Below are 56759 nucleotides of genomic sequence, written 5' to 3' on the forward strand. Positions count from 1 at the left end.
TGCCGTCAACTGCTGCAACGGCTGTCTGGCAAGGAGAGACGCTTTCAAGTGTGGGTCAATCATCGCATCTCCAAAGCTATTGTCTCTAGGGCAAAGGCGACAAACAGCGCTATTGCTCTGGAAGACCTGACAGGGATCCGGGAAAGGGTCAATCAACAGCCACGCAGCAAGACAGAGCGTAGGCGGGCCAACAGTTGGGCGTTCTACCAACTGAGGCAGTTTCTGGAATACAAGGCGAGAGTTGCGGGGGTGACTGTGGTGCTGGTGCCGCCCGCCTACACCAGCCAGACCTGCCACAAGTGCCTGCACATCCATCCCGACCCTGCGCAATCCTACCGCAGTGGTAAGTCGTTCAAGTGTGGACACTGTGGATGGGAAGGGGATGCGGACTTTAATGGTGCGAATGTGATTGCGCTTTTGGGGGCTGTCGTAAACCAGCCTAGAGGTTCGGGCCTGTTTTGTTCTCTGGTAGAGCAAAGCAGGCTCAGGGCTGCTGAAAGCCCGCTCCGTACCGCTTAGCGGTCGGAGTCGGGTAGTTTACGCTTTGCCGCAAAACATTTTTATTCTTGGGCTTTCTTGGGCTCTGCCACTTCGCCAAGCTCAGCAAACGGATGGCGGGATCCCAGGCAATGGCCAACGCGGGGCAGGAAACGCGCTAGGCTAGAGGTTCGAATAGCGGAAAGGCTCTGCACCGTTCAAAGGACAAGGGCGGCACAGGGCTTGTGCAGATGCAAGTCGGATCCACATCATGCGCATTGTCATCACGGGTGGAAGTGGTTTTATCGGGCGTCGCTTGGTGGCCCGTCTGCTGGAGCAAGGGGATCAGGTTTTGGTCTTGACCCGCCGCCTGGAGCAGGCCCGCCGCATTTTGGGGGAATCCCCCAACCTCAAGCTGCTGCCCTACGATCCCTACCAACCGCAAGCCTGGGCAGCCGCCCTGGAAGGGTACGAGGGGATTGTCAACTTGGCCGGAGAGCCTTTGGCTTCTTCTCGCTGGACAGAGACCAAGAAAAAAGAAATCCGTCGTAGCCGTGTGGAAACCACCCAGGCCCTTGTCCAAGCCCTCGCCTCCCTCAACCAAAAGCCCCAGGTGATGATCAGCAGCTCGGCGGTGGGTTACTACGGATCCCATCCGGCAGGAGAACCCTTAACAGAGACGGATCCCCCGGCCCAAGATTTTCTGGCAGAAGTCTGTCAAGCTTGGGAAGCTGCCGCCCGGCCGGTTGAGGAATTGGGGATCCGTTTGGCCATCCTGCGCACGGGGATTGTGTTGGGTCCGGATGGAGGAGCGCTGGGGCAGATGCTGGCCCCCTTTCAGTTCTTTATCGGCGGAACGATCGGCTCCGGCAAACAATGGCTGTCTTGGATCCACCGCGAGGATTGGGTGAGCTTGGTCTGCTTCCTGCTGGAGCAGGGATCCGGAGTGTTCAACGCCACCGCTCCCAACCCGGTGCAGATGGAAGAGTTTTGCCGAACCTTAGGCCAGGTCTTGGGTCGCCCCTCTTGGTTGCCTGTGCCGGAGCTGGCGTTGGAACTGCTGTTGGGCGAGGCAGCTCAAGTGGTTTTGACGGGGCAGAAAGTGATCCCGCAAGCGGCTTTGCAGATGGGCTTTACCTTCCAGTACCCACAACTGAAAGAGGCATTACGACAGATCCTCCTCCCCCGCTGACTTCTCTCTACGCCAATTATTCTTCCGTGAAATCGGCTTCCACCACCCCTGAAGCAGAGCTGGGATCAGGGCTGGCAGCCGCAGTGGGTGCCGGAGCCGGTCGCGATGCCTGGGGCACTTGCACAATTTGGGGAGTAAAGATGAATAGGTTGTACACCGTGTTGCGGCGGATGTTGTCCATCATCTCCAGGAACAGCTCGTAGCCCTCGTTCTTGTACTCGATCAGGGGATCCTTCTGACCGTAGCCTCGCAGGCCCACAGCTTCCCGCAGCGCCTCCATCTGCTGCAGGTGTTCCCGCCAGAGGGTGTCCACCTGTTGCAACAGGAAAAAGCGCTCTGCCTTGCGCATCAAACCGGGCTCAAAGGTATCCAGAAAAGCCTCTTTGGCCTCATAGGCCAGTTCTGCCTGCTTGATCAGGTAGTCCAAGATCTGCTCGTAAGAGAGATCCTGCAGGTCTTCAACCTTGAGGTTTTGCTTCAGGAGCGGCACAAACTCCTGCATCTTGGCGGTCAGCTTGTCAATTTCCCACTCTTCCGGGGGCAGCTCTGGGTTGACATGCGCTCGCACGATCTCGCCAACGGTTTTGCGCACATAGTCAAGGATCTTGGTCTTGAGGTTTTCCCCCTCCAAGATGCGCCGCCGCTCTGAGTAGATGGCCCGCCGCTGGTTGTTGAGAACCTCGTCGTATTCAAACACCTGCTTACGCAGGTCAAAGTAGTACACCTCCACCTTGCGCTGGGCATTTTCCAGGCTCTTCGACAGGAGCGGGTGCTCGATGGGCATGTCTTCGTCTACCCGGAACATGTCCATCAGCTTGGCTACCCGCTCGCCACCGAAAATCTTGAGCAGGTTGTCTTCCAAGCTGAGGAAAAACCGCGAGGAGCCGGGATCCCCTTGTCGCCCGGCGCGGCCCCGCAGCTGGTTGTCGATACGGCGGGATTCATGGCGCTCCGTACCGATCACATGCAGGCCCCCCAGCCTCACCACCTCTTCGTGCTCGGCCTCAGTAATTTTTTCGTACTCGGCTTTGATGCTGTTGTAAACCTCCCGCAGTTGCAAAATTAGCGGATCCTGCACCGGCGCTTTCTCGGAAGCTACTGCGATGAGATCCTCCACCACCAGCTCTGGCAGACGGTTCAGCCCATACTTGGTCACGGCTGCTGCCACCACTTCGTCTAAAGCTTGGCTGGTGCGGGCCGACAGCTCACAGGGGTAAAAATTGGGGGAGACCACCGTCCAGGATTTTTTCGGCTTGGGTGCTGTCCCACCAAATCCCTGGCCACCCCCCCGTCCCACCATCTGAACGGATCCCAAGGGGTTGTCGGCGTCCAATTGAGCCAGCTTGGGCATCAGCCGTTCCCGCAGCTTGAGGCGGGCCATGTACTCCGCATTGCCTCCCAAGATGATGTCCGTGCCTCGACCGGCCATGTTGGTAGCAATGGTTACAGCGCCTTTTCGCCCCGCCTGGGCAATGATCTCCGCCTCCCGCTCCACGTTTTCTGGCTTGGCGTTGAGGAGGTTGTGGGGGATCCCCATTTCCTTGAGCATGGCCGAGAGGCGTTCGGATTTTTCCACGCTGGTGGTGCCCACAAGGACGGGGCGCCCCTGGGCGTGCATGTGGGCAATTTCCTCGGCAACCGCTTGCCACTTGCCCCTTTCGGTCTTGTACACCAAGTCGGGGGCATCTTTGCGGCGGATGGGTCGGTTGGTGGGGATCACCGTAACTTCCAGGTTGTAGGTTTTGCCGAACTCGGCCTCCTCAGTGCGAGCCGTGCCCGTCATGCCGGAAAGCTTGGGATAGAGCAGAAAAAGGTTTTGGTAGGTGATGGTGGCCAGGGTTTGGCTCTCGCTTTGAATCGGCACCCCCTCTTTGGCCTCCACCGCCTGGTGCAGCCCATCAGACCAGCGGCGGCCGGGGAGCACCCGCCCGGTGAACTCGTCCACGATCACCACCTCTTGATTGCGGACGATGTAGTGGACATCCTTGATGAAGAGCTCTTTGGCCTTCACCGCGTTAAAGACAAAGTGCGCCCAGGGATCCTTGGGATCAAACAGGTCAGAGACCCCCAGCAACCGCTCGGCGGCTTCAAACCCCTCGTCGGTAAGGATGACGTTGCGGGCTTTTTCATCCACCTCATAGTGTTCATCCCGGATCAGCTCCCGCGCCACCTGGGCTGCCCGCAGATATTTTTCGGAAGGACGAGCCACTTGGCCGGAGATGATCAGGGGAGTACGGGCTTCATCAATCAGGATCGAGTCCACCTCGTCGATGATGCAGTAGTTAAAGGGCCGTTGCATCACCTCTTTGATGTCGGTGGCCATGTTGTCCCGCAGGTAGTCGAAGCCCAGCTCGCTGTTGGTGCAGTAGGTAATGTCGCAGTTGTAGCTGCGGCGCTTTTCTTCGGGTGACATGCCCTCTTGCACTAGACCGACCGTCAGGCCCAAGAAACGGTGCACCTGCCCCATCCACTCCGAGTCGCGCCGCGCCAAGTAGCCGTTGACGGTAACGATGTGAACCCCCTTCCCAGTCAGGCCGTTCAAGTAGGCAGGCAGGGTGGCGACCAGGGTTTTCCCCTCGCCGGTTTTCATTTCGGCAATCTGGCCTTCGTGCAGCACCATGCCGCCGATGAGCTGTACGTCGTAATGGCGCAAGTTCAAAACTCGCTTGGCGGCCTCCCGCACCACGGCAAACGCCTCCGGCAAGAGATCGTCCAGAGATTCTCCTCTGTCCAAGCGCTGGCGAAACTCTGTGGTCTTGGCCTTGAGCTCCGCATCCGAAAGAGAGGCGATCTCGATCTCCAGCGAGTTGATCAACTTGACGACAGGACGGTACTGCCGGATCTTCCGATCGTTAGGATCCCCGAGGAGCTTTTGTAGGGTTTGGAGCATGGGCAAGCCTAGGCCAATGAAGGACATTGATTGATTAACGATGCAATTCTACCATTTTGACTTGGCCGGCCAGGGAGAGGTTGGCCTGGATGAGCTGAGAGCAAAACACCAGAGCCATCGGATAGATGAGGAGAGCCGGCAGTTACTTGCAGTCCGCGGCGAGAAAATGTCAGTCTAGGGAAGGGATCCCGACCAAACCGTACTCTGCCGAGGCTCATGAATTTTTTGGGTGTTGGACTGCCGGAAATGTTGGTCATCTTTGCGGTGGCTCTCTTGGTTTTTGGGCCCCGCAAACTGCCGGAGATCGGTCGCACGCTGGCCAAAACTCTGCGCAGCCTGCAGGACGCTTCCAGAGAGTTCGAGGCGCAACTGAACAAAGAGGCCCAAGAGCTGGAAAAAGCCACCCGCGGGACAACGGCTGCTGCCACTCCCAAGGTTTCCCGAACAGCAGTCACCGAGTCAGTTGCCGATACGCCCCCCCCAGAGACGGATCCCGTCCCATCCGTAGCCGACGACGCTCAAACCGCAGACGCTGCTTAGTCTATGCCCCGCTTTAACCCCCTTTGCTTCGGCATGGAAATTACGCGCCTGTTCGAGCAAGGGCAGTCCTACTTCGCTCCTGCCAAGGTGGAGACCTGGCTGCGGCAACATGGTCAGAACCCGTCCGACTATGAGATCTCGTTTCACCAGGAACTGCCCCCTGCCGGCTCTTCTGCGGCGATGTGGATTCGCATCGACTTGAAGCGTTGGGATGGCCAGCCGGTGGATCCCTGGCTATTGGAAGAGATCAACCGGGTAGATTGAGAATGGATTGCTCTTGGGGAGAGCCAGTCCCCACAAAGTTGAGGCTGTTGTCTACCGATGCCCAGTGCCACCCTGTTGGTATCTTGCCCCGATCAAAAAGGGCTGGTAGCCAAGCTCTCCAGCTTCATCTACAGCTACGGCGGCAACATCATTCACGCCGATCACCATACGGATCCCGAAGCAGGACTGTTCTTGAGCCGCATCGAGTGGGACTTGCAGGGCTTCCAACTGGAGCGAGGGGAAATTGTCCCCGCCTTTTCGGGTATTGCCCGTGGGATCCAAGCCAACTGGGAACTGCATTTCTCCGACACTCGCCGTCGCCTTGCAGTGTGGGCCAGCAAGCAAACCCACTGCCTTTTGGATCTGATCTGGCGGCAAAGGGCGGGAGAACTGCCCGCCGAGATCCCCTTGATCATCAGCAATCACCCCGACCTGGAATCGGTGGCCCGCTCCTTCGGTATCGATTACTACCACATCCCCGTTTCTCCAGAGGGCAAAGCCGCAGCCGAAGCCCGTCAGCTCGCTCTCCTGCAGGAATATCGAATTGACCTGGTGGTGTTGGCCAAGTACATGCAGGTCTTGAGTGGGTGGCTGCTCCGCCAAGCCCCGCCGGTCATCAACATTCACCATTCCACCCTGCCCGCCTTTGCCGGAGCCAACCCCTACCACCGCGCCCATCAACGGGGGGTGAAGATCATCGGCGCGACTGCCCACTATGCCACCGAAGATCTGGACGAAGGGCCGATCATCGAGCAAGACGTGGTGCGGGTCAGTCACCGCGATACCGTTGCCGACCTCGTCCGCAAAGGCCGCGACATGGAACGCCTAGTCCTGGCACGGGCAGTGCGGTATCACCTGGAGAATCGGGTGCTGGTGTACCACAACAAAACGGTGGTGTTTGCGTAAACTACCCGACCCTGACTGCTTCGCAGTACAGGGCGGGCTTTCGGTAGCCCTGCAGTTGGCAAGCCAACCACGAACCTCTAGGCTGGTTTACAGCAGCCCCCAAAAGCGCAATCACATTCGCACCATTCAAATCCGCATCCCCTTCCCATCCACAGTGTCCACACTTAAACTGCTTCCCACTGCGGTAGGATTGCGTAGGATCGGGATGGATGTGCAAACACCGGTGGCAGGTCTGCGACGTGTAGGCAGGCGGAACAAGAATCAGAGCAACCCCCGCACGCAGAGCCTTGTATTCCAGAAATTGACGTAGTTGGTAGAACGCCCAACTATTTGCCCGCCTACGCTCTGTCTTGCTGCGTGGCTGTTGATTGACCCTTTCCCGGATCCCTGTCAGGTCTTCCAGGGCGATAGCGCTGTTTGTCGCCTTTGCCCTAGAGACAATAGCTTTGGAAATGCGATGATTGACCCACGCCTGAAAGCGCCTCTCCTTGCCAGACAGCCGTTGCAACAGTTCTCTGCATCTGCGCCGCGAACTGCGGGTGCCCTTACTGGCTTTGCGTTGGAGTACCGCCCTCAACCGCGAGTGATGGTCTCGGACTTTGTTCAACTGCTGTCCATTCCAGTTATCTCCTTCCGATGTATGAGCAATATCCGTCCTTCCCAAATCCACGCCCAGCACTCTATCCGTGCCTTGCGGTGGGGATGGCTCCGCTTCCACACAGATCTGAATAGAGTAGGAGCCGTCTTTACGCTTGACCAGAGTGGCAGATTTGGGATTGGAGCCCGCCAGCCGTTCTCTCTGGTAGCGGCCAATCGCCAGCTCAAAGCGCTCTCGACCCTCCACCGTGGTCAGCGACACCGTCCAGTCTTTCTCGCGGAACGAAAAGATACGGGCATCGTAGGTCGCAAAGCCTCTCTTGAACGCTTTGACGGGGCGGTTTTTCTGTTGGGCAACTTTACGGGCACCGGCCAGCCGTCTGCAGACCTGCTGGTCGCGTAAGCGGGACGTAGTCCTTGCCAAGTTACTGGACAAGCCGAACCGAGCGCGAATCTGGTAATAGCAAAGGGACTGGAGTTTGACTGCGTTGACTACTTTTTCTGGTGTGTTTTGGTTGACCCAGTTCAACGCCTGCACAAAGGCATCCATTGTCGCATCCAACTTTGCGGCTTGCGACTGGGACGCCTTGAGCTTGCAGGATACGGTCAGGACTTGGGTCATGGTTCTATCATAACTTCCGCATTCCTCCCGGCACTGACCCTACGGGTACAGTGCGGGGCTCCTGCGATTTCTAGCTGAAGTTCAGGTAACTGTGCAGCCAGCTTGAGAACAGCTGTTCGCTGGCCCAGATTCTGGAGTCGGGTTGAGATAAGCAGCAAATAGTTAAGTTGGCTACAGAATCCCCTGACTTGTTGCTTAGGTCTGCTTTGAATCTTGGGTCTTCTTTGAGATTTATAGGATCCCTCAATACTCGAAGGTCATGGGCGGGAAGCGGGAAGGGCGAGATCTGAGCTGGGCCGGTTCAGAGGGGGGAGCGGGATCCCGAAAGGCTTTTGCCTCCTGCTGAAGGTGTTGCATGGCCTGCTCGATTTCCTGAAGTCGCGCGTGGATTTGCCCTTGCCGCTCTCGAATAAACTCTAGCTCTTGGTTGAGCCGCTGCTTTTCGACAGTGAGCTGCTGCATTTCGGCATAGAGGGCGGATTCGGTTTGGCGGCGAGGGATCGAGCGCAGCTTGGGGCGCGGTCGAGTTCGGGGCACACGGGGCAAGCTCATAAGGGGGGATCCCGGAAAACGGCTTGCGCCTATCCTAGCGTGCTCTTGGCGGCCCTTCTATTCCTAGGTAGGATCCATTCGTCCGGTGTGGAAAACAGCGATGGTGGAAACTGGAGCAGACCTGTTGCAACGCTACGGCAGCGGTGAGCGGGACTTCAGCAACAGCCAACTGGCCGGAGCTGATCTGGCCGGGGCCGACTTGGCCGGGATCGACTTGGGGGGATCCATTCTCCGCCAGGCAAAGCTGGCCTCTGCCAACCTGGAGCGGGCCTACCTGAGCGGCGCCGACCTCAGCCAAGCGGATCTGCAGGGATCCAACCTGCGGCTGGCCAACCTAGAGAAAGCCAAGCTGCAGGGATCCCGATTGCAAGGAGCCAACTTGCGTGGGGCCAACCTGGCCGAAGCGGACTTGAGCGAAGCCGATCTCAGCCAAGCGGACCTGGCAGGGGCCAATCTCACCGGGGCCAACTTGAGAGGAGCCCTTCTTGCCCGGTGCAAACTCAAGCTGGCCAAGCTGCGAGGGGCCTGCTACGACGCCACCACTCAGATGGAAGCGGATATCACTCCAGCAGAGCTGGGCATGGTTCAAGCCTAGAGGGGGAAATGGGGCTAGTCCTCCGGCTCCAAGTCCAGGATCTCCTGAATTTCGGCATCGGTATAGCCCACCGCCCGCAACTTCTCCGATACCGTCTGAATCTCCCCTGGAGACAAATCCTGCTGCCGTACCCGATCCCAGAGATTGGCCACAATCTGCAGCAGCAAACCGCTGCTCTCCGCCTCAAACAGCTCAAAAGCCGTGGCTAGCTCAATGGCCTGCAACACCTCCTCGGCACTGCCAATCGGCTGATCGAGGGATCGTTCCTCCAGCTCCACCAGCAACTGGCGCAGTTGGTTCAGGCCATCCCCAAGAGCAGACATACAGCAGGCTCCACAACGGCACTCGAACCCTCACCCTAGCAGACCCCTATCATTCCGCAAAAGGAATCCCGCCAATTCTGCGGCAGCTACAGCTATTCTGATTAAGAGAGCGATTCAACTGCAATCGAGGCGATTGTCGAGTCAGCATAGACAATCAACAACACCCAAACAACACCGAGAGGAGATGCATGAGTATGGCCCCAGTGAACGTCCTGCCCAATACCCCCCAGCCTTTAGCCGATGAGGGTGGCACCACCTTGGACTATGGCAGCGCGGTTTACCGGCAGGCCTACTCTCGCATCAACGGCATTGTGATCGAAGGGGAACAAGAAGCCCACGACAACTACCTCAAGCTGGCCGAGATGTTGCCGGAAGGGGCAGAGGAGCTGCACAAGCTGGCCAAGATGGAATTGCGGCACATGAAAGGCTTTCAATCCTGCGGCAAAAACCTGCAGGTAGAGCCGGATAGGGAGTTTGCCCGCACTTTCTTCGCCCCTTTGCGCAACAATTTCCAAAAAGCGGCAGCAGCCGGAGACCTAGTTACCTGCTTGGTCATTCAGTCCCTGATCATCGAATGCTTTGCCATTGCCGCCTACAACATTTACATCCCCGTCGCCGATGAGTTTGCCCGCAAGATCACCGAGGGGGTGGTCAAGGATGAATATCTGCACCTCAATTTTGGAGAGCGCTGGCTAGGGGAGCATTTTGGCGAGGTCAAAGGGCAGATCGAAGCGGCCAACGCCCAGAACCTGCCCTTGGTCTGGCAGATGCTGCAGCAGGTGGACAAGGATGTGGAAGCCATCTACATGGATCGCGAGGCCATTGTCGAGGACTTTATGATTGCCTATGGCGAGGCGCTGGCCAACATCGGCTTCAGCACCCGCGAGGTGATGCGCCTCTCTGCCCAGGGTTTGCGGGCAGCATGACCCACCTCCATCCTCTGCTGGCGAATTGGGTTTCCGGCCCGGCTGTAGGGATCCCTACCTCTCGTGGGTATGGGCATGTTTTGATGGGATCCGGACGGGATCCATTAGTTATCCAAGCGGGTAAATCTCTATGTTCGGCCTGATCGGGCACTTGACCAGCCTGGCCCATGCGAAGCGGGTGGCAGACAAGCTGGGTTATTCCGAATATGCGGAGAGCGACCTGGAGTTCTGGTGCATGGCTCCCCCTCAGGTGGTGGACGAGATCACGGTAACCAGCATCACCGGCCAAAAGATTTATGGGCAGTACGTCGAATCCTGTTTCTTGCCGGAGATGTTGGCGGGGGGACGGGTGAAGGCAGCTTGTCGGAAAGTGTTGAATGCCATGGCCCTAGCCCAGCGGCGCGGCTTGAACATTACGGCTTTGGGGGGATTTAGCAGCATCATTTTTGAGACTTTTCGCCTCGACAGTCTCCGGCGAGTCCGCAACATTGACTTGGAGATCCAACGCTTTACCACCGGCAATACCCACACGGCCTACATCATCTGTCAGCAACTGCAGTTGGCGGCCCAGCGCTACGCCATGGACTTGGCAGCCGCTACGGTTGCGGTGGTGGGGGCGACCGGAGATATCGGCAGCGCCATTTGTCAATGGTTGGTGGCCCACACTCACTTGGGCAAATTGTTGCTCATCGCCCGAGAGCGACGGCGTCTGGAGGAATTGCAGGCCAAGCTCAAGCAGGGGGAGATCTCTTCGCTGGAAGAGGCCCTGCCCCGCGCTGACTTTATCGTTTGGGTGGCCAGCATGAGCCAAGGCATGGCCCTCGATCCCCAAGTTTTGCCGGATCCCTGTGTCATCATCGACGGTGGCTACCCAAAGAACATCGCCTCCAGCTTGCAGCGAAAGGGACTCTACGTCATTGACGGGGGGATGGTGGAGCACTCTTTGGATATTGAATGGAACATCATGCAGTTTTTGAATGTGGCCAACCCGGCCCGTCAGCTTTTTGCCTGCTTTGCTGAATCCATGCTGCTGGAGTTTGAGGGGCTGTACACCAATTTCAGTTGGGGCCGTAATTTGATCACCCTTGAGAAATTGGAGCTGATCGGGCAGCTTTCTCGCAAGCATGGGTTCCGCCCCCTCATGCCCGAAGCCTAATTGAGATTCAAAATGAAGAAAGCCTCAGCCACAGCAGAGGTGCTGCCCCCGGTTAGGTCAATCAGCCCTCGACCGAAGCCGGACAAAACCCGAAGACCAAACGCCGAGAGACGGTCGCCATGCCCCAGTCCTTTACAGCCCACCTTTGGCAAGCCATTCAGCCCATCTACAAGCAAATCCTCGATCACCCCTTCAACCGAGAGTTGGCAGCGGGCAGCCTATCGCGGCAGCGGTTCCAGTTTTACTTGCAGCAGGATGCTCTTTATCTCACCGACTTTGCCCGCGCTCTGGCCTTGATCGGAGCTCGTTCCGAAGGGGCTGAGCAGGTGGTGAGTTTCTTGAACTTTGCCCTGGGAGCCATTGTGGCCGAACGCAGCCTGCACGAAAGCTATTTTCGCCTCTACGACATTCAACCCGAAACAGCCTATGCCCCTGCCTGCTTCGCCTATACCCGTTTTTTGTTGGCTGCGGCGGCTGTGGATCCCTATGAGGTGGCCATTGCCGCTGTGCTGCCCTGCTTTTGGATCTACCGAGAGGTGGGATCCACCATCTATCGCACCGCGCAGCCTGACAATCCCTACCAACAGTGGATCGACACCTACGCCGGGGAAGAATTTGCCCAAGTGGTGCAGCAGGCTTTGGACATCACCGACTCCGTCGCTCAGCAGGCTACAGAACCGCTGCGGGAAAAGATGAGGGCAGCTTTTGTCACTGCCTCCCGGTTGGAATGGCTGTTTTGGGACAGTGCCTATCGCCTCGAATCTTGGCAACCCGCCTAATCCTCAGCCGGTCGGGCTGGCTTACCAGACAGCAACTGCTGGGCTTGCGCGAAAACGGCATCCAACATCGGCTCCGTCAGCAGCCGTGTGGCCGTGTTGCGCCGGCTGGGATGGTAAGACGCCAGCAAATAGCGACCCTCTGCCAGGGGAATAACGCAGTTGTGGCCAAAGCGGGGACGGGGCCTGAGAGGTGGCAAGAGCGTCAGAGCGTGTTGGAAGGCAAAATGCCCCAACGTCAGGATCACTCGCACCTGGGTTAGCAGCTCCAGCTCTTGCTTCAGGTAGCGCAGGCAGGTCTTGGCTTCTATGGCGGTGGGGCGGTTCTCCGGGGGCACACAGCGCACCACTGCCGAGATGTAGCAATCCTGCAATTGCAGGCCATCCTCTCGGTGGGTAGAGGTGGGCTGATTGGCAAACCCGGCTCGGTACAGGGCGCGAAACAGCCAGTCCCCGCTGGGATCCCCGGTAAACACGCGCCCGGTGCGGTTGCCCCCATGGGCTGCCGGCGCCAACCCGATCACCCACAGCCGCGCCTGCAGATCCCCGAACCCTGGCACCGGTCGGCCCCAGTAGAGCTGGTCGCGAAAACGGGCCACCTTCTGAAGGGCGACTGACTCTCGCCAGGCCACCAAGCGGGGGCAGCGGCAGCAACTGACGATTTCAGTTTGCAAAGTGGCCCAATCCTGGATCCCCAGCGCCTCACTCCTCCTCGTCGTCATCCTCCTCTAGCTCGTCGAAGGCAGGGGTGGAATCGTCGATCAATTGATCATCTTCCAAGATCAAACGAGGCGGCAGCTCCGGCAACACCGCAGGCTCTTCCTCCTCTTCGTCAGGCTCCGGCTCGGCGGCAATCTCCTCGTAGGTGGTGAAGCCCGTGCCTGCCGGGATCAAGCGCCCGATGATTACGTTTTCCTTCAAGCCGCGCAGCCAGTCGGATTTGCCCTCGATGGCCGCCTCAGTCAGCACGCGGGTGGTTTCCTGGAAGCTGGCCGCTGAGATGAAGCTGTCGGTATTCAAGCTGGCCTTGGTGATCCCCAGCAGGACGGGCGTGTATTTGGCCGGCGCTCCTCCAGTAATGGCCATGGTGGCATTGATCTGCTGGATTTCCCGCAACTCCACCAGCTCCCCCGGCAGCAGGATGGTGTCGCCGCCATCATCCACCCGCACCTTGGAGGTCATCTGGCGCACCACGATCTCAATGTGTTTGTCGGAGATCTCCACCCCCTGGGAGCGGTAGACGTTCTGCACTTCGTTGACAAAGAAGCGCTGCACCTCCCGCAGAGCCAACCGTGCGGCTTGGTCATCTCCCAAGGTTTGGCGATGGTACTCGTAGTAGATCTCCAAGAGGTCGTGGGGGTTGGCAGGGCCATCGGTTAGGGGATCCCCCACCCCCACCGGCTGTCCATCTACCACGATCAAGCTCTGCCCCGGCAGCACAGGATAGTCTCTAACGGTGCCATCGGCTTCGATGACCTTGAGATCTGGCTCTTCTCCCCGCCAGCTCAGTTGAACGGTGCCGGGCCGCTTGGCCAGAACACACATTTCCTTGGGCTTGCGGGCCTCCAGCAGCTCCTCAATCCGCGGCAGACCCTGGATGATGTCCCCCGTCTTGGCCCGCTCAAACACCAGGAGGGCCAGGGAATCCCCCCGCTGCACCAGATCGCCATCTCGTACCTGCAGAATGGCACCCGCAGAAACCAAGTAGGGCCGCGCCATCCGCAACAGGACTTGGCCGTCCGTTATCTGCATCACCTGTCCCGACTGTGGAGAAGGGATCCCGGGAGCAAGCTCGTCCCCAGCCCGCACCAGCGCCCCCACTTCCACATTGGCTGGGCCCGTCAGGGGCACCTGCACCAGATCGTCGTCGGTAATCACCAGCACCCGCCGTACCACCTCCGCTCCCTGGCGGATCCCTTGGACGATCCCGGCCTTTTTGGCTTGGATTTCGGTGCGGGCGATAACATCTCCGCTGGCGATGGAGTCTCCTTCCTTCACCAACAGCCGCGTGTGGGTACTCCCCTGCGTCAGATCCGCTTCCACGTCGCGGCGCAGCAACAGGGTTTCCAGAATCACCAGTTGCAGGCGGCGAATATCTGGATCCTTCTCATCTTGGATCAGCTCGATATCGGCCTTCAGTTGTGGGGCGTCGGTATCGATCTCCAGCACCAGTTGGGTGCGTAGGAGTTCTACAGGGCCTACCGACTTCACCCGCTCCCCATCTTTGAAGGGAACCCGCTGCACCGCCCGCAGACGAATGGAGCGACCGGACTCGCTGGTGGACTCTTGAGTGGGCACCAAGGGCCGGTCGGGGATCTCGTACTCCTGCACCGGACGCAGCAGCAAGCCTGGGCCTTCGGGAGTTTCCACGTGTTCCAGGTAGACCAGTCGGTCGGGAACGATGCTGCTGAGCACCGGTTGCCCGGGCTGGATCAGGGTGCCACTTTTCACTTCCAAGTCGGCGGGGTTGTCCACCAGATGCAGGGATCCCGGCTTGATGACAATCTCCCGCAGAATGTCGTTCTTCTGGATGACTTCGACAACACCGGCATTCTGGCAAAAGATGTCTTTCACCACCTCAGTGCCTGCTTCCACATACTGGCCATCGTCCACGTTCAGCAGGGAGATGTCCTTGTTCACCTCGTGGGTCTCTTCTGGGATCCACAGCAGGGTGCCGCCCTGGATGACTTCGTAACCTTGCTTGGCCTTGCCGCGCCGTGCCACCTCAATGCCGGCGAACTTCACCAAGCCTCCCGTCTGACTGCGGAAGTGGTTGTCGATCAGCTCCGCCACCACCTCGTCGTTGCCTACTTTGGTGCCCGGAGTGGCCTTGAGGACGAAGGTCTGCCCACTAGAAGTGTCCAGCAAAAACTGCTCCCGCCCCTGGTGGGATTCCACCCGTACCCGTGCTTCCCGCAACACCACGGAAGCGTTGATGATCTCCACCTCGCGCCCGCTTTTGGTGTCGCTGCGCTCCGGTAGCCGCACAATGCCGCCATGCTCCGTCACCAGCGAGGTTTCGGCGATCACATCCCCCGCCTGCACCCGATCCCCGTTTTTCACCACCGGCTCGGCCCCCGGAGGCAGGTTGTACACCTGTCCAGACATCACCCAGATCAATCCCTGCCGCTGGGCAGTGTAGGTGGTGTTACCCTGGCGGTCAGTCTTCTCCTCGATGGGCAGATCGGCAAAGCGAATTTCTCCAGCCAGGTCGGCCACCACCTCTTTCTGGGCTTTCTCGGTGCTCTTACGGCTGGCCTTGGCCAGGGACACCTCTGCAATCAACTGATCCCGCTGCACCTGGGCTCCGTCCCGCACCAGCAGGGTGGATCCCTGAGTCATGTCGAAGGACTCCCGTTGACCGTCTGGGCCTTCCAAGATGATTTGGTTGTTTACCTCCACTTGTAGAGCATCGTCGCCGTGGCGGGTACGGAAGGGGCGGGTGCGCAGATTTTTCGGGAACCGCACCACACCCGCAAAGGGGGCGCGAATTTGGCGGGCCACCTCCCCTGTAAACACGCCTCCCGTGTGGAAGGTGCGCATCGTCAACTGGGTGCCCGGCTCCCCAATCGATTGGGCGGCGATGATCCCGACCGCTTCCCCCAGATCCACCAGGCGGGAATGGGCCAAGCTCCAGCCATAACACATCCGGCACACGGAGCGGTTGGCTTCACAGGTGAGGGGAGAACGCACCATCACCTGGCGGATGCCAGCCTCTGCAATGGTTCTAGCCAAGTCGTGATCCACTTCTTGGTTGCGGCGGGCGAGGATCTCCTGGGTTTGTGGATGCACCACGTCGCGCGCCAACACTCGGCCCACCAAGCGCTCCTCCAGAGACACCACCACCTTGTCCCCGTCCATCAGGTATTCCAGAAGGATGCCCTGCTCAGTGCCGCAGTCGGATTCCCGCACGATCACATCCTGAGACACGTCCACCAAGCGGCGGGTGAGGTAGCCGGAGTCGGCGGTGCGCAGGGCCGTATCCACTAAACCCTTGCGGGCCCCATAGGAAGAGATGATGTATTCGGTAACGGTCAGGCCCTCGCGGAAATTGGTTTTGATGGGCAAATCGATGATCTCCCCCTGGGGGTTGGCCATCAGGCCGCGCATGCCCACCAACTGCCGTACCTGGGAGACATTCCCCCTCGCCCCCGAGTTGGCCATCATGTAAACGGAGTTGAGGGGATCGTTCTGCCGGAAGTTGTTGAGCATCTCCTCTTTGATCTGGTCGTTGATCTGGTTCCAGGTGTCGATCACCTTTTGGTAGCGCTCCACCTCTGTGATTTCCCCGCGGGTGTAGCGCTCGGTGGCCGCCTCGATCTCGGCTTCCGCTTGTGCCAACAACTGCCGCTTGCTGGGGGGAACGCGCAGGTCTTCAACGCTGATGGAGACGGCTGCCTGGGTGGCGTATTTGAAGCCCAGGGTCTTCAGAGCATCCGCCATCTGAGCGGTGCGGGCTGTGCCGTAGCGGGCAAAAGACCAGGCAATCAGGTTACGCAGCTCTTTTTTGCCAATTTGATAGTTGCGAAAGGGCACAGGGGGCAAAGGGGCGTCGGCTTTGTTGCCGTCGGCAGCCTGCCGCGCCAGGCCAGCGGAAAATCGTCCTTTTTCGCTCATGATGCCTCGCTAGAGAGAAGGGGAGAGAAGAGCCGTCCTACGGCAGAGGGTAACTACGCAGACAAAATATCCTGCACGGTCTTGTTAAAAATGATCCGGCCCGGCGTGGTGCGAATGTACTGGCTGATCACGTTGCCGTTTTGATCTTCGCGGATACGGCGGTAGTTGGTGATCTTGAGGCGGATGCCGCCCGGTTCTTCGATGATTTGCGGCTCGGACTCTTTTTCGCCCTTGCCCAACTCCATCGGGCCGTGGTAGCGCACCCAGACCTTGCTGTGCAGGCCGATGGCGCCGCGGTCGTAGGCGATGAGAGCATCTTCCAAGCTGGCGAAGAAGCGATCGCCAATATCTGGCGCGTGGGGGTTGTCCGCCGTCAGGTAGTAGCACCCCAACACCATATCTTGGCTGGGGGTGATGATGGGAGCGCCGGTGGCCGGGGAGAGGATGTTGTTGGTGGCCAGCATCAGCAGGCGAGCTTCCGCCTGGGCTTCCAACGACAGGGGCACATGCACCGCCATCTGGTCGCCGTCGAAGTCAGCATTGAAGGCGGGGCAAACCAGAGGGTGAAGTTGAATCGCCCTTCCCTCCACCAGGATCGGTTCAAAGGCTTGGATCCCGAGGCGGTGCAGCGTGGGAGCGCGGTTGAGCAAGACAGGGTGGCCGTCGATCACCTCTTCCAGCACATCCCAAATCTGTGGGTCATTGCTCTGGATCAGCTTTTTGGCAGCCTTGATGTTGTTGACAATGCCCCGCTTGATCAATTTGTGGATGACAAAGGGCTGGAACAGCTCGATGGCCATCTCTTTGGGCAGGCCACACTGGTGCATGCGCAGGCTGGGCCCCACCACGATCACCGAACGCCCGGAGTAGTCCACCCGTTTGCCCAACAGGTTTTGCCGGAAGCGCCCCTGTTTGCCCTCGATGATGTCGGAGAGGGACTTGAGGGGACGGTTGTTGGCCCCCGCCACTACGCGCCCCCGCCGACCGTTGTCGATCAGCGCGTCCACCGCCTCCTGGAGCATGCGCTTTTCGTTGCGCACAATGATCTCCGGCGCCATGATCTCCTGCAGCCGGGCCAGACGGTTGTTGCGGTTGATCACACGACGGTAGAGATCGTTGAGGTCGCTGGTGGCAAAGCGGCCCCCATCCAACTGCACCATGGGACGCAAATCCGGCGGGATCACCGGCAGCACCCGCAACACCATCCACTCCGGACGGGATCCGGTGGCGATGAAGTTGTCGATCACCCGCAGCCGCTTGATCAGGCGTGCCCGCTTTTGGCCGCGAGCAGTGGTGATCTCCTCCCGCAGTTGCTCCGCCTCTTTTTCCAGGTCGATATCCTTGAGCAGGCGCTCGATGGCCTCCGCCCCGATCATCGCCCAGTTCTCCGGCAGTTGCAGTTCGGATCCCTCCTCGTACATCTGATCTTCGATCTCGAGGAATTGATCCTCCGTCAGCAGTTGTTTGTAGGAGAGATTCTGGGCATTGCCCGGATCCACCACTACGTAGGCGTTGAAGTATACCACCTGCTCCACATCCCGCAGCGGCATGTCCAACAGCGTGGCAATGTGGCTGGGGATCCCTTTCAAATACCAAACGTGGGTGACCGGAGCGGCTAACTTGATGTAGCCCATGCGGTGGCGGCGCACCCGCGACTCGGTTACCTCCACCCCACAGCGCTCGCAGACGATCCCCCGATGCCGTACCCGCTTGTACTTACCGCAGTGGCATTCCCAGTCTTTGGCCGGCCCAAAGATGCGCTCACAGAAAAGACCATCCATCTCCGGCTTGAGGGTGCGGTAATTGATGGTCTCGGGCTTGGTGACTTCCCCCACCACTTGACCATTGGGCAGGGTGCGCTGGCCCCACTCCATGATCCGTTCTGGAGAAGCCAAGCCGATTTTGACATAGTCAAAGCGTTGCTCTGTTTTGGCCATCGCCGTTTTCCTCCTGGCTTGCTGAACCCAAAGGAGAGGGAAGCCCCACCCTCCTTCGTGGGTTGAAGGGGATCCCCGTCGCGTTCGCGTCAGGGGTGGGGAGCGCTCTCAACCCTCAAAAGTCCTCTTCCTCCTCCTCGTCCTCATCTTCCTCAAGGCTGCGGCTGGCATTCGCGTCAGCGGTGCGGAGCACTCTGGTAAAGGCGGGTGATGGCGAGAGATCCTCAGCCGTAACCGATTCATAGGTGGGTCGAGAGGGAGTGTGACGGTTGGAAGTATCGGCCATCAGATCCACTTCCACATCGTGGGTTTGCCCTTCGCTGTCCACCTCCACCTTGTGTACAGACACATCTAGGCAGAGGGACTGCAACTCCCGTACCAGCACCTTGAAGGACTCCGGCGTGCCGGGTCGAGGGATCGGCTTGCCCTTGACAATGGCGTTGAGAGCCTCGTTGCGCCCCACCATGTCGTCGGACTTGACGGTGAGCAGCTCCTGCAGGATGTAGGCTGCCCCAAACGCCTCCAAAGCCCACACCTCCATCTCCCCAAAGCGCTGGCCGCCCTGCTGCGCCTTGCCCCCCAGCGGTTGCTGGGTCACCAAAGAATAGGGGCCGGTGGAGCGGGCATGGATCTTGTCGTCCACCAGATGCACCAGCTTCAACATGTAGGCGCGGCCCACCGTAACAGGCTGGTCAAAGGGTTCTCCGGTGCGACCGTCAAACACCTGGATTTTGCCGCAGTACTTGCCTTCCGGGTTGAAGATCCAGTCCTTGCCGGTCTTCTCTCGGGCTTCCCTCAGCTTGGCCTCCACCGTCAGACGGGAGGCTTCCAAACCGTGCATCTCGTCGAAGGGCATCAGCTTGAAGCGCACCCCCAGATGTTCTGCTGCCCAGCCCAGCAGGCACTCGTACACTTGGCCCACGTTCATCCGGGAAGGCACCCCCAAGGGGTTGAGCACCACATCCACCGGTGTGCCGTCCGCCAGGTAGGGCATGTCCTCAATCGGCAAGATGCGGGAGATGATACCCTTGTTGCCGTGACGGCCCGCGATCTTGTCCCCCACCTGGATTTTGCGCTTGAGGGCGATGTAGACCCGCACCACCATGTTGGCGCCCGGAGGCAGCTCATCTCCCTGTTCGCGGGTAAAGATGCGCACATCCACCACCCGACCGCGCTCGCCGTTGGGCACCCGCAGGGAGTTGTCCCGCACATCCCGAGCCTTTTCCCCGAAAATGGCCCGCAATAGCCGCTCTTCTGGGGGCTGATCCGACTCCCCTTTGGGGGTGACTTTGCCCACCAAAATGTCGCCGGCCTCCACCCAAGCCCCAATCCGCACAATGCCGTTCTCATCCAGGTCGCGCAGGGCATCTTCCCCCACGTTGGGGATCTCGCGGGTAATCTCCTCAGGGCCCAGTTTGGTTTGCCGGGCCTCGATCTCATGCTTCTCGATGTGTACCGAGGTGAAGACATCGTCGTAGACCAGCCGCTCGCTGATCAAGATGGCATCTTCGTAGTTGTAGCCCTCCCAGGGCATGTAGGCCACCAACACGTTTTGGCCCAAAGCCAACTCGCCCCCTTCGGTCGCCGGGCCATCCGCCAGCACCTGGCCAGCCACCACCCGATCCCCCGTATAGACAAGGGGACGCTGGTTGAGGCAGGTGTCTTGGTTGGAGCGCTGGTATTTCTGCAGGCGATAGACAATTGGATCCCCGCCGTCGTCTGGCCGCACCACGATTTCGTCGGCGGAAACATAGGTCACCACGCCATTGGTGCGCGACACCACCACCATACCGGAGTCGCGTGCCGCCTGGGCTTCCAGGCCAGTGCCCACATAGGGCCGATCCGGCTTGAGCAGGGGCACCGCCTGCCGCTGCATGTTTGCTCCCATCAAGGCACGGTTGGCGTCATCGTGCTCCAGGAAGGGGATCAAGGAGGTGGCCACCGAGATGACCTGCACCGGCGCCACTTGGACGTAGTGCACTTCTGTGGGGTGGGCGGTGGTGAACTCTTGGCGGTAGCGCACCGGCACCAAGTCGGCAGTGATGCGGCCCTCGGCATCCACCGGCACATCCCCCGGGGCCACGCGGTACTCGTCCTCTTCGTCAGCGGTGAGGTAGACCATGCCCAGATCTTTGCGCACCACGCCGTTCTCGACCCGGTAATAGGGGCTTTCGATAAAGCCGTACTGGTTGACGCGGGCGTGGGTGGCCAGGGATCCAATCAACCCGGCGTTGGGGCCTTCTGGAGTTTCGATGGGGCAGATGCGGCCGTAGTGGCTGGGGTGGATATCCCGCACCGCAAAGCCGGCCCGTTCCCGACTTAGGCCGCCGGGGCCCAGGGCAGATAACCGGCGCTTGTGGGTCAGCTCCGCCAGAGGATTGGTCTGATCCATGAACTGGGAGAGCTGGCTGGAGCCGAAGAACTCCTTAATGGCCGCCACCAAGGGTTTGGGGTTGACCAAAGAGGCCGGGGTGAGGTTTTCCGACTCGGAGACTGTCATCCGTTCTCGGATGATCCGCTCCAGGCGATTCAGGCCCACCCGCACCTGGTTTTGCAGCAGCTCGCCCACGGAGCGCACGCGGCGGTTGCCCAGGTGGTCGATGTCGTCCACATGGCCGATGTCGTACTCCAAATTGATCAGGTAGTCGATGACGGCCAAAATGTCGGTGACGGTAAGCACCCGCACACTTTCGGCTACGTTCAAATTTAACTTTTTGTTCAGCTTGTAGCGCCCTACCCGGCCCAAATCGTAGCGTTTGGGGTCGAAGAAGCGGGATTCCAGCAACTGCTGGCCACCCGATACGGTGGGGGGTTCCCCGGGCCGCAACTTGCGGTACAGCTCCATTAGGGCTTCTTCTTCGGTGTAGGGCCCCTCTTTCTCCATGGTTTTCTGGAAGAATTCGGGGTGGCGCAGGTTGTCGTAAATCTCGGAGTCGCTCAGGCCCAAGGCTTTCAGCAGAACTGCCGCCGAGAGCTTGCGGGTTTTGTCGATGCGCACCCACACCAGGCCGTTTTTGTCGGTCTCGAACTTCAGCCAGGCACCGCGGTTGGGGATGAGGCTGGCGCTGTAGGTGCGACGCCCGTTTTTGTCCAGCTCCGATTTGTAATAGACGCCGGGGCTGCGCACAATTTGGTTGACGATCACCCGCTCGGCGCCGTTGATGATGAAGGTGCCCCGATCCGTCATCAAGGGCAGTTCGCCGATGAAGACGTCCATGTCTTTAATCTCGCCGGTCTCTTTGTTGATCAGGCGAGTGGGCACCCGGATCTGCGCTTGATAGGTGGCATCCCGCCGCTTGGCCTCCTCGGGGTCGTAGCGGGGGCGGTTGATCTTGTACCCTTTGGAGGGATCCCCAGGGCGATATTCAGGCAGGAAGTGCAGCTCCAGCTTACCGGTGTAATCGATGATGGGGGAAAAGCTGAGAAGCTCCTCTTCAAACCCTTCTCGCAAAAACCACAAGAAACTCTCCCGCTGAATCTCCACCAGGTCAGGAAAGGTAGGAGCGACAGGGGATTGCACTGCTAATTGTGTCATGCGTTGCTCGGGAGGGGTCGCGCTGCAGTCAGGCCTTCCATTATAGAAACCCCGCCAACGATCGTCAACGAACGTTACAAAGGTCGAGGGGCTGTCCGGATCCCTTGAGGGCGCACCTGGAAAATCTCGGCAAAACCGCTGGGGATCCCCTTTTGGCTGCCGGGGCAGGGGCGGTTTCCGCCATGCCTTAAGGATTGTTCACATCCATTCACACTCAAGCAGATTATTCTAATCTTTAACCGTTTTTGCGGATCATCCGCTGCTCCAGCTCGGATTTCCGGTCAACCTTGGGGATCGGAGGGGTGGTTCTGACAGGCTCAGCCGGTCGCCAGGGTGGACGCGGCGCCGGTCTTTGTCGCTTTTGAGATGCACGCTGTTGATGCAGGCTAGGGGGCAAGACGCGGAGCCATCAATCATGAGAAAGGATCGGGAATGGGTTTACAAAGCTTCTCAGGCTGGGGGAACCTCGGGATGGCTTGCGGGTGATCTGCGGGTGATCTAATGAAGCACAGTTTGTTGGCGAGGAGGGTTTTGTGAGTCAAAGTCAGAACAATCAGAATAAAAAAAGTGATCTGTATAACCGGGACCACAGCTTGTCGGCCCAGTTGCGAGAGGGCACCAAGCAGTCCCACACCATGGCCGAGAACATGGTGTTTATCAAGTGTTTCCTGAAGGGAGTGGTGGATAAACGGGCCTACAGCCGCTACGTGGGCAATTTCTACTTTGTCTACAGTGCTCTGGAAGAGGGCTTTGCCCAACTGCGAGAGCACCCGCTGGTGGGCCGGTTCTACTACCCGGAGCTGTGGCGCAAGACCAGCCTGGAGAAGGACTTGAATTATTTTATCGGCCCCAATTGGCGCGCTGTGGTCAAGCCCTCCCCTGCCTGCCAGGTCTATGTCAACCGCATCCGAGAAGTGGTGGAAAAAGATCCACTTCTCCTGATCGCCCACGCCTATACCCGCTACATCGGTGACTTGTCGGGTGGCCAAATCCTCAAAAACATCGCCCGCCGGGCCATGGGCTTGCCGCCAGGGGAAGGAACAGCTTTTTACGATTTCGAGCAGATCCCCCACGAGGGCAAGTTCAAGCAGCGCTACCGTGCCCAGATGGATGCATTGGGGCTGGATCAAGCCACCATCGACCGCATTGTGGCAGAGGCCAATTATGCCTTCAAGCTGAACATGGACTTGTTTAGGGAGTTGGAGGGGAATTGGCTGTTGTCGATGGCCCGCTTGGCCTGGAATTCGCTGCTCAGCCAGTTTCAACGCAAGCCCACCCGTTCTGAGGCAGCCGCTCCCAGCTCCTGAGCCCTAGATTCCAGATCTCCCCTCTCCCAGAGGAGAGGGGGTGAGGGCTAGTTACATTCGAGGGTGTCGCGGGTGGCCCGACCGGTTACAGGGTTAACGCCGGTGGCCCGTTCGCAAAGGATGGAGAGGGCGTCTTGCCGTATCAACGCATTGGTGAAATCGGCCCCATCAATTTGGATCCCTTCGACTCGGGCCAGCCACATCATGCTGTCCTGCAGTTGCGCTTCTCGCAGATCCGCACCCTGTAAGTTGGCCATGTCCAAAGTGGCCCCCCGCAGGTCGGCCCCGCGCAAGTTGGCTTTGCTGAGATTGGCCCCGAATAGGTTTGCCCCTGCCGCCTTCACGTGGCTGAGATCGCTTTGGCGCAGGTTGGCCTTGAGAAACTTCCAGCCGCTCAGGTCTTGCCCTGCAAAGCTCACCCCCTGCAGATCTCGTTTGGTGTAGTCCTCTGCCTGGGCCGGGGATCCCAGCGGAGTAACCCCCAGGCAGAGTATCAGCCCGCAAAGCACCATCCCCCGCAGGAAACGGCTCAGCCAAGACCGCCTCGCCAGAACCGAAGCCAGCCAAGCAACAGACATCGTGGATCCCTCCCTCAAGGAAACCTCCATGGCTTGGGAATTGCTTCTGGTTTTATCTTACCGGATAGGGATCCCGCCGGCAGGTTGGGCTATCCTAAAGTCTTCTACTAAAGTCTTCTACAGACCAGATCCGCGATTGGCGAGGGGGCGACAGGGATCCATGTCCGAGATCGAGGTCTTCGATGCGGAGCAGTTGGCCGGGCTGATCGAGGGTCTGGCAGAGGCGATCGGCAGGGATCATCCCCACCTCCAAAAGTTGACGTTGATCGGCATTCGCACCCGGGGAGTTCCCCTGGCCTACCGCCTGCGGGATCGGATTGCCACTCTGCTGGGGATCCCGCCCCAAGTGGGGGAGCTGGACATCACTTTTTTCCGCGACGATTTGAGCGCCGGCGGGTTGCGCACCCCCGATCGCAGCGAAATGCCGCGTGACCTGACCGGCCAAGAAGTGGTGCTGGTGGATGATGTGATCTTTCGCGGTCGCACCGTGCGAGCAGCTTTGGAGGCCCTAAACCACTTTGGGCGACCGGAACGGGTGCGATTGGCGGTGTTGATCGACCGGGGTCACCGACAGTTTCCCATCCAGCCCGATTACTGCGGTTGTCAGCTTTCTACAGAACCGGAGCAAACGGTGAGAGTCCATCTGCGGGAAACCGATGCGGAAGAGCGGGTGCTGTTGATAGACAAAACGGCAAAGATCAAGTCCTGAGCCGGCGCTGGGGTGCGGTATTTTGGGGATGACCTGCTGAAACTTGCCGCCATGCCTCGGTTGCCGGAAACTCGCCGTTACGCTGTTTTGGGTACGGGTGCTTTGGGAGGATTTTATGGGGCGAAATTGCAACAGGCGGGCTTTGCGGTGCATTTTCTGCTGCACAGCGACTATGAGCATGTTTGCCAAAACGGCCTGTGGGTGCAGTCCTGCTGGGGGGATTTTCATTTGCCCCAGGTGAATGCCTACGCAGCCGTGGAGGACATGCCCGCTTGCGAAGGGGTGATCGTGGCTTTGAAAGCCACCCAAAATGCGCTTCTGCCGCACTTGATCCCGCCTGTGTTGGCCGAGAATGGCGTGGTGATCTTGTTGCAAAACGGGCTGGGGGTGGAACCCGAGATTGCCGATTGCGTTGGCCCAGAGCGGGTCATGGGGGGCCTCTGCTTCATCAGCTCCAATAAGGTTGGCCCCGGCCACATTCACCATCTGGATTACGGTTCGGTGCTGCTGGCAGAATACGGCCCTGGCTATGCCCCCCAAGGGATCACGCCCCGCCTTCAACAAGTTCAAGCCGATTTTCAACGGGCAGGGATCCCGACTTCGCTCTCACCAGATTTGATGTTGGCCCGCTGGCAGAAACTGGTCTGGAATATTCCCTTCAACGGCCTCTCGGTGGTGTTCAATGCCGATACTCAGCAAATGATTCGAGACCCTGAGGCCCGTGCTTTGGCGGAAACGCTGATGCAGGAGGTGATACAGGGAGCTGCAGCTTGTGATCGCCTGCTTCCCGACTCCCTGATCCAAGAAATGCTCACCAATACCGAGAAAATGGCCCCCTACCGCACCAGCATGAAAATCGACTATGAGCGCAAACGTCCTCTGGAACTGCAGGTGATCTTCGGCAACCCACTGCAGTACGCTCGACAAGCTGGGATCCATCTGCCACGGGTTGAAATGCTCTACCGACAGTTGCAGGTGTTGGATCGCCTGAATCGAGGGATCCCTGGGGAGCAGCAGGCTTAGGTTTTTCAAGATCCGGCGGAGCGATCCCAGGGCTGGAGCAGGCTTTCTCCTTTGCTTGCGGGTAGACTGAGCCGCAGTCGTGTACTGTTGCTCTGGCTTTATGCCGCTGGGATCCACCCACGATCGCATTACCCTCTGGACGGCCCCCGGCATCACCCTAGCCGCCGGTGTGTTGGGGAACAGCACCACAGTTGCCCTGGCTGTGGGATCCGCCTATCTGTTCAGCGGCCTGATGTTTTCTGGAGATCTGGACACCTGTTCCCGACAGTATCAACGCTGGCTGTTCTTGCGCTGGATTTGGCTGCCCTACCGCAAGTGGATGCGGCATCGCTCCTTTTGGTCTCATGGGCCGATTGTGGGCACCGCCGTGCGGGTACTGTACTTGAGCCTATGGGCAGGAGGAGCTGGCCTGCTGGGGGCTTGGCTGGGATCCCGGTTGGGCTGGTGGATGTGGCAACCCTGGGTGTGGGGCAGCGATCTCTGGCAATTGCTGCAAGTTCACGCCGAGATGCTCTTTTGGATTGGGATGGGGTTGGAACTGGGATCGGTGAACCACAGCCTAAGCGACTGGATGGTCTCCCGCTGGAAACGCTGGCGCAGAAAACGCCGTCAGGTTCGATCTCCTGCCAGGCGACTCAGCTATCGTGGCTAGGGATCCATTGGGCCAAGGTTTGATTTTTCGCCCGCCACGGCATTTGAATGGCGGTGAGATTGCCTACTGTTCCGCAACGCGTAGTCATTTATCTCACCGTCAAGGTGAAACAAACGACCGGTTGCTTCCTGCTAAGGCCTCCGGCCCGCTACGCGAGCAGTTGAAATAGAGGGTAATAAGAACCACGACTGCTATCAGCCCCTCACCCCCCCTTGAACCTGTGCTGTGCCCACAACTCCGCGACCTATCCTCTCAAGAGGGCTGAAACTGCAAATCTTGGCCAATTACCCTTTAGCCCAGGTACTCTGCTTGTGGCCATTTCGATTCAAACTGGGACACTGCACCCATACCTAAAGCCTTGAATACAGGGAATCAGAAGGCTCTCCTCAGTAGCCCAAGCGTCTCACCCTAACTTGAAACGACTACTTGAAGCAGTTTTGTCAAGAACATTTCCTCTTACGTTGGCTAGGTATTGCGATTCAATCTCAATAAAGCTATACTGTTACTCAGTTGAGTGGTGGAGTCATATCCATCAGTCTTCCTCTCTTGTCTTGGATGTGGCAGGGATCCTGTGCTGGCAGAGCTGGCCATCTGCGTCAGCAGGGATCCCTTTTTCTCCTCTCCAAGGCTAAGCAAGGTTCTGTGCTAATGAGAGTCAGAATCAGTTGATAGAGAGATTTTTTGCTTGCTCATGTCAATCTGTGGAGGTGGCAGTGTAAAGGAGCAACAGCGGCTGAGGGTTATCGCTTTGGAAGGGGGCAATCTGGCTTCGGGAACCGGAAGACAAGACCGAATACAAAGATTGCTGCTCTAGTTTCCTTTGCAAACTTGTCAGAAGCTAAGGAAAAAGACCAACCTTTTGGGACAAACTGTCTGTCCCATGTCTTGTTTTGTCGTTCAAAAATTTATGTTGGGCTCAAGAGAAACTCTAGAAAAAAGTTGAATCAGGTGGAAGAATCAGTTAGAATCTAGCTGGCGTTAACGCTAACCGCGACGAAGAGACTGGAGGGAGGAAAGCCTAACAGCCTCTCTCCTTTTTTCTGTAGGGGTTACCCTCACTCTCAAACCCCATCTCATGAGAAGGGAGGAAGACCAAATACCCTATGACTTGAAATAGCAGCATTTTCATTAACTTTTGTTTTACTCTCTATGCCAAACTTGATACTAAGCTAAAGAGTTGCTCCTCGATCTTGTAACCATTGAGCAGCCAGCCTGTGTTGGCGTTTTTGTGCATAGGCTAAGGGGGTATGCCCATCTTCATTGCGAGGGTTTAGTTCGGCTCCATTTTCCAGCAAAAGCTCCAGGATTTCGATGTGTCCTTCCCAAGCAGCCCAGTGCATCGGTGTCGCCCCGAATCGGTTGCGCGCATTGGCATTGGCCCCGTACAAGAGCAGAAAGCGAGCGATGCCCAAATCCCCTCGGGTGGCGGCTTCATGCAGAGGGGTTCGGCCTGTTTCGTCAGTGGCATCCACCGGCGCTCCCTTGGATAGTAGGCGGGCCAGAATGCTTTTTCGACCGGTGGCTGTGGCCCAGTGGAGAACACGACCAGTGTTGGCTCCCTTCTGGATGAGCAGACCGATTACCTCCGCCTGATCGGTTAAAGCAGCCCGCTGGAGAGGGGTATAGCCACGGTTATCTGGGAGATCGATATCGCTGCCTGCCCTCAAAAGACGCTCCACCAGCTTGACCTGGCCGACGTCAGCAGCCAAATGGAGAGGGGTGGCACCTGTGGGATCCAAGGCATTGGGAGAAGCGCCATGGGCCAAGAGCAAATCCAACAGTTCCAAATCGCCAAGGAGTGTTGCTTTATGAAGCAAAGTCATTCCCTGAGCATCGACAGCATTCACATCTTCCCCCCGCTGCAAATGGGCCAATAATTGTTTTAGATCTCGATTGGCAAGAGCTTGATGAAGCGCTTCACTCATAACAGATAGAAATAAAAAAGCCAAGTTGCAATGAAGTTGGGCAACAGGAAGGGATCCTCGATAGGCCGGAATGGAGGCTCCAAACAACTTGGGCAAAGTCTAACACTGGATCCCTGCTGCTGAGGGAAGCGGGAGAACCAAGCGCTTGGTGGGATCCCTTAGTCAAGCCGGGGCCGCAGCGATAGACTAGAGCTGGTTTTCGGTCAAGTCTTTTCCCGCTCCCTTGACTTCGCCACTGTTTATGGATTACTACGCGATCCTGAACCTATCTCCTGCAGCGGACATTGAAGAGATTAAACAGGCGTTTCGACGGTTGGCGCGGCAGTTTCACCCTGATGTGGCAGGGGAGGGATCCCGAGAGCGTTTCCAACAAATCCACCAAGCCTACCAAGTGCTGAGCGACCCTGAGCAGCGGCGGCGCTACGATGCACAACGTCAATCTGCACAACGTCAATCTCCACCCAGCTCTCCTGCTGCCGGCGAAAGGCGGGTGGTCATTCGCAGCATAGGCCCCTCATCGGCAGAGCAGCCCAATCCGGAAGGGCTCAAGGAGGGGATTGCCCGCGTCAAGGCAGCCTGGCGGGAGCGGAAGTTGCCCACGGCGGTGGCCCAGGCGGAGGCGCTGCTGAAACGGTTTCCCAACTCCAGCGAGGCCATCCACATCTTGGCGTTGGCCTACCAGCGCTTCGGCAACCATTTGATCTACGAGGGGCGCTATCAGCAGGCGGAAGCCTACTTGAGAAAAGCTTTGGCCACGGAGCCGCACAACCGAGAATTGGCCTTTGAAATCAAGCGAGATTTAGCCCGTCTGGGCATTCGGGAGGGATCCCGCTAACTTGCCTGCGTTGGGATCCCCAACGTCTGAGCTGCCCACTGCCGGAGTTGTTGGCGGTTGACTTTGCCCTGAGGGTTGCGCGGGATCCCGGTACACCACAGCCAGTGCTTCGGATGCTTGAAGGGACTCAGTTGGCGGCTCAGGTGTTGCTTCAGGTGCATTTCCAGCTCTTTGGGGATTGCCGGGATCCCCGTTTTGGGGACGACCACCGCCACCACCTGCTGCCCCCATTCGGCATCCGGTAGGCCCAACACGCACACATCTTCCACCCAGCCGCTGGCTCGGATCTCCCCTTCCACTTCTGCAGCCATCACCTTTTCCCCGCCGGTTAGGATTAGGTCATCGGCTCGACCTAACCAATAGAGGGATCCCTGTCGGTCTAGATAGCCCAAATCGCCGGGGGTAAAGCCTTGCTGTTGCCCTTCGCGTAAGCGGTGCGTAGCACTTAGGTGCGGGTAGTAGCCCAGTGCCAGCGACTCTGCCTGAATGTGAATGTAGCCCACAGCATGGCTGGGCAGGGGATCCCCTTTTTCGCTGCGGATCTGGAGCGTGGCGTGGGGCAGAGGCCGACCCAGACTGTCGCTCCCTTGCCAAAAGGCTTCTGGCAGTAACGTACACACCTGGGAGGCGGTCTCGGTCATACCGTAGGTGAGGGCAAGGGGAAGGTGAAGTTGCCGGGCCTGTTGTCTCAGGCTGGGCCAGGTGGGGCCACCGCCGACCAAAATGGCCCGAAATTGGCGCAGGCTCTCCAAAACTCCCGGATGGGCGCTGAGCAACAGCCGTTGCAACTGAGTGGGCACCAGCGATAGAAAGCTCCCCGGCAAAGGGGGATCCCAAGACTCGGCCTGCTGTTGCCGTTTCCAATCCCAGACAACCCACTGCCCACCGCTCAGCCAGGATCGGACTGCCTGCATCAAGCCGCTGACGTGGTACAGGGGCAGAACGCAATAGCTGTGTACAGGCCCAACGGCAAAGTGCTGTTGGTGGGCTTTGGCCGAGGCACTGAGGGTCAGCCAAGAGTGCAGGGCCCATTTCACTTGGCCGCCAGAGCCACCCGTGGGGATGCCGATCAACGGCCAATGGGAGCTGGGCAAAACTTCCCGCAACTCTCGCAGGCGCGGATTCAAGGGGGCGGGATCCCCTTCCAGCCGTCCCTGTCGCCACCACCAGCCGGATCCCATATCCGCCAAAGCCTGTCCCCATTCCCGTTCTCCCCAGTGGGGATTACCCAGGAACAGCGGGATCCCCAAGCGTTGGCAGGTCAAAACTGCCGCCCACACCTGCACTGGATGCGAGTCCGCCACCAGCAGGGGAACGGCCTTGTCTGCCAAAGGGCGCAGTTGCTCTTCCAGTTTGGACAGGCACTGATACATTTACGCTGAACACTGCTGAACATCACTGTTCAACTATGCAGCGATAGCATTCTGTTTGTTTCCAAACAGAATGGCAGTATCCCGCAAAGCTTTGAGTAGAATACCCAAAGCGCAGTTTCCGTGTCGTCTTACTACCAATTTTCTGCTTTGCTTTGGCTACCATGTTGGCAGACTCGAAAGTAAACAGAAAGATCAACTGGTAGTAATCCGTACTGAACATATTATACATTATTTTCAGTATAGTTGAGCTTATTATTGACTAGAGTCATGCTCCTTCAAGTCTCCGCCATCCCCGGACAAGACAATTGACCTCATGGGCTATGGGTATGCCATCTCAACGGCTTCGCGGATCCCCTGCATTTTATTAGGGGATCCCCCCTCGATTTCCTTGGCAAGGAACGGTGAGGATAGGTTTGGGCTTGGCTTATCATGATCTAGGTTTGAACTGGGAGGTCTGTGTTGTGATCGAGCCGATTTTGTTGGGGATCGTCTTGGGCATGGTGGTGGTCACCTTGGCGGGCTTATTCGTGGCAGCCTACAGGCAATATCAACGCAGCAATAAGATCGGCCTGTAGGAGCAGCCTTTGGGGGGGTTGGAGAAAACCCATAGGGGAGAGAGAGATTGAGGTGGCATGGCGATGCACTGGCTGCGCACAGTTGCTGCTTTGCGGGAGCAGGTAGCCAATTGGCGGGGATCCACCATCGGCTTGGTGCCCACGATGGGATCCCTGCATGAGGGCCATCTCAGCCTAATCCGCCGCTGCCGGCAAGAGTGTGACCACACGGTGGTCAGCATTTTCGTCAATCCGCTGCAATTTGGCCCCAACGAAGACTGGGATCGCTATCCCCGCGACGAAGAGGGGGACCGAGCTTTGTGCGAGGCAGCAGGTGTAGATGTGGTGTTTGCGCCTGACCCGCAAGAGATGGGAGCCGACCCCGCAACCGGAAGCGACCGCACCTGGGTCATGCCCCCCGAATCCCTTCTGCAGACCCTCTGCGCCCCCCACCGACCTGGACACTTTCGCGGTGTAGCCACCATTGTGCTGCAACTGCTGAACTTGGTACAGCCGCAGCGGGCCTACTTCGGCCAAAAAGACGCCCAGCAACTGGCGATCATTCAGCGTTTGGTTCGGGATCTGCAAATACCCACCACGATTGTTCCCTGCCCCACGGTGCGAGAAGCCGATGGCCTCGCCTGTAGCTCCCGCAACCGCTACCTTTCTGCTGCTGAACGACAGGTGGCTGCCGGGCTGTACCGGGCCTTGCGTCGGGGATATGACCATTGGCAGGCCGGGGATCCCTCAGCAGAAGGGATCCTTGCCGCCGCCCGTGCTGAGCTGGAGCATACCCCAGAGCTGCAACTGCAGTACCTGGAATTGGTGGATCCCCAAACGCTACAGCCGCTGCCGCGGGTGGAAGACAAGGGCCTGCTGGCCATTGCTGCCTATGTGGGGCAGACTCGCCTGATCGACAACCTGCTCCTTTCCCCAGAGCAAGGGGATCCCTCGCCGGAGAGAGCCCAGCATGCGGCACCGCCCTCTTCCGGCACGACCTCTCCCCCGCGTCGCCCGCTGATTGCCATCGACGGCCCGGCTGGAGCCGGAAAATCCACCGTGGCGCGGGCAGTAGCCGCCCAGCTGCAGCTTTTGTACTTGGACACGGGGGCCATGTATCGAGCCATCACCTGGCTGGCACTGCAACGGGGGATCCCTTTGGACGATGCCGAGCAACTGACCCAACTGGCCGCCCAAACCCAGCTCACCCTGCAAAGTGGCACCTCTTCGACAGAGCCGACCCGCATCTGGGCCAATGGCGAAGAAATTACCCAGGCCATTCGCTCTCCGGAAGTGACCCGCTGGGTCTCTCACGTGGCGGCAGTGCCGGGAGTACGCCAGGAGCTGGTGAAGCGGCAACGCAGCATTGGCCGGGATGGCGGTGCTGTCTTGGAGGGGCGGGATATCGGCACCCACGTCTTTCCTGATGCAGAGCTGAAGGTTTTCTTGACCGCTTCTGTTGGGGAGCGGGCGCAGCGTCGGCAACACCAACTCCAAGCCCAAGGGCAAATGGTGCCTCTCGAAGAATTGAAAGCGCAAATCGAGCAGCGGGATCGCTGCGACAGCGAACGGCTCATCTCTCCCTTGCGGCCTGCCCCCGATGCCATCTTGATCGACACAGATCACCTAAGCCAATCCGAGGTGGAAGACAAAATTGTAACGTTGTACCGGCAGCTTTTGGAGCGATCTGGCCCGGCCCGTTTAGATCAGTAGCTTTGACTCAATCAAGACTAAATCAACGGGACAAGTCAGATTTCCGCATGATTTTCAGGGAGCTGGCCGGTTTGAACAGCTTGATCCCTCTCTCATTTCTCATTGAAGATTTTCGTTGAAGATGCAGTTGATGAGGGGGCACGGATGCCGAGCTATGGGTTGAGTGATGAACTTTGGCAAAACCACCGAGGTGTTGAGGTGCCGGAGGGGATCCCGTTGATGATGGAAATAGGCCGACCCGCTTTTCTCTCGATGAGCCAATGCTACCTGTATCCCGTTCCGCCGTCGCGAACGGAGCGCTATGGTTAATGTCTTTCTCTTGGCCTTTCTGCTGCTTCTCTCAGGAGCTTGCTCTGGCGCCGAAACGGCCATCACGGCCATGGACAACCTGCGCCTGGAATCTCTGATCGAAGAACAAGGGGATCCACAGGGCTTGTATCGACTGGCCCAACAACAGCGCTCGCGGCTGATCACCACCCTGTTGCTGGTGAACAACTTTGTCAACATCGGCATTGCCGCTTTGGCCACAACCCTCTCCATTGAACTGTTGGGAACCCAGATTGGAGCTTTGGCCGCCACCGTGCCCACCACAATTGTGGTGCTCCTCTTTGGAGAAGTAGCCCCAAAGTCTTTAGCGGTGAGCCATCCGCTAGGGGTGTTCCGCTGGGTGGTGCGGCCTGTTCATGTCCTATCGGTGCTGCTGCGCCCTTTTAGCGACGCTTTTGAGTGGGTTGTCAGCAGGCTCTTCAATCTATTGGAATTCTCCCCCCTGACGGCCACCGCTTCTCTCAAGGATTTGGAGCTGCTGATCGATGTGTTGGGGCAGCGGGGGCTGCTGGATTGGCAAAAACGGCGGCTGTTCCGTGGGGCCTTGGCTTTGGACTTGCTGCAGGCGCGGGACGTGGCCAAGCCCAGAGTTAAAATGGAGACCATCTCCCACGACAAAACACTGCAGGATGTGGTGAAGCTCTGTTTGGAAACGGGCTACTCGCGCATCCCCGTGCAGGGAGAATCCAAGGACGAGATCGTCGGCATTATCCACCTCAAGCAAGCCTTGCGCTATCTCGATCAAAAAGGCAATGCCGAAGTGACCCAGGCGATGGCACCGCCTTTTTTTGTGCCGGACACCAAGCGGGTCAGCTTGTTGCTCAAGGAAATGCTGCGCTCTCGCCAACACCTGGGGATCGTGGTGGATGAGTTCGGCGGCACCACCGGCCTGATCACGCTGGAGGACATTTTGGAGGAGCTGGTGGGCGATATTTACGACGAGAGCGATCTCTCCCCCCTGCTGCTGCGGCGGCAGCGGCGACCAGGTGGAGCTTCTACCTCCCCTGGCTGAGAACAGGAGCAAGGGGATCATCCCCTCTCTAAGTCCTAGCTGGCTCTGGAGGGATCCGTCTCCGCGGCTGTTGGGTTTTCGTGCGCGCCGGGAGTGAGCTCCCCAAAGCCGGCCTCGACGGGATAGCGGGCCACAAAAAAGATCCAGAAGCTGTGGATCCCTAGCCCCAAAGCCCACCAGCCCAACAGGGGCACCAGCCACGGCCAATCCGCGCGGTACAGTTGCTGAAAAAACACCAGCCCAGACCCGCTACAGAGGAAAACAGACAGGTGGGCGGCATAGGTATAGCGATCATCCAGCTTGCGAAATTCGGGATCCCGACGGGAGGGCTTCCGGGGCCAGCGAGGCGGCATGGCAAAACCATCCAGTTAAAACCTTCTCCAGTGTAGAACAGCCGTCGGCGGGGATCCCTGAGACTTGGGAGCGGCATTTCTGCTGCGGAACCCCAGTTTCAACGCCCGTTTGCCCAGCTAGTACACCAGCAAACCCATCAGCAGCACTGCCAGCCAAGGGGCCAGCACCGCCACCACCGCCAGCAGCAGAGAAGTGACGTTTTCGCCGGTGGCCAACAGCGGGTTGCCCAGCCCCCCTGTGGTGGTGGTAGAGGTCACCAGTGTGGCACAAAAATGCGAAACTGAGGCCCAACCCCCAAAAAATGGCCGGTATGCCCTTCATATCCTCAGCGTTGATGGGAGTGCTCCCGCCAAGCGCAACTGGGGGGATCCGTCTCGGCTGGCTGAACCTCGAACTCCAGCGGTCCCTCTTCAGTGTACAGGTGCAGATCGAACCAGAAGGTGGATCCCTGTTCTAGCTTGCTCTCCAGGCAGATGCGGGTTCGATGTTTCTCCAGGATGTTGCGCACGATGGCCAACCCCAGGCCGGTGCCCTCTAGGGTGTGGACCCGGTTCTCGACACGGAAAAAGCGGTCGAAAATCCGCTCCTGATCTTCTGGGGCAATGCCAATGCCTGTATCGGCCACCGCCACCCGCACTGCCTGCAGGGATCCATCCGCCTGAACCACCAGGTGGGCATGCACCGTCACCAGGCCCCCTGAGGGAGTGAACTTGAGGGCATTGCCCAGGAGATTGGTCATCACCTGCAGCAGCAGATCGTAGTTGCCCCAGACCAGCGGCAGATCCGGATCGACGAACTTGCGCAGCTGGATCCCTTTGTCGCGGGCCTGCAGTTGGTGGGTGCGCAAAGTCTGCTCGATCACTGCCGCGATGTCGACACCTTCAAAGTGGTACTGCTTGCCCGATTCCAGACGAGACAAATCCAAAACATCGTTGACCAGGCGGGTGAGGCGGTCGGTTTCGCGGTTGGCAATTTCCAGATAATCCTGCCGCTCGGCGGGGGACATCTGCTCGCCGTACTCGTAGAGGGTCTCGATAAAAGACTTGATGCTGAAGAGGGGGGTGCGCAGCTCGTGGCTGATGTTGCTGATGAATTGAGCCTTGGCTTCGTTGAGCTCTGCCTCGCGGGTGATGTCCTGCACCGTCATCACGATCCCCTTGAGATTTTGCCGACGCGGATCCGACACCGGTGAAAGCAGAATGCGAATGACGCGCTTGGTAGGGCCGGTGAGGTTGACGCGAACTTCCTCTGCCTCTTGATCCCCGCGGGCAATGTGCATCAGGGGGCGGGCCAGTTGCTGCCGCAGATCCTCCGGCAACAGCTCCGGCAAGGGTTTGCCCAAAACGGGATCCCCTTCCCAGCCAAACATACGAGAGGCGGCAGGATTGAGCAGCAGCACCCGCAACTCGGCATCCAGCAAAATGGCGGCATCGACGATGGAGAAGACCAAGGTCTCCAACTTGGCTTTGGCGGCAGCCAGTTCCTCGATGTTTTGCTCTTCGTAGCTTTGCAGCCGCTCCGCCATCTCGTTAAAGCTGTCGATGAGTTGGGCCAGCTCGCCCCCGAAGGGCAGGTCGATGCGCTGCTTGAAGTTACCTTTGGTGATCTCCTGGACACCTTTGACCAGCTCTTTGATGGGATAGGTGATGGTGAGGGCATTGACCACCGCTCCCAGGATGGCCAAGACCCACACCGCCAAAAACACCCCAATCGAGACCTCCCGCGCCAATTGTGTGGAGCGCACCAGGGCGGGATTGGGATTGATGCCCAAGCCGAGGGTGCCCAAAAAGCGGCCCTGATGGTAGATGCCGACGAAAATATCCGTCACCCGCCCGGCAGGAGTGAGGTGGGTGCGCACCAGCGGTTGGCCCTCAGCAGGGGGGCGATTGTCCGGCAGTTGCATGCGACGGGTGAGGCTGAGGGAGGTTTTCACCTCTTGGTTGGAGAACGGGATCCCGTAGTAGATGTTTCCTTCGGGATCGGCGTAGAGCAAATAGCGGATGCTGCTGGTGCTCTCAAAGTACTGGCGGGACAGTTGCGCCACTTCGCCAATGCGATCTTCCGCAATCAGGGGGGCAACATTGGCGGCCAAGAGCAGCCCCAGATCCCGGCCAAAGCGGGCTTCGTTGAAGCGAGCATCCTGCTGCACGGTGCTGACAGCCCAGAAGGTAAAACTGCTCACCACCAATGAGACCACCAGCGTTGCCACAAAGAGCAACTGAGTTTCCAACCGCAGTTTTTGCTTCCATCGCGCCCACCAGCGCCGCAGGGATCCCATAGAGATCCCGGTCGTTGTTGGCACTGACATGTCCACAGCGCCAGGCAATGGCTCGGCAGGAGGAGAAGCCAGCTCAGGAGATTGGGCTTCAACAATTGGCTCAGCTGGCTCGACGGTGCTGACAGGAGGCATGAACCCAACGTGAACAGATAGCGTGAACGGATATAGGGCGGTGATTTGCCACCATTCTGACATGGGCAGGCGATCCCTTTGTCTCAGCCAAGGCCGGGTGAGAACCGGTATGGGATCCCGGCTTCGCAACGCAACCTGCTCCAGCCGACCTGCAGGGGAATGGTTGCCAATACCGATAAAGGTATCCCCAAGCAAAGCTTGTCAGCGCCCCTAAAGTTGATAGACTAGAAAACCGTGCTTCACCAGGTCAGAGTGACCGGAAAAATCGTGACCAACGGCCCTGTCAGCCAATTTATCGAGCATCACTTTCGCCACTTCAACGCCGCCGCGCTGGTGGATGCGGCCAAGGGCTACTGTGCTCACCTGGAAAAGGGCGGCAAAATGATGGTGACCCTGGCCGGCGCCATGAGCACAGCGGAGCTGGGCCTTTCCCTAGCGGAAATGATCCGGCAGAACAAGGTGCACGCCATCTCCTGCACCGGCGCCAACCTAGAAGAGGACATCTTTAACCTCATCGCCCACGACTTCTACGAGCGCGTGCCCCACTACCGCGATCTTAGCCCGCAGCAGGAGCAGGAGCTGCTGGAGCGGCACCTGAACCGGGTAACCGATACCTGCATTCCCGAAGAGGAGGCGATGCGGCGCCTAGAAAAAGCCCTCTTGGAAGAGTGGATGGCTGCCGACCAGGCCGGGGAACACTACTTCCCGCACGAGTTTATCTACCGCATCCTGCGCAGCGGCCGGCTGGAGCCCTACTACCAGATCAATCCGCGGGACTCTTGGGTTTACGCGGCTATGGAGGCCAACTTGCCCATCTATGTGCCGGGATGGGAGGACTCCACCACCGGCAACATGTATGCCGCCCACTGCATCACGGGTGAGATCCGCAATGTGCATACCGTCCGCACAGGGATCGAGTACATGATCCACCTGGCGGACTGGTACCTGCGCACCTCGGCGGAATCCTCCATCGGCTTCTTTCAAATTGGCGGCGGCATTGCTGGGGATTTCCCCATTTGTGTGGTGCCCATGCTCCATCAAGATCTGGGTCGCCAGGGCGTACCCCTGTGGGGCTATTTCTGCCAGATCAGCGACTCCACCACCAGCTACGGTTCCTACTCGGGGGCAGTGCCCAATGAGAAGATCACCTGGGGCAAATTGGGGATCGACACCCCCAAATTTGTCATCGAGTCGGATGCCACCATTGTGGCACCTTTGATCTTTGCCTGGGTGCTGGGGTGGTGAGAGAAGGGGAATCAATCCATATGCCCGTCAGCGGATGCCGAGCGGGGCCAGCGGGACAAAAGGATCGCAGCTTCCCAGCGGCGCAGATCCTGGGCGATGCGCAGGGGCGTGAGGCCGTAGCCATCCGGCTCGTCGATCTCGGAGCCATGTTCCAGCAGCAGCCGAACGACCTCGGGGTTGCCGGACCAAGCGGCAAAATGTAGGGGAAGGCCACCGGCACCAAAGCGAGCGTTCACCTCCGCCCCTCCCTGGAGCAGGGCTTTCGTAACCTCAGGGTTGCCCAGGCGAGCGGCTTGGTGCAGTGGGCTAGCTCCCCCATGGTCCGGTCGATTGGGATCCGCCCCCGCTGCCAGCAAAAGACGGGCGTTGAGGCCGCTTTCTACGAAAAACAGGGCTGTCTTGCCCCGCTCATCGACGGCGTTGGCGTCTTTCCCCAGCCAGAGAGCCAGTTGCAGCCGCAGCGGGTTGGCTTGGGCCAAGGCTTGTGGATCTTCTGGTAGGGAGTATCCATAGAATCCCAGACCCCCCACTAGCAGGGATCCCAGTCCGACAGCGATTTTTAGGACCTGACCTCGCATAGCCCTATTCCTCAAAGAAAAGGATGGCGAGCCCCTGCCTGGGCAGAGCCTGGGCCGAGAGCAGCAACGGGTTGCTGAGGGCAGGTTGCGGGGCAGCAGCGGGGAAGAGACGCAAAAACTCCTGCAGCGGCAGCAGCTCGCATTGGGAGTCGGCGGCGGCGACGGTGCGATACATCGTTGGGATGACCAACTTCGGCTGCAGCGCTTCAATGGCCGCCTTGGCCCCGGCAGGATCGTAATTTTTCGGCCCACCCCCCACTGGCACCAGCAACAGGTCGGGACGAGCAAGCAGGATGGACTGCTCCCGCGTAATTGGCTGCAGCGCCCCTCCCAAATGGACAATGTCGATCCCAGCCATGCGCCAGCGCCAACCCACGTTTACGCCAAAGCGAGGGCCACGGGGCATGCGTACTCCTTGCACCCGGATCCCGTCAATCAGATAGTCTCCCGGCTGAAACAGCACCTTGGGGTTGCCGGGCACCACATCCAAAGCCCCTTCATCCAACAAGCGGCTGCTGAGCAACACCAGATCGGCAGCAACTCGTGGGGCAGGATAGCCAGCCGTACAGCCCGCCGGCCGAAACGGGTTGACCAGAAACCGTCGGCCCTCCCCCTCGAACAAAACACAACTGTGGTGCAGCCAAGTCAGTTGCAGCCCCTGCGAGCTGGAGCCGGGGGTGAACTCTATAGACCCTGGGGTTGTTGGCGTTTCCGAACCTTGTGCCGGCGCTGTCTGAGCGCCCGCTTTGCGCCCTCTGGCCAGGTTCACGGCCATCGATCCCAGCAGCCCAGCGCTGGCTTGCAGAAGCTGGCGACGCTTCATGGAGTGGGGATCCCTGATGTAACAACGGCAACAGATTCCTGGGATACTTGCGAAGCATTGGGCTGAGCAGCAGTTGAGGCTTTGGCGCTGCGCAGGAAGTTGCTCAACAAGCGCTTGCCCTCTGCAGTCAAGATGCTCTCCGGGTGGAACTGCACGCCCTGAACGTGGGGATAGCGGCGGTGGCGTACCCCCATGATGATCCCATCGCCTGTTTGAGCCGTCACCTCCAGCTCGTCAGGACACGTAGAAGGCTCGATCACCAAGCTGTGGTAGCGGGTGGCCGTGAAAGGCTGGCTCAACCCCTCAAACACCCCCACCCCTCGATGGTAAATGAGCGAGGTTTTGCCATGCATCAGCTCAGGTGCGCGCACGATCTGACCACCATAGACCTGGCCAATGCACTGGTGCCCCAGACAAACCCCCAAAATCGGCAGCTCTGGCCCCAGCTCCCGAATCAGCTCCAGGGAGATCCCGGCATCTTCCGGCCGCCCTGGCCCAGGAGAGATAACTACAGCTTGCGGCTGCATTCGGCGCAGGTCGTCAACGGAGAGCTGGTCATTGCGAAAAACCTGAAGCTGAGCTCCCAACTCCCCCAGGTACTGCACCAAGTTGTAGGTAAAGCTGTCGTAGTTGTCGATGACGACCAGCACGATAGCATCCGGCAACGGCACCCCATTTTAGCACTTGCTTGAGCTGCTGTTCTTGATCCAAAGAAGCAGAGTAACTGGCGCTTTTTGCAGGGGAGCAGTCGACGCCCCAAGAAAGCTTGTATCCTAGAAGGTACAACCCACAGGAAGCAGTGAATTGGGCGGGTTTCCAGGTTTCCCAATGTTGATTTGGATCCCATGAGTGCGCTTCTCTCCCCGGCAACCGATTTGCTGGACGAGTTGCGGCAGCTTTTCCCCTTCGAGCTGGACGACTTTCAGATCCGAGCCATTCAGGTTCTGGCTGCTGGGGAATCGGTGGTGGTCTGTGCTCCCACGGGATCCGGCAAGACCCTGATCGGAGAGTATGCCATCTATCGGGCCCTATCCCAGGGCAAGCGGGTTTTCTATACAACGCCCCTGAAGGCCCTCTCCAACCAAAAGTTCCGGGATTTTGGCCAGCAATTCGGCCCAGAACAGGTTGGCCTGCTCACCGGCGACATCTCCATCAACCGGGAGGCGCCGATCTTGGTGATGACCACCGAGATCTTCCGCAACATGCTCTATGGCACGCCGCTCTCTCTGGCCGTTCAGAGAGGAGCCTCCGGCGATGGGATGGAACCTTGGGAGGAGGCGGAGGCCCTGAGTCGGGATCCCTTGCGAGAGGTGCAGGCGGTGATCCTGGACGAATGCCATTACATGAACGACCAGCAGCGGGGCACCGTCTGGGAAGAAGCAATCATCTACTGCCCCCCCACGATCCAGCTCATTGCCCTTTCTGCCACCCTGGCCAACAGCGACCAGCTCACCGATTGGATGAACCAGGTGCATGGCCCCACCCATCTGATCGACTCCAACCACCGCCCGGTGCCGCTGCAATTTCACTTTGCCAATCGCAAAGGGCTGTTCCCCCTGCTGGAGCAAACCGAGTCCGGCCAGTGGGTTTGCAATCGCCGCCTGAAAAGCAAACTCCCCAAGTCAGGTCAGTCTCCCTATGGGGGAGTGCCGGATATGGTGCAGGTGGTGGAGAACTTGCGCCAGCGGGACATGCTGCCGGCCATCTATTTCATCTTCAGTCGCAAAGGCTGTGATATGGCCGTGGCCAGCGTAAGGGATCTGGACTTGGTAGCCAGCGAGGAAGAACGGCAGCAGTTGGCCGAGCAGATCGACCGCTTTTGTCGAGAAACGCCCGAAGCTGTCCGCCGAGATCAGTTGGATGCCCTTTACCGGGGTATTGCCGCTCACCATGCCGGCATGTTGCCTGCCTGGAAGGGACTGGTGGAGCATCTGTTTCAGCAGGGGCTAGTGAAGCTGGTCTTCGCCACTGAGACTTTGGCCGCCGGGATCAACATGCCCGCCCGCACAACTGTCATCTCCTCCCTTTCTAAGCGCACCGACAACGGCCACCGCCTCTTGACCGCTTCTGAGTTTATGCAAATGTCGGGCCGAGCCGGACGGCGGGGCAAGGACATCATCGGCCATGTGGTGACGGTGCAATCCCCGTTTGAGGGGGCCCAAGAAGCTGCGCGGCTGGCCACCTCTGGAGCGGATCCCTTGGTGAGCCAGTTTACCCCCACCTATGGCATGGTGCTGAACCTGCTGCAAAAGCACTCTTTGGAAGCAGCACGGGATCTGATCAACCGCAGCTTCGGCCAGTATTTGCTCTCGTTGCAAAAGTTGCCCGAACAACAGGAGATCCTGCACACGCGCGCCGAGCTGGAGGAGATCGACCGTCTCTTGGGAGGCATTGCCGACGAAGATATCGCCCGCTATGAGAAGATGCAGGCGCAACGGCGGGAAGAACGACGCATTTTGCGCTACTTGCTCAAACAACGGGAAGCTGAGCCGGATCCCACCTTGCGGCTGTTGGCCTTTCCCCACATTCATGCCCAAGAGGAAAAAATCCGTGCCCTAGAAGCTCAAATCCGAGAGAATCCCGCTCACCAAGTGGGGAAAAAATTGCTGGGTTTGCGAGAAAAACGACAGCGCTTGCTCAAGCGCCTCGAGCACCTGGAGCGGCAGAGCGATTCCGTGCAGGAGCTGCGCTGGCAGCAATTTATGGCCTTGGTGGGGGTGTTGCAGGATTTCAACTGTCTGCAAGAGTATCAACCTACCGATAGCGGAGAGGTGGTGGCCGCGCTGCGGGGGGATAACGAGCTCTGGCTGGCGCTGGCTCTGCTCTCGGGTGAGTGTCAGGGCTGTGCTCCCCATCATTTGGCCGGAGTTGTGGCTGCCTTGGTCTCAGAGGCTCCCCGTTCAGGTACCTACAGCCGGCTGCGCACCTCGGGGCTGGTGGAGGATGTGCTGCACGGATTGCGGGGTTTACGGCGGCAGCTGTTCCGCAGCCAACGGCAACACCAGGTGTTTCATGTGCCGATTGGGTTTGAGCCCAGCTTGGCTGGGATCGTCGAACATTGGGCGCAAGGGATCCCTTGGGAGACCCTGGAAGCCAGCACCAACCTAGATGCCGGAGACCTGGTGCGCCTGATCCGCCGCACGCTGGATTTGCTTTCTCAGATCCCTTATGTTCCCCATCTGCCGGCGGAGTTACGGGAAAATGCCCGTCAAGCCCAAAAAATGCTGGATCGCTTCCCGGTGAGCGAGTTGATCTAGCGAGCTCAGACCGTTTGCTGTTCAGTGAGGTTGCAGCTCTATGATGCCCGCCGGTGAACCCACCCTCAGGGATGTGTTGAGTGTTATTGAAGAGATCCGGCAAGATGTGGAAGAGATCCGACAGGATGTGGAAGGACTCCGGCAGGATGTCTCCAGAACCAACGAGCGGCTAGAAGCCCTGGCAGCCGATCAAGCAAAGCGCTGGGCCGAGCAGGAAAGACGTTGGGCCGAGCAGGGGATAGAAAACCGGGTGATCCTAGAACGAATTGACACCTATCAAAAGGCTAGCGCCCAAGTGGTTAACCTGGCTTTTGCCTTGATTGGAGCTGCCACCGTAGCTCTTGTCGGCATCGTCCTACGGTTGGCCGTTAGTCTATAGTCAGCTGGTTCGGCAAAAACTTCGCCAGGCAGGATGGCCTTGCTTCTCTATTCGGCAACTGGTACGGCTTGTCCTTGAGTTTGGCATTCCGAATGGCCATCTCTGACAGGGCCATGTCCCACCCCGTCTGTTATATCCCCTATTGTGTCCCACTTTAGCCTGGATTACAGTGGGTTTCCCCGGTCTATCGTGGACACTAAAAAGCCCAGAAGCCTTGCTGGGTAAGAGCTTTCTGGACTTCAGTGGACGTTATCGGATTACGGAGAGAGTGGGATTCGGTCGCGCCAGCGGGCCGGATGGCCTTACCCACGGTGAGTTGCTCTCACAAACAAGTTCCAGCGGAGAGAGTGGGATTCGAACCCACGGTGAGTTGCCCCACACAGCATTTCCAGTGCTGCGCCTTCGACCACTCGGCCATCTCTCCAGATTGAGAACAGGGGCGACTTTCCAGAGAGCTAAAAAGTCAGCTTTGTGATCCTAGCAAAGGATGGAAGCTATTAACGGGATCCCTTGGGCTCCCCAGGCCGAAACATTTGCAGCAACACTTGCCGGCGAGAGCACCGCCAGTAATCAACATGGGATCCGATCAACCCCGTCTCATTGATCTGCATCTCTGTCCAGCCGGGGATGCACAGGCGGGGACGCCAAGGCAAAGCCAAAGCACCGCTCAGGATCCACTCGGTGCGGATCTGGTTGCCGGTTTGCCGAATATCCTGCAGATCGAGACGGATATCCTCTATCCAACGCCCTATCCCCTCGATCATGCGGCGATAGCGATCCAAGCCGCGAAACTCGTTGAGGGGATCCCGGAAGTAAACCTGCGGGTCGTAGATCGCATAGGTCTGATCCCGGGGAAAGCGAGCGTAATCTGCCCGCAAGATGGCCACCAGATCGGCGCTAGGCGGGGCTGGGGAAGAAAGGCTCATGTCTTGGCCACGACAGAAAGAGACACCGTTTCCCCAGGGGCGGGGCAACACAACTGGATAGATTGGGACGTGGCGGCATTCAAGGCTGCCAGCTTTTCTCGAAACTCCTGCAGGCTGCCCAAGGGGCGGATCTGGGCGGCAAACCACCCGTGGTAGTCCACCTCTCCCATCGCCGTAGGGATCACCTGCTGGGGGCGTAGGGCTGCCACCACCTCCAGGGCCCGCTCTGGCCCCATGATCACCTCTCCCAAGAGGGGAAAGATCTGCCCCACCACCGGGATCAGCAGAGTATGAATGGGGCACAATTCCTGCTGCAATCGCAGCCGGATATCCGGTTGGGAAAGATGAGGCTCGTAGTAAAGCCGTGTCTGGGAGGACACCTCTTCCAGCAGATAGCCCAGCTCACGGACAGGCCCCAGGAGCGCACCGGGAATGGCTGTGACCCGCAGATCCCCCCACTGAGTGGACTGCCAGGGATCCAGAGCCTGAACCGTTGCAAATCCTAGACTCTTCACTACTCTGGCTGCAGCCGGCGAGGCCAAAACGGGGATCCGCTTATCCAGGCGCTGCAACGTTGGTGGGTGGCAGTGATCCGGCTGGGCTTGGCTGAGGAGGATCCCGTCGATTTTGGGCAGGGTCTCCGGCGTAAAGGGGGGTGGTTGGCGGTGCTCCAGGCGGATGAACCAGGGGATCCCCAGAAACACCAGGGGATCCACCAGCCACGGATCCAATAGGAAGGTTTGCTCCCGGGTGTGGATGAGCCAACTGTTGAGGTCGATGCGGGTCAGTTGCATGAGTTTGAAGTGAGGTTATTGCCCGGTAATGGAGAGATCGGCAACCCAAATGCGGGGACACAGCCCACCGGGTGTGACTTGCGGCTCGGGCTCGACGTAGAAAATCGACTTCAACAGCTCCAGGAAGTCTCCGGCCACTGTGGCCGCTTCGATGCTGATGCGCTCTCCTTGGCGCACCCACCACCCCTGAAACGGCAGCGAGAAGGATCCCTGTAGGGGCTTAACGCCGGCATGAAGCGCTTGCAGCTCATCGATCCAAACTACATTTTCAGCCGTAGCCAAGTCATAGGTGCTCTCCGGCGGTGCCCCGGCAAATACATGGTAGTAGTGGGCGGCAACTGTGACCTTGGCGCCGATGTTGGCATGGCCGGTGGGCTGGGCTCCTAGGCGCTTAGCCGTACCGGCGCTGTGCAAAAAGTGGGTCAAGACCCCATTGGTGATGAGGGGGACGCGGCGAGTGGGGGTGCCTTCGCCATCAAAGCTGATCGCTCCCACATTGGTCGGGTGTAGGGCATCGTCACACACCGATAGAAGAGGCGAGGCAATGGTCTTGCCCAGGGATTCTGGGGTGGACAGGCTTTGGTTGTCCAAAATGTTTTGAGCATTGAACACATTGGAGAAGGCGCTCAACAAACTCAAAAAGGCTTCTCCGGAAAAGACCACTGTGTATTTTCCAGAAGGGATCCGCTCGTACTCCAGATGGCTAATCAGTTTCTCAGCAGCTTCCTGCACACAACCCTGGATATCCAACTCATCCAGGCTGCGAGCCACTCGCATGGCTCCGGCGCTGCGGGGTTTGCGACCTTCTTGCTCTGCCTTGCTGTAGAGAAAAACCGAAGCGAGGGTATGCTCCTCTTGTCGTAGGGCTTGGTGGCTGTTGAGGTAGAAGCGGTTGATTTGCCGCTGCGCTAGGCCGTTGTAGGGCACCCCCTGAATGGCGGGATGGGATCCCAGCAGTGCCTTTTCAGCAGCCACCAACTGTTCCAACAAGTCGCCGGCCAAAGCCAACGGCCCTTTGTCGTTACAAGGCTGGGCAATGGGCAGAGTGGCTTCTGGGCTGAATTGAGGGGCATGTTCCCGCAGGCCAAAACGGCTGGCTTCAAAGGCCGTTTGCAGGGCCAGTTCCAGCCCCGCCTCATCCACATCGGTGGTGGAGGTCACCCCCACCTGACCCTGGTCGTTCCAGGCCCGCACCGTCACGCTGCAGCGGTGGGAAGCCTTGACCTGGCGAGGTTCCCCATGATCTACCTGCACGCTGGTTTCATCCACTTGAGCCCCGTAGAGATCAAACTGAGGGATCCCCAGCCGCCGGGCACAGCTTTGTGCCTGTTCTGCCAACACCTCGACCTGCACCATTGCCACTCCCCAAGTTCCTATTGCCATCCAGCGCCTCTAGTAAACTACCCGCACTCATGCTGACGCAGAGCGCTCCGCACCGCTAAAGCGAAAGAGCATGACTCTAGTCAATAATAAGCTCAACTATACTGAAAATAATGTATAATATGTTCAGTACGGATTACTACCAGTTGATCTTTCTGTTTACTTTCGAGTCTGCCAACATGGTAGCCAAAGCAAAGCAGAAAATTGGTAGTAAGACGACACGGAAACTGCGCTTTGGGTATTCTACTCAAAGCTTTGCGGGATACCGCCATTCTGTTTGGAAACAAACAGAATGCTATCGCTGCATAGTTGAACAGTGATGTTCAGCAGTGTTCAGCGTAAATGTATCAGTGCAGGCTTTCGGTAGCCCTGTAGTTGGCAAGCCAACCACGTTCGCGAAGCGAGCCGTAGGCTTGACCTCTAGGCTGGTTTACAGCAGCCCCAAGTTTGGCAATCATGTTGGCCCCATTCCAGTCCGCATCCCCTTCCCATCCACAGTGCCCACACTTAAACTGCTTCCCACTGCGATTTTGCTACGCAACGCTGACGCGACAGGATTGCGCAGGGTCGGGATGGATGTGCAAACACTTGTGACAGGTCTGCGAGGTATAAGCAGGCGGAACAAGGATCAGAGAAACCCCTGCAACCCTCGCCTTGTATTCCAGAAACTGCCTCAGTTGGTAGAACGCCCAACTGTTGGCCCTGCGCCGCTCGGCTTTGCTGCGGGGTTGTTGGTTGATACGCTCCCGTATCCCTGTCAGGTCTTCCAGAGCAACAGCGCTATTTGTGGCCTTTGCCCTAGAAACAATAGCTTTAGAGATGCGATGATTGAGCCACGTTTTTGCTACGCAACGCTGACGCGACTGAAAGCGCCTCTCCTTGCCAGACAGCCGTTGCAACAATTCTCTGCATCTGCGCCGCGAACTGCGTGTGCCCTTACTGGCTTTGCGTTGGAGTACCGCCCTCAACCGGGAGTAGTGGTCTCGGACTCTGTTCAACTGCTGTCCATTCCAGTTGCCCCCCTCTGACGTATGGGCAATATCCGTCCTTCCCAAATCCACGCCTACCACCTGAGCGGTGTTCTGCTGTTCCGGTAACTTTGCTTCCACGCAAATCTGGATGGAGTAGGAACCGTCTTTGCGCTTGACCAGAGTGGCCGTTCGCGTCAGCGGACCGGAGGTCTTTTTGGGATTGGAGCCTGCCAACTGTTCTCTCTGGTAATGACCAATCGCCAGCTCAAAGCGTTCTCGACCCTCCACCGTGGTGAGCGACACCGTCCAGTCTTTCTCGCGAAACGAAAAGATACGAGCGTCGTAGGTAGCGAAGCCACCCTTGTTCGCGTTAGCGTCGCGTAGCGACAACGCTTTGACCGGGCGGTTTTTCTGTTGTGCCACCTTGCGAGCAGACGCTACCCGTCTGCATATCTGTTGGTCGCGTAAGCGGGACGTAGTCCTTGCCAAATTACTGGACAAGCCGAAACGGGCACGGATTTCGTAGTAGCACAGGGATTGGAGTTTCAGTGGGTTGACGACTTTCTCGGGTGTGTTTTGGTTGACCCAGTTCAAGGCTTGGCCGTTCGCGTTAGCGTCGCGTAGCGACAAAGCATCCAATGTCTCGTCCAACGTGGCGGCTTGCGACTGGGACACCTTGAGCTTGCAAGAAACGGTCAGGACTTGGGTCATAGCCTTATTGCATTTTACTCACATTCCTCCCGACCCTTGCCCTGTGGGCAGAGAGCAGGGCTCCTGCGGTTTCTAGCTGACGGGCCAGCCAGGCAGTTAAATCCTCCAAGCTGTTGAAGTCCAACAGAGCTTCCCCCAGCGCCTCCAGTTGTGACGTTGACAAAGCCCAAATCTTATTCTCAAGGGCCGGGTCAAGGGATCCCAACTTCCGCCTGAGCAGCCGCAAAACCAGCGTTGCTTCCCCGTGTTGCAATCCCTGTTGTAATCCTTGTTGCAATCCTTGTTGTAGCCCTTGTTGCAGGCCCAGTTGTAGTCCTTCTCTGCGTCCTTCTTTGCGCCCTTCTTCCAGCCCCTCTCGCAGAGCTTCTGCCCGCCACTCTTGGTAGATCACCGATTCCCTCTTATCCAAAGACCTCATGATCTGCCAATCAAACCCCGATCCAATGCTAGTCCTGCCAAGACGGCTGTTGCGGCTGCCAATTCCCTTCTCTCACTGGGGTCTGCCAAGCTCTCTAGCTCACTGACCACCTCTCGCAAGGTTTCTGCTGGATCTTCCACCTGGCTTAGAACCCGAAACGGTAGCAGGGCTTGCCGATCCGCTCCGGCCCTCAAATCACATTCCCATAGGCGGACAACATCAAACTCATGGCTCAGCCTCTCTAGACGAAAAGAGGTCGCATACGCTGCAATTCAACGCCGGCAACTTTCGCAATGGGACGTGGTATCCGAAACTCACCCGAGGTTTGGCGTTCCGTGCATCCGAGGAGATGCCCAGAGAATGGGCACGTGGAACTGAGCTAATGCGGGTGAAAGACAGATGGTATGCCATCTTTCCTGAGCCCGTGAACGAGCAGTGTTCGTTAGCAAAGGGGGTTGTTGCGCTTGACCCTGGGGTAAGAAGTTTCTTTACAGGGTTTGATGGGGCGGGCTTCGTAGATATCGCCAAGGGAGACTTCGGTAGGATCGCTCGGCTGTGCTACCACCTAGACGATCTGCAGTCTAGGCTGAGTAAAGCACCGAGACCCAAGCGTAGGCGAATGCGGCAAGCGGCGTTTCGTCTGCGGGAGAGAATCAGGGACTTGGTGGACGAGTGCCATCGCAAGGTAGCGGCGTTCCTAACGGATAACTACCGATTGATATTCCTCCCTACTTTCGAGTCAGCCAAGATGGTTGCCAAGGCGGGGAGGAAGTTTGGTAGCAAGACAGCAAGGGCGATGCTCACCTGGGCGCACTATCGGTTCAAGCAGTTCCTGAAGTTTCAAGCCAAGAAGAAAAACGTGGTCGTCGTGGAAGTATCGGAAGCGTACACCAGCAAAACCTGTACCAAGTGCGGGCACATCCACACCAAGTTGGGTGGCGCAAAGGTGTTTAGATGCCCAAAGTGCAACCACAGGCTACCACGAGATTGGCAAGGCGCTCTGGGTGTTATGCTCAGGGCTTTGCGCGATACCGCCTTTCTGTTTGGACTCCGTCCCGCTAACGCGGTCGCGTCAGCGTCGCGTAGTGACAACGGAAACGGACAGAATGCTATCGCTTCACCGCTGAGCAGTAATGCTCAGCAGTGTTCAGCGTAAATGTATCAGGTCTGGAAAACTCGCTCCGACCCCGTTTTGCGCAAGTCAATCGCGTTAGCGGTGCGGAGCACCTTGACCACCTGCTGCACCGATAGGTGAGGATACCTCCGATAGAGTCGGAGCCGAGCCACTTCTCCCATGAGCCAGCGGACAAACTGCTCTGGGAAACGCTCGGCCAGATATTTGCAGACGTTGTCATAGGCCATGTCGAGGTGGATCCCTGGAATTAGCGACCGCCAACGGTAATGGAATCCACCTTGATGTGGGGCTGCCCCACCGTCACATAAATGCTGCCGCTGACGGAGCCACAGAAGCCAGCTGCCAAGCTGAGGTCTTTGGAACACATGGAGATTTTGGTCAAGATGTCTTTGGCTTCTCCGATCAGGGTGGCTCCCTTGAGGGGCTTGGTAATTTTGCCGTTTTGGATAAGATAAGCTTCTTCGACGGCAAAGTTAAATTGCCCGGTTGGGCCGACGCTCCCTCCCCCCATGCGCTTGCAATAGATGCCTTTGTCGATAGAAGCAAAAAGATCGTCCAATTCTGCATCTCCGGGGGCAATGTAGGTATTGCGCATACGGCTGGCAGGGGCAAAGGTGTAGTTTTGGCGGCGACCGCTGCCGGTGCGAGGGTGGCCGGTGCGCATTGAGCCGGCCCGGTCGGCCAGGAAGTTCTTCAAAATGCCCTTTTCAATTAGCAAAGTGCGCTGGACCGGCATGCCCTCGTCGTCCACATCCAGGCTGCCAAAGGCCCCTTCAGAGAGACCTTCGTCCCAGGCGGTGAGGTTTTTGTGGGCAATTTTCTGGCCTTTTTTGTCGGCAAAGGGAGTGGTTTTGCGCTCAATCTGGGTGGTTTCCAACAAGTGGCCGCAGGCTTCGTGGAAGATAACGCCGCCAAAAGCGTTGGACATCACAATCGGGTAGGTGCCGGATTCCACGTAGTCGGCATAGAGCATCTGGCCGGCAGCTTCTGCCAGCTCCCGGCTGTGGGCCTCCAGATCCCAACGGCGCAAAAAGTTGGGATCCCCCGTACCGCCGGAGCGTTGACTGACAGAGGCGCGATGGGATCCATCGGCACAGAGCAGCGTAGAGCTCACGGATTGGGTGAGGCGCACATCCCGCACAAAGGTGCCATCGCTGCAGGCCACCAGAATCTCTTGCCAATCGCGGAAATAGGTGGTGCGGCGGGACTGCACATGGCGGGCTTGGCGACCCAGTTGCTCGTTGGCTTTGAGCAGGATCTCCCCCATCTCCGCAATGGGGCTACATTCCTTCAACCAGCCATCTTTGCGGCGACGCTCGCCGTAGTCCTGCAGCATCTCCAGGTTGATGGCAGAAACCAGCGCTGTGGGGCCAGGAGGGGTGAAGCCCATCAGCGAAAGGCCCTTCTCCAGAGCAGCCTTGAGACCGGCAAAGGACAGATCGTTGGTGCTGACGTAGCAGTCGGCCAAGCCGCGAAACACCCGCACGCCGGCCCCGGTGGAGAGCCGTGGGGTGATGCTGGTGATGGCGTCATCTTCGGCCAGGCAACTGATGGAATTGCCCCGTTCTAGAAAAATCTCCACCAAATCGGCACCGGCAGCGCGCCCCCAGCCCAACAGGGCAGAGAGGGGATCCCGCCAATCCTCGTCGAAGCGCTGTAGAGTATGACGGTAGTTCAGGTTGGGCAGTTCTTTGGACAAAACCAGCATGGCAGGCTCAGAGAGTAGAGACGAGCTAAGGCCGGCGCAAGTTTTCGTTTTCTCAGTTTAACAAGGAGTAAAGGTTCTGATACATTCACGCTGAACTCTCCTGAACATGGTTCAGGAGAGAAGCGATCGCATCCTGCCTATCTCTGAGCAGGAAGGCGGTATCCCGCAAAGCCCTGAGGAATACCCCCCGAGCGCTTTCCCCCTTCACTTCCCGGCAACCGTTGCGGTGGACTCAAGGATCAGGGGGAAACTTGGTCTACTATATCCCTCTCAATGACTTTTGCCAAACCGCCTAAAGCTCAGTAAATTCAGCAAAGTTCAGGGTTTTGGGGGTTAGAGGCATGCTCCCCTGCCGGCAGGTTGGCCTTGAGCTTGACAAGGGCGGGGGAGCAATCGAAGATCGCTGCACAAGGAAACCTCGACTTGCAATGGCTGCCAAGAAAAAACCGCCGGAGCTTCAGCCCAGCCTGTTTGACGATCCCATCGAGCCGCCAGCCCCGGCGGAGGAGACACTCCCCCAGTGGGATCAGATCCCCCTGTCGGCCCAGGTGTCCATCCCCCCCGGCACTTACAGGGATTTGGAGCAACTGAAGCAGCATTGTTTGGTATGCCAGCGCTGCGACTTGGCAGCCAGCCGTACCCATGTGGTGGTGCATCGGGGCAACCCCAAGGCAAGGATTTTAATCATCGGAGAGGGGCCAGGGGAAAGCGAAGACCTGCAGGGGCTGCCTTTTGTGGGCAAGTCGGGACAATTGCTGGATAAAATCCTGGCTTCGGTGGGGCTGGATCCCGAGCAGGACACCTACATCTGTAATGTGGTCAAGTGCCGCCCCCCTAACAACCGCGTGCCCACCCAGGAGGAGATGGACGCCTGCCGTCCCTATCTGTTGGAGCAGATTCGCCTGGTGGATCCCTGGATTATTCTGCTCACGGGGGCCACCTCGGTGCGCTCCCTTTTGGGCGAGAAGCGAGGGATCACCAAGATCCGCGGGGAATGGATCCAGTGGCAGGGACGCTGGTGTATGCCCATTTTTCACCCGGCCTATCTGCTGCGCAACCCAGACCGCACCCCTGGCAGCCCCAAGTGGTTGATGTGGCAGGATATTCAGGCGGTGAAGCAAAAGTATCTGGAACTCACCGGCACAGCACCGCCCCAGCCCAACTTTTGAGCCCATTTCCCCAAGCGCCCCTCCTCCCAAAGGAGAGCAAGGGATCCCTACCTTGGCTGATCCCCAGGTTTGAACCCAGTCAAGAGGCCAAAGCGGAGCAAGCCGGTGGCATAAGCCCGACGCATCAGGCCCAGCCCCAGTGCCGCCCGAAGGGTAACCCAACCGCTGCGCAGCAAAGCCCAGATCCAGCGCCAGTCGCGGGCAGAAGCGATCACCTCATCCCAGAAAGGGGCCACTCGCTCCGACCAGTCGGCGCTGCGCACCTGCTCAAAGCCCACCTGTTGGGCCAGAGCCTCGTAGCTGGAGAGGCTGATCACATAGGGCAGGCAGTACACCTCGTAGATTTTCTGCAAAAGCTGTTGATCCTGCTGGCTCAGGGATCCCTCGCGGTGGCACCAGGTTACCACCATCACCTGCCCGCCCGGTTGCAAGACCCGCCAGCATTCGGCCAGAAACCGCTGCTTATCCGGCATGTGCTCGCCGCTTTCCAAAGACCACACCAAATCGAAGGTGTCGGCTGCAAAGGGCATCTCCAGAGCATCGGCCACCTGAAATTGCACCATGCTGCTCAGGCCGGCCTCTTGGGCGCGCTCCCCGGCCCGCTGGGCTTGGACGGGGCTGAGGGTAATGCCCGTAACCTGTGCCCCGAAGCGCTGGGCTAATTCCAAACTGCTCCCCCCAATGCCACAGCCAAGATCAAGAATGTGCTGGGGAGGGCAGGGATCCCCGATCTGGCCCCACTGGATAACCCTATCAATCAAGTCAATCTGAGCTTGGCGGCGATCCTTACCGGTTTGGCCCGGCTCGTAATAGCCATGGTGCATGTGCTCCCCCCACACCCGCTCCCAGAGGCCGGAGGAGGCATCGTAGAAGTGGCGAATGCGTTGGTTGAGGGTGGAGGTCATGGCAACAGATCTCCATGGCTTTTTTATTTTGGATCCTCTTGCCCGGTGGGGCTTGATGGGGAGGTCTTGAAACCCGATTCGCGTCAGCCGGACGGAGCCATAGGGACAGACTCCTTCCGAACTCACCTTGGAGCAGAAAGCGATCCCAGCGCCCAAACCAACCGCTGCACAGCACTGAAGAGCACCAGAATTGCCATCAGCCCAAACAACCCCACCATGTACTCCGGGAAAAGGAAAAACAAGCCGTAGAAAAAGATGGTTTCGCTGCCCTCGATAAGCCCCGACGGCATACTTAAGCTGGTCAGTTCATCCAAGGATCCTGCCCCGCCGGAACCATCTGTCCTCATTGACCCGCAACGCTGTCGCGAACGCCGTTTTTCCAACAGCCCTGCCAAATACATCCAGGAGCAAAGGTTGATGTAAAAGCTGGCCAGCATCAGAGCCAGAGAAGCATAGCCCAGCAGGGATCCCTGGTGAAAGGCCAGCCCCAGGGGAACGACCGCGTAGACCACCACATCCAGCAGCATATCCAGGTAGCCCCCCAGATCGCTCTGCCGCCCCTGCAGACGAGCCAACGTGCCGTCCAGCCCGTCCATAAACCGGTTCAGCAACCACAGGCCCAGCCCCCACCCGTAGGCCCCATAAGCTGCCGCCACGCCAGAGGCCAGGCCCACAGCAAACCCCGACAGGGTAATGGCTAGGGGATGCACCTGTTGGAGAGGGGTTTGCAACACTGGAGCCAACAGCCGCTCCTTCCACTGCCTAAGCACCTTATCCAGCAAGAAACACTCCTTTCTTATTGCTCTGCAACGCTGTTGCCGATGATCACCACCGGCTGGGATCCCACAAAACCTCTGGATTCAATTTTCTTGCTCCGCACCGCCAACGCGATGGAAATCATCATCCCAGAATCATCCCAGATGATGAGAATGCTACTGAAGGGAGGTCAGAGCAAAGTGCTGTGCCTACGGCAAAGGAACCGCACCGCTGTTGCGAATGAAGCGGATACCTACGCGGAGTATGTTTGCTCTGGCCCCTTTCCTCTACCGGAAGTGCTGCGGCAAGCCTAGGCTGGGACAAAGCCTGTGGGTAAACTAAAGGTTAGGCTGGGTAGCCTATCGCCTGGCGGACTGTGTGCTCCTTAACTCGGTGTTCGCGGCACCTTTTTCTCCCTCAACTCCAACATACCTACGAGCGAGTCCATGAGCGAGACCCCCACTTCCCCAGCAGAAGCGTTCGCGGCACCAGAGCCGGTCATTGCCATCACCGGCCTGACCAAAACCTATCGCACAGGATTTTGGCTGAACAAGGTGGTCAGCCCCCTCAAAGATTTTTCTCTGACTGTGGCCCGCGGAGAAACCTTTGGGCTGCTGGGGCCCAACGGGGCCGGGAAAACCACCACCATCAAATGCCTACTGGGCATTGTGGAGCCCACCCGCGGCAGCGGCACTTTGCTGGGCAAACCCCTGGGGGATCGCTCCATCAAGCAACAGGTGGGATATTTGCCGGAGAACCCCTATTTTTACGATTACTTGACGGCATGGGAGTTTCTCCAGTTTGCCGGCAAGGTGTTTGGTCTGCCCAATAGCCTGTTGAAGGAGCGGATCCCGCAACTGCTGGAGCTGGTGGGGCTTTCTATAGATACGGCCCGCAAAAAACAACTGCGCACCTACTCCAAGGGCATGCTGCAGCGCACTGGCATGGCCCAAGCGCTGATCAACGACCCAGAGCTGGTGTTTCTGGATGAGCCGATGTCGGGACTGGATCCCATGGGCCGCTATCAAATGCGCGAGATCATTCTGTCCCTCAAGCAGCAGGGCAAAACGGTGTTTTTCAACAGCCATATCCTGGCGGATGTGGAAGTTATCTGCAACCGAGTCGGCCTGATCATCGGCGGCAAATTGGTGCATCAGGGAACTTTGGATGACTTGCTGGGAGAGAGCAAAAGCTATCGGGTACAGGGGCACGGTGGCGCCGTCGAACAGTTCCGCGACCGCCTAGAGCACTTCTCGATTCAGGGATCCCATTGGTCGGGGGAATGGAGTGGATCCCTACCAGAGTTGCTGAGCCTTTTGAACCAAGCGGGGGCACTGGTCACCGACTTGCATTGGCAACGGCAATCCCTAGAAGAATTCTTTGTGGAGCAAGTGCGGGCCATTGAAGGGGATCATCCGGTCTCTGCCTAGGCTGGCCGTTCGCACTGGTGCTATGGAGAACCCCGAGAGCAGGACGGAGTTCTGCCCTGAGTATTTCCCAGTAGAGGACTCTGTGCTCCGCACCGCTAATCGGCGGCAATAACAGCCCGGTAGTAGCCTTCCAACTGTTGGGTGGCTGCCGACCAGCTCCAACGTTCTGCCTCTTGGCGGGCTTGCTGTCGGAAGAGCTGTCGCTGCCCGACGCTGCTCAGGAGTTGCTGGGTAACCTGGACAAAGTCGCTATCCGAATTGGGATCGAACAGAAAGCCATTGCGCCCACTGTCCACCACATCGGTAATGCCGCCGCAGCGGGGGGCGATCACCGGACAACCGGCAGCCATGGCTTCCAACAGAACCAGCCCCAAGGTCTCGGTGCGGGAGGGGAACACGAACAAATCCGCCGAAGCAAAGGCCGCTGCCAGAGACTCCCCCTGCAGATAGCCCGTAAACACCACATCGTAGCCGGCAAAATGTTGCTCCAGGGATCCCCGCTCTGGCCCATCTCCCACAATAGCCAAGCGGGCTTGGGGGATCTGCTCCAACAAGACCCGGATCCGCCCCACTTCCTTCTCAGCCGAAAGCCGCCCCACATAGAGCAAAAGAGGCCGTTCCGGTTGCCCTGCGGTGAGCCGAGCCCGCATCTCTGGACTGGCCGCCTGGGGATGAAACAACTCCGTGTCCACTCCTCGCTGCCACAGCTGCACCCGCTCAATGCCGTGGGCGCTCAGCTCCTGCATCATGGCCGTCGAGGTGCAAAGATTGACCCGCGCCAAATTGTGCCCCAGCTTCAGGAGATTCCACAAAACCCCCTCCAGAAAGCCCAGCCCATAATGCTGCAGATACTTCGGCAGATGGGTATGGTAGGAGGCCACCAGCGGGATCCCCATCGTCTGGCTGTAGTAGAGGCCACCCAATCCCAAAACTGCCGGGTTCACCACGTGGATCACATCCGGTCGGAAACGGCTGAGCAACTTGCCGATGGCCGGGCCGGGGGCAGCCAGCTTCAACTCTGGATACAGAGGCAGCGGCATCCCCGGGATCCCGTAGACCCGTGCCCGTGCAAACCGCCGCGGGGCTCCCCGGGGCGCGACGATGAGCACCGAGTTGCCGCGAGCGGTTAGGTGACGCACCGTGTGGCAGAGGCGGGTAACAATGCCGTCCACCTTGGGCAGAAACGTCTCCGTAAACAGGGCTATGCGCATCAGGGATCCCAAGCCTACTGTTATTGCTCCGCAACGCTGCTGCGACCGCGCTACTCGGACGGAGCCCTTAAAGACTCTAGAATGAGTGTTGCACAAAACGGCAACGCTGCTACGACCTCCGTCAGCAGACTCAAGTACCTCATTCCACCGGTGCAGAGTAGGGCATCGGCTCAGGTTCGGTGAAAGTCTGCACCTGGCTTTGGCCCAGCGTGTCTGCGGCGGTTTTGCTGATCAACAGTAAGGTCGCCGCCAGGGCCAGCCCAATAACATCCCGCCACATGCTCCA

The 56759-nt window shown here is 58.5% G+C and carries 49 protein-coding genes, 1 tRNA gene and 3 pseudogenes; 24 read left to right on the forward strand and 29 right to left on the reverse strand.

From position 1 onward, the window contains the following. Positions 1-519, forward strand: a 519-nt coding sequence (locus ACVWXF_RS05905) for an RNA-guided endonuclease InsQ/TnpB family protein (protein WP_457473904.1), incomplete at its 5' end; no start/stop codon positions are given. A 229-nt stretch (positions 520-748) separates the two neighbouring features. Continuing rightward, complete coding sequence (thyD, locus tag ACVWXF_RS05910; RefSeq protein ID WP_414343742.1) at positions 749-1669, forward strand: thylakoid membrane protein ThyD; 921 nt, start codon at positions 749-751, stop codon at positions 1667-1669. A gap of 16 nt (positions 1670-1685) precedes the next feature. On the opposite strand, the gene secA is transcribed toward thyD, so the two are convergent. Next, entirely contained in the window at positions 1686-4559 is a 2874-nt protein-coding gene (gene secA, locus ACVWXF_RS05915; protein ID WP_457473905.1) for a preprotein translocase subunit SecA, read from the reverse strand. Positions 4560-4775: 216 nt separating this feature from the next. On the opposite strand from secA, the gene ACVWXF_RS05920 reads away from it, so the two are divergent. Genes ACVWXF_RS05920 through purU form a run of 3 tightly spaced genes read left to right on the forward strand, consistent with a single transcriptional unit; the run spans position 4776 to position 6269 of the window. Continuing rightward, complete coding sequence (locus ACVWXF_RS05920) at positions 4776-5099, forward strand: TatA/E family twin arginine-targeting protein translocase (protein WP_457473906.1); 324 nt, start codon at positions 4776-4778, stop codon at positions 5097-5099. 3 nt (positions 5100-5102) lie between these two features. Further along, positions 5103-5363, forward strand: a complete 261-nt coding sequence (locus tag ACVWXF_RS05925) for a hypothetical protein (RefSeq protein WP_457403072.1) — start codon at positions 5103-5105, stop codon at positions 5361-5363. Between the two features lie 57 nt (positions 5364-5420). Next, entirely contained in the window at positions 5421-6269 is an 849-nt protein-coding gene (gene purU / locus ACVWXF_RS05930) for a formyltetrahydrofolate deformylase (protein ID WP_457473907.1), read from the forward strand. A 1-nt stretch (position 6270) separates the two neighbouring features. Here the strand turns inward: purU and ACVWXF_RS05935 are convergent, their stop codons facing one another. Both ACVWXF_RS05935 and ACVWXF_RS05940 read right to left on the reverse strand, forming a co-directional pair. Next, positions 6271-7488, reverse strand: a complete 1218-nt coding sequence (locus ACVWXF_RS05935) for an RNA-guided endonuclease InsQ/TnpB family protein (protein ID WP_457473908.1) — start codon at positions 7486-7488, stop codon at positions 6271-6273. A 243-nt stretch (positions 7489-7731) separates the two neighbouring features. Next, positions 7732-8040: a gas vesicle protein GvpV gene (locus ACVWXF_RS05940; RefSeq protein ID WP_414330861.1), complete on the reverse strand. Its 309-nt coding sequence runs from the start codon at positions 8038-8040 to the stop codon at positions 7732-7734. A gap of 100 nt (positions 8041-8140) precedes the next feature. On the opposite strand from ACVWXF_RS05940, the gene ACVWXF_RS05945 reads away from it, so the two are divergent. Continuing rightward, a complete protein-coding gene (locus tag ACVWXF_RS05945) occupies positions 8141-8635 on the forward strand; it encodes a pentapeptide repeat-containing protein (RefSeq protein WP_457473909.1) in 495 nt (164 codons plus the stop codon). 14 nt (positions 8636-8649) lie between these two features. Here ACVWXF_RS05945 and ACVWXF_RS05950 read toward each other — a convergent pair whose 3' ends face one another. Next, the gene (locus ACVWXF_RS05950) at positions 8650-8958 is read right to left on the reverse strand and encodes a hypothetical protein (RefSeq protein ID WP_414330858.1); all 309 of its coding nucleotides are present in this window, start codon (positions 8956-8958) and stop codon (positions 8650-8652) included. 194 nt (positions 8959-9152) lie between these two features. Here ACVWXF_RS05950 and ACVWXF_RS05955 point away from each other — a divergent pair, with 194 nt between their 5' ends. From ACVWXF_RS05955 to tenA, 3 genes are all read left to right on the forward strand, one after another. Beyond that, the gene (locus ACVWXF_RS05955; RefSeq protein WP_414356740.1) at positions 9153-9884 is read left to right on the forward strand and encodes an aldehyde oxygenase (deformylating); all 732 of its coding nucleotides are present in this window, start codon (positions 9153-9155) and stop codon (positions 9882-9884) included. Between the two features lie 130 nt (positions 9885-10014). After that, complete coding sequence (locus ACVWXF_RS05960; RefSeq protein WP_457473910.1) at positions 10015-11040, forward strand: long-chain acyl-[acyl-carrier-protein] reductase; 1026 nt, start codon at positions 10015-10017, stop codon at positions 11038-11040. 119 nt (positions 11041-11159) lie between these two features. After that, positions 11160-11819, forward strand: a complete 660-nt coding sequence (gene tenA, locus ACVWXF_RS05965) for a thiaminase II (RefSeq protein WP_414416477.1) — start codon at positions 11160-11162, stop codon at positions 11817-11819. On the opposite strand, the gene ACVWXF_RS05970 is transcribed toward tenA, so the two are convergent. The 4 genes from ACVWXF_RS05970 to rpoB all read right to left on the reverse strand — a co-directional run bounded on the left by ACVWXF_RS05970 (position 11816) and on the right by rpoB (position 21905). Then, positions 11816-12538, reverse strand: coding sequence for a uracil-DNA glycosylase (locus ACVWXF_RS05970; RefSeq protein WP_457473911.1), 723 nt, complete (start codon positions 12536-12538; stop codon positions 11816-11818). The two genes, tenA and ACVWXF_RS05970, sit on opposite strands and share 4 nt — an antisense overlap. Next, positions 12519-16433, reverse strand: coding sequence for a DNA-directed RNA polymerase subunit beta' (locus ACVWXF_RS05975; protein WP_457473912.1), 3915 nt, complete (start codon positions 16431-16433; stop codon positions 12519-12521). The genes ACVWXF_RS05970 and ACVWXF_RS05975 overlap by 20 nt, the downstream gene beginning before the upstream one ends. A 53-nt stretch (positions 16434-16486) precedes the next feature. Beyond that, a complete protein-coding gene (locus ACVWXF_RS05980; protein WP_457473913.1) occupies positions 16487-18370 on the reverse strand; it encodes a DNA-directed RNA polymerase subunit gamma in 1884 nt (627 codons plus the stop codon). Positions 18371-18485: 115 nt separating this feature from the next. Next, the gene (gene rpoB, locus ACVWXF_RS05985; protein ID WP_457439924.1) at positions 18486-21905 is read right to left on the reverse strand and encodes a DNA-directed RNA polymerase subunit beta; all 3420 of its coding nucleotides are present in this window, start codon (positions 21903-21905) and stop codon (positions 18486-18488) included. A 593-nt stretch (positions 21906-22498) separates the two neighbouring features. On the opposite strand from rpoB, the gene ACVWXF_RS05990 reads away from it, so the two are divergent. Next, positions 22499-23212, forward strand: coding sequence for a biliverdin-producing heme oxygenase (locus ACVWXF_RS05990; RefSeq protein WP_414356736.1), 714 nt, complete (start codon positions 22499-22501; stop codon positions 23210-23212). 47 nt (positions 23213-23259) lie between these two features. Here the strand turns inward: ACVWXF_RS05990 and ACVWXF_RS05995 are convergent, their stop codons facing one another. Then, on the reverse strand, positions 23260-23790 hold the full coding sequence (locus ACVWXF_RS05995; protein WP_414388677.1) for a pentapeptide repeat-containing protein: 531 nt from the start codon (positions 23788-23790) through the stop codon (positions 23260-23262). Positions 23791-23950: 160 nt separating this feature from the next. Between ACVWXF_RS05995 and pyrR the strand changes: the two genes are divergently transcribed. The 3 genes from pyrR (at position 23951) to ACVWXF_RS06010 (ending at position 26174) form a co-directional block, all read left to right on the forward strand. Further along, positions 23951-24499, forward strand: a complete 549-nt coding sequence (pyrR, locus tag ACVWXF_RS06000) for a bifunctional pyr operon transcriptional regulator/uracil phosphoribosyltransferase PyrR (RefSeq protein ID WP_011433996.1) — start codon at positions 23951-23953, stop codon at positions 24497-24499. A gap of 51 nt (positions 24500-24550) precedes the next feature. Beyond that, a complete protein-coding gene (locus ACVWXF_RS06005) occupies positions 24551-25522 on the forward strand; it encodes a putative 2-dehydropantoate 2-reductase (protein ID WP_414380512.1) in 972 nt (323 codons plus the stop codon). A 79-nt stretch (positions 25523-25601) separates the two neighbouring features. After that, positions 25602-26174 (forward strand): metal-binding protein, encoded by a 573-nt coding sequence (locus ACVWXF_RS06010; protein ID WP_414341609.1) that lies wholly within the window; start codon positions 25602-25604, stop codon positions 26172-26174. A gap of 1169 nt (positions 26175-27343) precedes the next feature. Here the strand turns inward: ACVWXF_RS06010 and ACVWXF_RS06015 are convergent. Then, on the reverse strand, positions 27344-28099 hold the full coding sequence (locus ACVWXF_RS06015) for an ankyrin repeat domain-containing protein (RefSeq protein ID WP_457473914.1): 756 nt from the start codon (positions 28097-28099) through the stop codon (positions 27344-27346). Between the two features lie 241 nt (positions 28100-28340). Between ACVWXF_RS06015 and ACVWXF_RS06020 the strand changes: the two genes are divergently transcribed. Then, on the forward strand, positions 28341-28934 hold the full coding sequence (locus tag ACVWXF_RS06020) for a J domain-containing protein (RefSeq protein WP_011433991.1): 594 nt from the start codon (positions 28341-28343) through the stop codon (positions 28932-28934). Here ACVWXF_RS06020 and ACVWXF_RS06025 read toward each other — a convergent pair. Further along, complete coding sequence (locus ACVWXF_RS06025; RefSeq protein WP_457473915.1) at positions 28931-30307, reverse strand: 2-succinylbenzoate--CoA ligase; 1377 nt, start codon at positions 30305-30307, stop codon at positions 28931-28933. The two genes, ACVWXF_RS06020 and ACVWXF_RS06025, sit on opposite strands and share 4 nt — an antisense overlap. Before the next feature lie 461 nt (positions 30308-30768). Between ACVWXF_RS06025 and petG the strand changes: the two genes are divergently transcribed. The 4 genes from petG (at position 30769) to ACVWXF_RS06045 (ending at position 33913) form a co-directional block, all read left to right on the forward strand. Further along, entirely contained in the window at positions 30769-30882 is a 114-nt protein-coding gene (petG, locus tag ACVWXF_RS06030; RefSeq protein ID WP_011433989.1) for a cytochrome b6-f complex subunit V, read from the forward strand. Between the two features lie 63 nt (positions 30883-30945). Beyond that, positions 30946-32574, forward strand: coding sequence for a bifunctional pantoate--beta-alanine ligase/(d)CMP kinase (locus ACVWXF_RS06035; protein WP_457473935.1), 1629 nt, complete (start codon positions 30946-30948; stop codon positions 32572-32574). 144 nt (positions 32575-32718) lie between these two features. Next, positions 32719-32883 (forward strand): hypothetical protein, encoded by a 165-nt coding sequence (locus ACVWXF_RS06040; protein ID WP_187147237.1) that lies wholly within the window; start codon positions 32719-32721, stop codon positions 32881-32883. Then, positions 32876-33913: a hemolysin family protein gene (locus ACVWXF_RS06045; protein ID WP_414358051.1), complete on the forward strand. Its 1038-nt coding sequence runs from the start codon at positions 32876-32878 to the stop codon at positions 33911-33913. Before ACVWXF_RS06040 ends, ACVWXF_RS06045 begins: the two co-directional genes overlap by 8 nt. Positions 33914-33948: 35 nt before the next feature. Here ACVWXF_RS06045 and ACVWXF_RS06050 read toward each other — a convergent pair whose 3' ends face one another. The 3 genes and pseudogenes from ACVWXF_RS06050 to ACVWXF_RS06060 form a co-directional block, all read right to left on the reverse strand. Further along, positions 33949-34266 carry a hypothetical protein gene (locus ACVWXF_RS06050; RefSeq protein WP_011433986.1) on the reverse strand — a complete coding sequence of 106 codons (318 nt, stop codon included), beginning with the start codon at positions 34264-34266 and terminating at the stop codon, positions 33949-33951. A 117-nt stretch (positions 34267-34383) separates the two neighbouring features. Further along, positions 34384-34551: pseudogene (locus ACVWXF_RS06055) on the reverse strand (DUF4126 family protein); the annotation flags it as partial. A 41-nt stretch (positions 34552-34592) separates the two neighbouring features. Continuing rightward, positions 34593-36575 carry a HAMP domain-containing sensor histidine kinase gene (locus ACVWXF_RS06060; protein ID WP_457473936.1) on the reverse strand — a complete coding sequence of 661 codons (1983 nt, stop codon included), beginning with the start codon at positions 36573-36575 and terminating at the stop codon, positions 34593-34595. Between the two features lie 369 nt (positions 36576-36944). Here ACVWXF_RS06060 and ACVWXF_RS06065 point away from each other — a divergent pair, with 369 nt between their 5' ends. Continuing rightward, positions 36945-37922, forward strand: coding sequence for a deoxyhypusine synthase family protein (locus ACVWXF_RS06065; protein ID WP_457473916.1), 978 nt, complete (start codon positions 36945-36947; stop codon positions 37920-37922). 11 nt (positions 37923-37933) lie between these two features. Here ACVWXF_RS06065 and ACVWXF_RS06070 read toward each other — a convergent pair whose 3' ends face one another. The 3 genes from ACVWXF_RS06070 to ACVWXF_RS06080 are packed head-to-tail and all read right to left on the reverse strand — an operon-like array spanning position 37934 to position 39973. Beyond that, positions 37934-38500 carry an ankyrin repeat domain-containing protein gene (locus ACVWXF_RS06070; protein WP_457473917.1) on the reverse strand — a complete coding sequence of 189 codons (567 nt, stop codon included), beginning with the start codon at positions 38498-38500 and terminating at the stop codon, positions 37934-37936. A gap of 4 nt (positions 38501-38504) precedes the next feature. After that, a complete protein-coding gene (locus ACVWXF_RS06075; protein ID WP_457473918.1) occupies positions 38505-39323 on the reverse strand; it encodes an MBL fold metallo-hydrolase in 819 nt (272 codons plus the stop codon). After that, entirely contained in the window at positions 39320-39973 is a 654-nt protein-coding gene (locus ACVWXF_RS06080) for an anthranilate synthase component II (RefSeq protein WP_457473937.1), read from the reverse strand. The genes ACVWXF_RS06075 and ACVWXF_RS06080 overlap by 4 nt, the downstream gene beginning before the upstream one ends. 195 nt (positions 39974-40168) lie before the next feature. On the opposite strand from ACVWXF_RS06080, the gene ACVWXF_RS06085 reads away from it, so the two are divergent. Both ACVWXF_RS06085 and ACVWXF_RS06090 read left to right on the forward strand, forming a co-directional pair. Beyond that, positions 40169-42580, forward strand: coding sequence for a DEAD/DEAH box helicase (locus ACVWXF_RS06085; protein WP_414406825.1), 2412 nt, complete (start codon positions 40169-40171; stop codon positions 42578-42580). Positions 42581-42620: 40 nt separating this feature from the next. Beyond that, positions 42621-42959 (forward strand): hypothetical protein, encoded by a 339-nt coding sequence (locus tag ACVWXF_RS06090; RefSeq protein ID WP_457473919.1) that lies wholly within the window; start codon positions 42621-42623, stop codon positions 42957-42959. Positions 42960-43298: 339 nt separating this feature from the next. Here ACVWXF_RS06090 and ACVWXF_RS06095 read toward each other — a convergent pair. From ACVWXF_RS06095 to ACVWXF_RS06120, 6 genes and pseudogenes are all read right to left on the reverse strand, one after another. Further along, positions 43299-43383 (reverse strand) — tRNA-Ser (locus ACVWXF_RS06095). Positions 43384-43456: 73 nt separating this feature from the next. Beyond that, the gene (locus ACVWXF_RS06100; protein ID WP_457473920.1) at positions 43457-43885 is read right to left on the reverse strand and encodes a DUF2358 domain-containing protein; all 429 of its coding nucleotides are present in this window, start codon (positions 43883-43885) and stop codon (positions 43457-43459) included. Then, positions 43882-44679, reverse strand: a complete 798-nt coding sequence (locus ACVWXF_RS06105) for an MBL fold metallo-hydrolase (protein ID WP_457473921.1) — start codon at positions 44677-44679, stop codon at positions 43882-43884. The genes ACVWXF_RS06100 and ACVWXF_RS06105 overlap by 4 nt, the downstream gene beginning before the upstream one ends. Before the next feature lie 15 nt (positions 44680-44694). Then, positions 44695-46035: a TldD/PmbA family protein gene (locus ACVWXF_RS06110; protein WP_457473922.1), complete on the reverse strand. Its 1341-nt coding sequence runs from the start codon at positions 46033-46035 to the stop codon at positions 44695-44697. A 371-nt stretch (positions 46036-46406) separates the two neighbouring features. Next, positions 46407-47741, reverse strand: a pseudogene (locus ACVWXF_RS06115) (RNA-guided endonuclease InsQ/TnpB family protein). A 4-nt stretch (positions 47742-47745) separates the two neighbouring features. Further along, positions 47746-48159 (reverse strand): DUF4351 domain-containing protein, encoded by a 414-nt coding sequence (locus ACVWXF_RS06120; protein WP_457473923.1) that lies wholly within the window; start codon positions 48157-48159, stop codon positions 47746-47748. A 253-nt stretch (positions 48160-48412) separates the two neighbouring features. On the opposite strand from ACVWXF_RS06120, the pseudogene ACVWXF_RS06125 reads away from it, so the two are divergent. Next, positions 48413-49315, forward strand: a pseudogene (locus ACVWXF_RS06125) (RNA-guided endonuclease TnpB family protein); the annotation flags it as partial. 5 nt (positions 49316-49320) lie between these two features. Here ACVWXF_RS06125 and ACVWXF_RS06130 read toward each other — a convergent pair. Continuing rightward, positions 49321-49521 carry a hypothetical protein gene (locus ACVWXF_RS06130; protein ID WP_457473924.1) on the reverse strand — a complete coding sequence of 67 codons (201 nt, stop codon included), beginning with the start codon at positions 49519-49521 and terminating at the stop codon, positions 49321-49323. Between the two features lie 20 nt (positions 49522-49541). Beyond that, complete coding sequence (locus tag ACVWXF_RS06135; RefSeq protein WP_457473925.1) at positions 49542-51002, reverse strand: TldD/PmbA family protein; 1461 nt, start codon at positions 51000-51002, stop codon at positions 49542-49544. 428 nt (positions 51003-51430) lie between these two features. On the opposite strand from ACVWXF_RS06135, the gene ACVWXF_RS06140 reads away from it, so the two are divergent. Next, the gene (locus ACVWXF_RS06140; protein WP_457384204.1) at positions 51431-52171 is read left to right on the forward strand and encodes a uracil-DNA glycosylase; all 741 of its coding nucleotides are present in this window, start codon (positions 51431-51433) and stop codon (positions 52169-52171) included. A 47-nt stretch (positions 52172-52218) separates the two neighbouring features. Here the strand turns inward: ACVWXF_RS06140 and ACVWXF_RS06145 are convergent, their stop codons facing one another. Further along, positions 52219-53076: a methyltransferase domain-containing protein gene (locus ACVWXF_RS06145; protein ID WP_457473926.1), complete on the reverse strand. Its 858-nt coding sequence runs from the start codon at positions 53074-53076 to the stop codon at positions 52219-52221. Between the two features lie 122 nt (positions 53077-53198). Then, on the reverse strand, positions 53199-53858 hold the full coding sequence (locus tag ACVWXF_RS06150; RefSeq protein WP_457473927.1) for a CDP-alcohol phosphatidyltransferase family protein: 660 nt from the start codon (positions 53856-53858) through the stop codon (positions 53199-53201). Between the two features lie 420 nt (positions 53859-54278). On the opposite strand from ACVWXF_RS06150, the gene ACVWXF_RS06155 reads away from it, so the two are divergent. Continuing rightward, the gene (locus ACVWXF_RS06155; RefSeq protein WP_414344385.1) at positions 54279-55262 is read left to right on the forward strand and encodes an ABC transporter ATP-binding protein; all 984 of its coding nucleotides are present in this window, start codon (positions 54279-54281) and stop codon (positions 55260-55262) included. A gap of 95 nt (positions 55263-55357) precedes the next feature. Here ACVWXF_RS06155 and ACVWXF_RS06160 read toward each other — a convergent pair whose 3' ends face one another. Both ACVWXF_RS06160 and ACVWXF_RS06165 read right to left on the reverse strand, forming a co-directional pair. After that, positions 55358-56473, reverse strand: coding sequence for a glycosyltransferase family 4 protein (locus tag ACVWXF_RS06160; protein WP_457473928.1), 1116 nt, complete (start codon positions 56471-56473; stop codon positions 55358-55360). Positions 56474-56612: 139 nt separating this feature from the next. After that, entirely contained in the window at positions 56613-56753 is a 141-nt protein-coding gene (locus ACVWXF_RS06165) for a hypothetical protein (protein ID WP_414330515.1), read from the reverse strand. Positions 56754-56759 lie beyond the last annotated feature (6 nt).

It is taken from the genome of Thermostichus sp. MS-CIW-40, from assembly GCF_054058315.1.

Bases quoted from the DNA above. Each gene is read 5' to 3' on its own strand.
- thyD (WP_414343742.1), top strand. From the start codon at position 749: ATGCGCATTGTCATCACGGGTGGAAGTGGTTTTATCGGGCGTCGCTTG.
- secA (WP_457473905.1), bottom strand. From the start codon at position 4,559: ATGCTCCAAACCCTACAAAAGCTCCTCGGGGATCCTAACGATCGGAAG.
- ACVWXF_RS05920 (WP_457473906.1), top strand. From the start codon at position 4,776: ATGAATTTTTTGGGTGTTGGACTGCCGGAAATGTTGGTCATCTTTGCG.
- ACVWXF_RS05925 (WP_457403072.1), top strand. From the start codon at position 5,103: ATGCCCCGCTTTAACCCCCTTTGCTTCGGCATGGAAATTACGCGCCTG.
- purU (WP_457473907.1), top strand. From the start codon at position 5,421: ATGCCCAGTGCCACCCTGTTGGTATCTTGCCCCGATCAAAAAGGGCTG.
- ACVWXF_RS05935 (WP_457473908.1), bottom strand. From the start codon at position 7,488: ATGACCCAAGTCCTGACCGTATCCTGCAAGCTCAAGGCGTCCCAGTCG.
- ACVWXF_RS05940 (WP_414330861.1), bottom strand. From the start codon at position 8,040: ATGAGCTTGCCCCGTGTGCCCCGAACTCGACCGCGCCCCAAGCTGCGC.
- ACVWXF_RS05945 (WP_457473909.1), top strand. From the start codon at position 8,141: ATGGTGGAAACTGGAGCAGACCTGTTGCAACGCTACGGCAGCGGTGAG.
- ACVWXF_RS05950 (WP_414330858.1), bottom strand. From the start codon at position 8,958: ATGTCTGCTCTTGGGGATGGCCTGAACCAACTGCGCCAGTTGCTGGTG.
- ACVWXF_RS05955 (WP_414356740.1), top strand. From the start codon at position 9,153: ATGGCCCCAGTGAACGTCCTGCCCAATACCCCCCAGCCTTTAGCCGAT.
- ACVWXF_RS05960 (WP_457473910.1), top strand. From the start codon at position 10,015: ATGTTCGGCCTGATCGGGCACTTGACCAGCCTGGCCCATGCGAAGCGG.
- tenA (WP_414416477.1), top strand. From the start codon at position 11,160: ATGCCCCAGTCCTTTACAGCCCACCTTTGGCAAGCCATTCAGCCCATC.
- ACVWXF_RS05970 (WP_457473911.1), bottom strand. From the start codon at position 12,538: ATGACGACGAGGAGGAGTGAGGCGCTGGGGATCCAGGATTGGGCCACT.
- ACVWXF_RS05975 (WP_457473912.1), bottom strand. From the start codon at position 16,433: ATGAGCGAAAAAGGACGATTTTCCGCTGGCCTGGCGCGGCAGGCTGCC.
- ACVWXF_RS05980 (WP_457473913.1), bottom strand. From the start codon at position 18,370: ATGGCCAAAACAGAGCAACGCTTTGACTATGTCAAAATCGGCTTGGCT.
- rpoB (WP_457439924.1), bottom strand. From the start codon at position 21,905: ATGACACAATTAGCAGTGCAATCCCCTGTCGCTCCTACCTTTCCTGAC.
- ACVWXF_RS05995 (WP_414388677.1), bottom strand. From the start codon at position 23,790: ATGTCTGTTGCTTGGCTGGCTTCGGTTCTGGCGAGGCGGTCTTGGCTG.
- pyrR (WP_011433996.1), top strand. From the start codon at position 23,951: ATGTCCGAGATCGAGGTCTTCGATGCGGAGCAGTTGGCCGGGCTGATC.
- ACVWXF_RS06005 (WP_414380512.1), top strand. From the start codon at position 24,551: ATGCCTCGGTTGCCGGAAACTCGCCGTTACGCTGTTTTGGGTACGGGT.
- ACVWXF_RS06015 (WP_457473914.1), bottom strand. From the start codon at position 28,099: ATGAGTGAAGCGCTTCATCAAGCTCTTGCCAATCGAGATCTAAAACAA.
- ACVWXF_RS06020 (WP_011433991.1), top strand. From the start codon at position 28,341: ATGGATTACTACGCGATCCTGAACCTATCTCCTGCAGCGGACATTGAA.
- ACVWXF_RS06025 (WP_457473915.1), bottom strand. From the start codon at position 30,307: ATGTATCAGTGCCTGTCCAAACTGGAAGAGCAACTGCGCCCTTTGGCA.
- ACVWXF_RS06035 (WP_457473935.1), top strand. From the start codon at position 30,946: ATGCACTGGCTGCGCACAGTTGCTGCTTTGCGGGAGCAGGTAGCCAAT.
- ACVWXF_RS06040 (WP_187147237.1), top strand. From the start codon at position 32,719: ATGCCGAGCTATGGGTTGAGTGATGAACTTTGGCAAAACCACCGAGGT.
- ACVWXF_RS06045 (WP_414358051.1), top strand. From the start codon at position 32,876: ATGGTTAATGTCTTTCTCTTGGCCTTTCTGCTGCTTCTCTCAGGAGCT.
- ACVWXF_RS06050 (WP_011433986.1), bottom strand. From the start codon at position 34,266: ATGCCGCCTCGCTGGCCCCGGAAGCCCTCCCGTCGGGATCCCGAATTT.
- ACVWXF_RS06060 (WP_457473936.1), bottom strand. From the start codon at position 36,575: ATGTCAGTGCCAACAACGACCGGGATCTCTATGGGATCCCTGCGGCGC.
- ACVWXF_RS06070 (WP_457473917.1), bottom strand. From the start codon at position 38,500: ATGCGAGGTCAGGTCCTAAAAATCGCTGTCGGACTGGGATCCCTGCTA.
- ACVWXF_RS06075 (WP_457473918.1), bottom strand. From the start codon at position 39,323: ATGAAGCGTCGCCAGCTTCTGCAAGCCAGCGCTGGGCTGCTGGGATCG.
- ACVWXF_RS06085 (WP_414406825.1), top strand. From the start codon at position 40,169: ATGAGTGCGCTTCTCTCCCCGGCAACCGATTTGCTGGACGAGTTGCGG.
- ACVWXF_RS06090 (WP_457473919.1), top strand. From the start codon at position 42,621: ATGATGCCCGCCGGTGAACCCACCCTCAGGGATGTGTTGAGTGTTATT.
- ACVWXF_RS06100 (WP_457473920.1), bottom strand. From the start codon at position 43,885: ATGAGCCTTTCTTCCCCAGCCCCGCCTAGCGCCGATCTGGTGGCCATC.
- ACVWXF_RS06105 (WP_457473921.1), bottom strand. From the start codon at position 44,679: ATGCAACTGACCCGCATCGACCTCAACAGTTGGCTCATCCACACCCGG.
- ACVWXF_RS06110 (WP_457473922.1), bottom strand. From the start codon at position 46,035: ATGGTGCAGGTCGAGGTGTTGGCAGAACAGGCACAAAGCTGTGCCCGG.
- ACVWXF_RS06120 (WP_457473923.1), bottom strand. From the start codon at position 48,159: ATGAGGTCTTTGGATAAGAGGGAATCGGTGATCTACCAAGAGTGGCGG.
- ACVWXF_RS06130 (WP_457473924.1), bottom strand. From the start codon at position 49,521: ATGGCCTATGACAACGTCTGCAAATATCTGGCCGAGCGTTTCCCAGAG.
- ACVWXF_RS06135 (WP_457473925.1), bottom strand. From the start codon at position 51,002: ATGCTGGTTTTGTCCAAAGAACTGCCCAACCTGAACTACCGTCATACT.
- ACVWXF_RS06140 (WP_457384204.1), top strand. From the start codon at position 51,431: ATGGCTGCCAAGAAAAAACCGCCGGAGCTTCAGCCCAGCCTGTTTGAC.
- ACVWXF_RS06145 (WP_457473926.1), bottom strand. From the start codon at position 53,076: ATGACCTCCACCCTCAACCAACGCATTCGCCACTTCTACGATGCCTCC.
- ACVWXF_RS06155 (WP_414344385.1), top strand. From the start codon at position 54,279: ATGAGCGAGACCCCCACTTCCCCAGCAGAAGCGTTCGCGGCACCAGAG.
- ACVWXF_RS06160 (WP_457473928.1), bottom strand. From the start codon at position 56,473: ATGCGCATAGCCCTGTTTACGGAGACGTTTCTGCCCAAGGTGGACGGC.
- ACVWXF_RS06165 (WP_414330515.1), bottom strand. From the start codon at position 56,753: ATGTGGCGGGATGTTATTGGGCTGGCCCTGGCGGCGACCTTACTGTTG.